Origin of the sequence: Amycolatopsis sp. NPDC049252, assembly GCF_043197175.1 — a bacterium.
Classification (GTDB): domain Bacteria; phylum Actinomycetota; class Actinomycetes; order Mycobacteriales; family Pseudonocardiaceae; genus Amycolatopsis.
Genome location: NZ_JBICSQ010000009.1, coordinates 55,174 through 110,379 on the forward strand (window position 1 = coordinate 55,174; position 55,206 = coordinate 110,379).

Annotated in this window: 53 protein-coding genes (2 of these 53 cut by a window edge); 22 read left to right on the forward strand and 31 right to left on the reverse strand. The window is 71.9% G+C overall.

Features of this window, described 5'->3' with window-relative positions:
• On the reverse strand, positions 1-892 hold the 5' end (the start) of the coding sequence (locus ACGFMK_RS14295; RefSeq protein ID WP_392762130.1) for a DEAD/DEAH box helicase. It extends 1,853 nt beyond the left edge of the window; the window shows 892 of its 2,745 coding nt (coding positions 1-892); its start codon is at positions 890-892; the stop codon falls past the left edge of the window.
• Positions 893-1,132: 240 nt separating this feature from the next.
• Complete coding sequence (locus ACGFMK_RS14300) at positions 1,133-3,178, reverse strand: acyl-CoA dehydrogenase family protein (protein WP_392762133.1); 2,046 nt, start codon at positions 3,176-3,178, stop codon at positions 1,133-1,135.
• A gap of 146 nt (positions 3,179-3,324) precedes the next feature.
• On the opposite strand from ACGFMK_RS14300, the gene kstR reads away from it, so the two are divergent.
• On the forward strand, positions 3,325-3,957 hold the full coding sequence (gene kstR, locus ACGFMK_RS14305) for a cholesterol catabolism transcriptional regulator KstR (RefSeq protein ID WP_392762136.1): 633 nt from the start codon (positions 3,325-3,327) through the stop codon (positions 3,955-3,957).
• 39 nt (positions 3,958-3,996) lie between these two features.
• Here the strand turns inward: kstR and ACGFMK_RS14310 are convergent, their stop codons facing one another.
• Together ACGFMK_RS14310 and ACGFMK_RS14315 are read right to left on the reverse strand one after the other, a co-directional pair.
• Complete coding sequence (locus ACGFMK_RS14310) at positions 3,997-4,989, reverse strand: TIGR03557 family F420-dependent LLM class oxidoreductase (RefSeq protein WP_392762138.1); 993 nt, start codon at positions 4,987-4,989, stop codon at positions 3,997-3,999.
• 46 nt (positions 4,990-5,035) lie between these two features.
• Positions 5,036-5,866, reverse strand: coding sequence for an LLM class F420-dependent oxidoreductase (locus ACGFMK_RS14315; RefSeq protein WP_392762140.1), 831 nt, complete (start codon positions 5,864-5,866; stop codon positions 5,036-5,038).
• Positions 5,867-5,973: 107 nt separating this feature from the next.
• Here ACGFMK_RS14315 and ACGFMK_RS14320 point away from each other — a divergent pair, with 107 nt between their 5' ends.
• On the forward strand, positions 5,974-6,684 hold the full coding sequence (locus tag ACGFMK_RS14320; RefSeq protein WP_392762143.1) for a class I SAM-dependent methyltransferase: 711 nt from the start codon (positions 5,974-5,976) through the stop codon (positions 6,682-6,684).
• Complete coding sequence (locus ACGFMK_RS14325; protein WP_392762145.1) at positions 6,681-7,457, forward strand: hypothetical protein; 777 nt, start codon at positions 6,681-6,683, stop codon at positions 7,455-7,457. Before ACGFMK_RS14320 ends, ACGFMK_RS14325 begins: the two co-directional genes overlap by 4 nt.
• Here the strand turns inward: ACGFMK_RS14325 and icmF are convergent.
• Positions 7,454-10,687: a fused isobutyryl-CoA mutase/GTPase IcmF gene (icmF, locus tag ACGFMK_RS14330; protein ID WP_392762148.1), complete on the reverse strand. Its 3,234-nt coding sequence runs from the start codon at positions 10,685-10,687 to the stop codon at positions 7,454-7,456. The genes ACGFMK_RS14325 and icmF overlap by 4 nt on opposite strands.
• A gap of 138 nt (positions 10,688-10,825) precedes the next feature.
• On the opposite strand from icmF, the gene ACGFMK_RS14335 reads away from it, so the two are divergent.
• Genes ACGFMK_RS14335 through ACGFMK_RS14345 form a run of 3 tightly spaced genes read left to right on the forward strand, consistent with a single transcriptional unit; the run spans position 10,826 to position 12,250 of the window.
• Positions 10,826-11,170, forward strand: a complete 345-nt coding sequence (locus ACGFMK_RS14335; protein WP_392762151.1) for an ArsR/SmtB family transcription factor — start codon at positions 10,826-10,828, stop codon at positions 11,168-11,170.
• The gene (locus ACGFMK_RS14340) at positions 11,163-11,615 is read left to right on the forward strand and encodes an SRPBCC domain-containing protein (protein ID WP_392762153.1); all 453 of its coding nucleotides are present in this window, start codon (positions 11,163-11,165) and stop codon (positions 11,613-11,615) included. The genes ACGFMK_RS14335 and ACGFMK_RS14340 overlap by 8 nt, the downstream gene beginning before the upstream one ends.
• A complete protein-coding gene (locus ACGFMK_RS14345; RefSeq protein WP_392762156.1) occupies positions 11,612-12,250 on the forward strand; it encodes a DUF899 domain-containing protein in 639 nt (212 codons plus the stop codon). The genes ACGFMK_RS14340 and ACGFMK_RS14345 overlap by 4 nt, the downstream gene beginning before the upstream one ends.
• A gap of 112 nt (positions 12,251-12,362) precedes the next feature.
• Here ACGFMK_RS14345 and ACGFMK_RS14350 read toward each other — a convergent pair whose 3' ends face one another.
• Genes ACGFMK_RS14350 through ACGFMK_RS14365 form a run of 4 tightly spaced genes read right to left on the reverse strand, consistent with a single transcriptional unit; the run spans position 12,363 to position 18,489 of the window.
• On the reverse strand, positions 12,363-12,926 hold the full coding sequence (locus ACGFMK_RS14350; protein WP_323333027.1) for an ATP/GTP-binding protein: 564 nt from the start codon (positions 12,924-12,926) through the stop codon (positions 12,363-12,365).
• A 28-nt stretch (positions 12,927-12,954) separates the two neighbouring features.
• Entirely contained in the window at positions 12,955-13,671 is a 717-nt protein-coding gene (locus ACGFMK_RS14355; protein ID WP_323333025.1) for a DUF742 domain-containing protein, read from the reverse strand.
• Between the two features lie 7 nt (positions 13,672-13,678).
• Complete coding sequence (locus ACGFMK_RS14360) at positions 13,679-14,131, reverse strand: roadblock/LC7 domain-containing protein (protein WP_247063292.1); 453 nt, start codon at positions 14,129-14,131, stop codon at positions 13,679-13,681.
• A complete protein-coding gene (locus ACGFMK_RS14365) occupies positions 14,128-18,489 on the reverse strand; it encodes a nitrate- and nitrite sensing domain-containing protein (protein ID WP_392762161.1) in 4,362 nt (1,453 codons plus the stop codon). Before ACGFMK_RS14365 ends, ACGFMK_RS14360 begins: the two co-directional genes overlap by 4 nt.
• Before the next feature lie 987 nt (positions 18,490-19,476).
• Between ACGFMK_RS14365 and ACGFMK_RS14370 the strand changes: the two genes are divergently transcribed.
• Positions 19,477-19,911 carry a DUF485 domain-containing protein gene (locus ACGFMK_RS14370; protein WP_392762163.1) on the forward strand — a complete coding sequence of 145 codons (435 nt, stop codon included), beginning with the start codon at positions 19,477-19,479 and terminating at the stop codon, positions 19,909-19,911.
• On the forward strand, positions 19,908-21,524 hold the full coding sequence (locus ACGFMK_RS14375; RefSeq protein ID WP_392762165.1) for a cation acetate symporter: 1,617 nt from the start codon (positions 19,908-19,910) through the stop codon (positions 21,522-21,524). Before ACGFMK_RS14370 ends, ACGFMK_RS14375 begins: the two co-directional genes overlap by 4 nt.
• 31 nt (positions 21,525-21,555) lie before the next feature.
• Here the strand turns inward: ACGFMK_RS14375 and ACGFMK_RS14380 are convergent, their stop codons facing one another.
• Complete coding sequence (locus tag ACGFMK_RS14380) at positions 21,556-22,122, reverse strand: TetR/AcrR family transcriptional regulator (RefSeq protein WP_392762168.1); 567 nt, start codon at positions 22,120-22,122, stop codon at positions 21,556-21,558.
• Between the two features lie 134 nt (positions 22,123-22,256).
• Between ACGFMK_RS14380 and ACGFMK_RS14385 the strand changes: the two genes are divergently transcribed.
• The gene (locus ACGFMK_RS14385; protein ID WP_392762171.1) at positions 22,257-23,690 is read left to right on the forward strand and encodes an MFS transporter; all 1,434 of its coding nucleotides are present in this window, start codon (positions 22,257-22,259) and stop codon (positions 23,688-23,690) included.
• Here ACGFMK_RS14385 and ACGFMK_RS14390 read toward each other — a convergent pair.
• The 5 genes from ACGFMK_RS14390 to ACGFMK_RS14410 form a co-directional block, all read right to left on the reverse strand.
• Positions 23,668-24,012, reverse strand: coding sequence for a DUF3817 domain-containing protein (locus ACGFMK_RS14390; protein ID WP_392762173.1), 345 nt, complete (start codon positions 24,010-24,012; stop codon positions 23,668-23,670). The genes ACGFMK_RS14385 and ACGFMK_RS14390 overlap by 23 nt on opposite strands.
• A 23-nt stretch (positions 24,013-24,035) precedes the next feature.
• Positions 24,036-24,422, reverse strand: coding sequence for a hypothetical protein (locus ACGFMK_RS14395; RefSeq protein ID WP_392762175.1), 387 nt, complete (start codon positions 24,420-24,422; stop codon positions 24,036-24,038).
• A 102-nt stretch (positions 24,423-24,524) separates the two neighbouring features.
• Positions 24,525-25,439, reverse strand: coding sequence for a lytic transglycosylase domain-containing protein (locus ACGFMK_RS14400; RefSeq protein ID WP_392762178.1), 915 nt, complete (start codon positions 25,437-25,439; stop codon positions 24,525-24,527).
• A 124-nt stretch (positions 25,440-25,563) separates the two neighbouring features.
• On the reverse strand, positions 25,564-26,046 hold the full coding sequence (locus ACGFMK_RS14405; protein ID WP_392762181.1) for a helix-turn-helix transcriptional regulator: 483 nt from the start codon (positions 26,044-26,046) through the stop codon (positions 25,564-25,566).
• Between the two features lie 362 nt (positions 26,047-26,408).
• Positions 26,409-26,576 (reverse strand): hypothetical protein, encoded by a 168-nt coding sequence (locus tag ACGFMK_RS14410; protein ID WP_323333010.1) that lies wholly within the window; start codon positions 26,574-26,576, stop codon positions 26,409-26,411.
• A gap of 101 nt (positions 26,577-26,677) precedes the next feature.
• On the opposite strand from ACGFMK_RS14410, the gene ACGFMK_RS14415 reads away from it, so the two are divergent.
• Both ACGFMK_RS14415 and ACGFMK_RS14420 read left to right on the forward strand, forming a co-directional pair.
• Positions 26,678-27,451, forward strand: coding sequence for a crotonase/enoyl-CoA hydratase family protein (locus ACGFMK_RS14415; RefSeq protein WP_392762183.1), 774 nt, complete (start codon positions 26,678-26,680; stop codon positions 27,449-27,451).
• Between the two features lie 63 nt (positions 27,452-27,514).
• Complete coding sequence (locus ACGFMK_RS14420; protein WP_392762185.1) at positions 27,515-28,045, forward strand: GNAT family N-acetyltransferase; 531 nt, start codon at positions 27,515-27,517, stop codon at positions 28,043-28,045.
• On the opposite strand, the gene ACGFMK_RS14425 is transcribed toward ACGFMK_RS14420, so the two are convergent.
• Entirely contained in the window at positions 28,042-29,178 is a 1,137-nt protein-coding gene (locus ACGFMK_RS14425) for a CaiB/BaiF CoA transferase family protein (RefSeq protein WP_392762187.1), read from the reverse strand. The genes ACGFMK_RS14420 and ACGFMK_RS14425 overlap by 4 nt on opposite strands.
• Before the next feature lie 13 nt (positions 29,179-29,191).
• Positions 29,192-30,343, reverse strand: a complete 1,152-nt coding sequence (locus ACGFMK_RS14430; protein ID WP_392762190.1) for an acyl-CoA dehydrogenase family protein — start codon at positions 30,341-30,343, stop codon at positions 29,192-29,194.
• A 105-nt stretch (positions 30,344-30,448) separates the two neighbouring features.
• On the opposite strand from ACGFMK_RS14430, the gene ACGFMK_RS14435 reads away from it, so the two are divergent.
• The 3 genes from ACGFMK_RS14435 (at position 30,449) to ACGFMK_RS14445 (ending at position 33,869) form a co-directional block, all read left to right on the forward strand.
• A complete protein-coding gene (locus ACGFMK_RS14435; RefSeq protein WP_392762192.1) occupies positions 30,449-31,066 on the forward strand; it encodes a TetR/AcrR family transcriptional regulator in 618 nt (205 codons plus the stop codon).
• A 91-nt stretch (positions 31,067-31,157) separates the two neighbouring features.
• The gene (locus ACGFMK_RS14440; RefSeq protein ID WP_392762195.1) at positions 31,158-32,165 is read left to right on the forward strand and encodes a hypothetical protein; all 1,008 of its coding nucleotides are present in this window, start codon (positions 31,158-31,160) and stop codon (positions 32,163-32,165) included.
• A 93-nt stretch (positions 32,166-32,258) separates the two neighbouring features.
• Entirely contained in the window at positions 32,259-33,869 is a 1,611-nt protein-coding gene (locus ACGFMK_RS14445; RefSeq protein ID WP_392762197.1) for a succinic semialdehyde dehydrogenase, read from the forward strand.
• A gap of 6 nt (positions 33,870-33,875) precedes the next feature.
• On the opposite strand, the gene ACGFMK_RS14450 is transcribed toward ACGFMK_RS14445, so the two are convergent.
• The 8 genes from ACGFMK_RS14450 to ACGFMK_RS14485 form a co-directional block, all read right to left on the reverse strand.
• Positions 33,876-36,917 (reverse strand): AAA family ATPase, encoded by a 3,042-nt coding sequence (locus tag ACGFMK_RS14450; protein WP_392762199.1) that lies wholly within the window; start codon positions 36,915-36,917, stop codon positions 33,876-33,878.
• A 61-nt stretch (positions 36,918-36,978) separates the two neighbouring features.
• Positions 36,979-37,188 carry a hypothetical protein gene (locus tag ACGFMK_RS14455; protein WP_392762202.1) on the reverse strand — a complete coding sequence of 70 codons (210 nt, stop codon included), beginning with the start codon at positions 37,186-37,188 and terminating at the stop codon, positions 36,979-36,981.
• Positions 37,189-37,361: 173 nt separating this feature from the next.
• Positions 37,362-37,565 carry a DUF397 domain-containing protein gene (locus ACGFMK_RS14460; RefSeq protein WP_323332993.1) on the reverse strand — a complete coding sequence of 68 codons (204 nt, stop codon included), beginning with the start codon at positions 37,563-37,565 and terminating at the stop codon, positions 37,362-37,364.
• Between the two features lie 14 nt (positions 37,566-37,579).
• The gene (locus tag ACGFMK_RS14465; protein ID WP_392762204.1) at positions 37,580-38,482 is read right to left on the reverse strand and encodes a helix-turn-helix domain-containing protein; all 903 of its coding nucleotides are present in this window, start codon (positions 38,480-38,482) and stop codon (positions 37,580-37,582) included.
• A gap of 380 nt (positions 38,483-38,862) precedes the next feature.
• Entirely contained in the window at positions 38,863-39,759 is an 897-nt protein-coding gene (locus tag ACGFMK_RS14470) for an acyl-CoA thioesterase (protein ID WP_392762207.1), read from the reverse strand.
• A gap of 36 nt (positions 39,760-39,795) precedes the next feature.
• Positions 39,796-41,220: a pyruvate kinase gene (gene pyk / locus ACGFMK_RS14475; protein ID WP_392762210.1), complete on the reverse strand. Its 1,425-nt coding sequence runs from the start codon at positions 41,218-41,220 to the stop codon at positions 39,796-39,798.
• Between the two features lie 82 nt (positions 41,221-41,302).
• Positions 41,303-41,968 (reverse strand): DUF2461 domain-containing protein, encoded by a 666-nt coding sequence (locus ACGFMK_RS14480; protein ID WP_392762213.1) that lies wholly within the window; start codon positions 41,966-41,968, stop codon positions 41,303-41,305.
• Between the two features lie 86 nt (positions 41,969-42,054).
• Positions 42,055-43,278 (reverse strand): glycoside hydrolase family 18 protein, encoded by a 1,224-nt coding sequence (locus tag ACGFMK_RS14485; RefSeq protein ID WP_392762215.1) that lies wholly within the window; start codon positions 43,276-43,278, stop codon positions 42,055-42,057.
• A gap of 183 nt (positions 43,279-43,461) precedes the next feature.
• Between ACGFMK_RS14485 and ACGFMK_RS14490 the strand changes: the two genes are divergently transcribed.
• The gene (locus ACGFMK_RS14490) at positions 43,462-43,770 is read left to right on the forward strand and encodes an ArsR/SmtB family transcription factor (protein ID WP_392762410.1); all 309 of its coding nucleotides are present in this window, start codon (positions 43,462-43,464) and stop codon (positions 43,768-43,770) included.
• 171 nt (positions 43,771-43,941) lie between these two features.
• Here ACGFMK_RS14490 and ACGFMK_RS14495 read toward each other — a convergent pair whose 3' ends face one another.
• Positions 43,942-44,277 carry a winged helix-turn-helix transcriptional regulator gene (locus ACGFMK_RS14495; RefSeq protein WP_392762218.1) on the reverse strand — a complete coding sequence of 112 codons (336 nt, stop codon included), beginning with the start codon at positions 44,275-44,277 and terminating at the stop codon, positions 43,942-43,944.
• Between the two features lie 67 nt (positions 44,278-44,344).
• Between ACGFMK_RS14495 and ACGFMK_RS14500 the strand changes: the two genes are divergently transcribed.
• Positions 44,345-44,989: a group II truncated hemoglobin gene (locus ACGFMK_RS14500; RefSeq protein ID WP_392762220.1), complete on the forward strand. Its 645-nt coding sequence runs from the start codon at positions 44,345-44,347 to the stop codon at positions 44,987-44,989.
• A 34-nt stretch (positions 44,990-45,023) separates the two neighbouring features.
• Complete coding sequence (locus tag ACGFMK_RS14505; RefSeq protein ID WP_392762222.1) at positions 45,024-46,460, forward strand: aromatic amino acid ammonia-lyase; 1,437 nt, start codon at positions 45,024-45,026, stop codon at positions 46,458-46,460.
• Positions 46,461-46,530: 70 nt separating this feature from the next.
• Here the strand turns inward: ACGFMK_RS14505 and ACGFMK_RS14510 are convergent, their stop codons facing one another.
• A complete protein-coding gene (locus ACGFMK_RS14510) occupies positions 46,531-47,556 on the reverse strand; it encodes a 6-phosphofructokinase (RefSeq protein ID WP_392762225.1) in 1,026 nt (341 codons plus the stop codon).
• Between the two features lie 285 nt (positions 47,557-47,841).
• Here ACGFMK_RS14510 and ACGFMK_RS14515 point away from each other — a divergent pair, with 285 nt between their 5' ends.
• Positions 47,842-48,924 (forward strand): 3-deoxy-7-phosphoheptulonate synthase, encoded by a 1,083-nt coding sequence (locus ACGFMK_RS14515; RefSeq protein WP_392762227.1) that lies wholly within the window; start codon positions 47,842-47,844, stop codon positions 48,922-48,924.
• A gap of 9 nt (positions 48,925-48,933) precedes the next feature.
• On the opposite strand, the gene ACGFMK_RS14520 is transcribed toward ACGFMK_RS14515, so the two are convergent.
• Complete coding sequence (locus tag ACGFMK_RS14520) at positions 48,934-49,422, reverse strand: polyadenylate-specific 3'-exoribonuclease AS (protein WP_392762230.1); 489 nt, start codon at positions 49,420-49,422, stop codon at positions 48,934-48,936.
• A 17-nt stretch (positions 49,423-49,439) separates the two neighbouring features.
• Positions 49,440-50,201, reverse strand: coding sequence for a lysophospholipid acyltransferase family protein (locus ACGFMK_RS14525; RefSeq protein WP_392762233.1), 762 nt, complete (start codon positions 50,199-50,201; stop codon positions 49,440-49,442).
• Positions 50,202-50,411: 210 nt separating this feature from the next.
• Between ACGFMK_RS14525 and ACGFMK_RS14530 the strand changes: the two genes are divergently transcribed.
• Genes ACGFMK_RS14530 through ACGFMK_RS14540 form a run of 3 tightly spaced genes read left to right on the forward strand, consistent with a single transcriptional unit; the run spans position 50,412 to position 52,862 of the window.
• Positions 50,412-51,179, forward strand: coding sequence for an alpha/beta hydrolase (locus ACGFMK_RS14530; protein ID WP_392762236.1), 768 nt, complete (start codon positions 50,412-50,414; stop codon positions 51,177-51,179).
• Positions 51,176-51,712, forward strand: coding sequence for a hypothetical protein (locus ACGFMK_RS14535; protein WP_392762239.1), 537 nt, complete (start codon positions 51,176-51,178; stop codon positions 51,710-51,712). The genes ACGFMK_RS14530 and ACGFMK_RS14535 overlap by 4 nt, the downstream gene beginning before the upstream one ends.
• A gap of 10 nt (positions 51,713-51,722) precedes the next feature.
• Positions 51,723-52,862: a glutamate--cysteine ligase gene (locus ACGFMK_RS14540; RefSeq protein ID WP_392762241.1), complete on the forward strand. Its 1,140-nt coding sequence runs from the start codon at positions 51,723-51,725 to the stop codon at positions 52,860-52,862.
• Here ACGFMK_RS14540 and ACGFMK_RS14545 read toward each other — a convergent pair.
• On the reverse strand, positions 52,852-53,706 hold the full coding sequence (locus ACGFMK_RS14545) for an NUDIX domain-containing protein (RefSeq protein WP_392762244.1): 855 nt from the start codon (positions 53,704-53,706) through the stop codon (positions 52,852-52,854). The two genes, ACGFMK_RS14540 and ACGFMK_RS14545, sit on opposite strands and share 11 nt — an antisense overlap.
• Before the next feature lie 27 nt (positions 53,707-53,733).
• Here ACGFMK_RS14545 and ACGFMK_RS14550 point away from each other — a divergent pair, with 27 nt between their 5' ends.
• Positions 53,734-54,210 (forward strand): SMI1/KNR4 family protein, encoded by a 477-nt coding sequence (locus ACGFMK_RS14550; RefSeq protein ID WP_392762247.1) that lies wholly within the window; start codon positions 53,734-53,736, stop codon positions 54,208-54,210.
• Between the two features lie 176 nt (positions 54,211-54,386).
• Here ACGFMK_RS14550 and ACGFMK_RS14555 read toward each other — a convergent pair whose 3' ends face one another.
• Positions 54,387-55,206: the 3' portion of an ROK family protein gene (locus ACGFMK_RS14555; RefSeq protein WP_323333092.1), read on the reverse strand. It continues 119 nt past the right edge of the window; only the last 820 of its 939 coding nucleotides appear in the window; its start codon lies off the right edge, out of view; it ends in the stop codon at positions 54,387-54,389.

Below are 55,206 nucleotides of genomic sequence, written 5' to 3' on the forward strand. Positions count from 1 at the left end.
TGCCGTCGGTGAGCAGGTCGACGACGTCGTCGTCCGACAGCGGCAGCTCGGCGGGCGCGGACTCGGCCAGCACCCGGCCCAGCGGCGGCCACGCCCGTGCACCGCGACGCAGACCCAGCAGCAGCTGCGTCTCCACCTGGTCGCCGAGCCGGTTCAGCACCGCGTCCGGCGCGTCCCACAGGGTCGCCGCCTCGACGACCAGGCTCGCCTCGGCCGTGCTGCGCACCGCCAGCACCCCGGCGAACGCGTCTTCGCCGCGCGCCTCGACCCGCAGGATGAGCTGCGCGCCCCGCGGCTCACGCTCCTCCAGCTCGGCCAGCCAGGCCGCGCCGTCCGGGCCGAGCAGCGCCGGTTCCCGCGCCGCGAACGCCGGATCGCCCGCCCCGACCGGCGCCGCCGGGCTGCGCACCAGCAGGTCGGCCGTCGCGTCCCAGAGCGCGCGCACCAGCGAATCCGGCGAGTGCAGCCGGATGCGTTTCAGCCCGGTCAACGGCAGCGCGTACGCCTCCGGCGGCAACGCGCCGGCCAGCCCGCGCAGTAGCTCTTCGTCCGCGGCGTCCAGGGGCCCGATCCGCCACGAGCCGACCCCGCCGGCGGTCACGCCCGGACGCAGCCGCCCCCGGGCGACGAGGTTCACCCCGGCGTTGACGGCCGCCGACCAGGCCGCGAGGGCCGGGCTGGCCTCCTCCCCCACGGTCAGCAGCCGCGGCAGCGCGCGTTCGAGCGGGACGAGCTCGGCGTCGACCTTCGTCCGCGCGAACTTCGCACCCCGGGGCAGCACGAGCTCGATCGTGGTGCCGCCGGAGACGCCCTCGCCCCACAACGCCAGCACGCCTTCCCTCGGCGGGTCCGAGGGAAGGTAGGTGGCCTGGGTCTGTGCGCTGAACTCCACGCCCGCAACGCTAGAACACCGCCCCGACAGTTTCGGGCCCGGCGGTACGAACGGGCCGTTCGCACCGTCTCGTCACGCAACTCACCCCACGAAGTCCCGTACCCGGACGGTCGGCTCACGTACCTGGAGAGTCGGTTCACGTGATGGGGCGGGCTTCACCTGTGATGGGAGGGACGACAGGCGAGATCAGAGCCCGCACTCGCGTGACTGGGCCGGATCTCGTGTGATGGGGGACGGGACTCAGCGCGGGAGGCCCAGCAGGCGTTCTGCGGTGAGGTTGCGCAGGACCTGGGTCGTGCCGCCGGCTATCGAGAGGCAGCGCGTCAGCAGGAACTCGTGGTGTGCGGGGTGGCCGGCCGCCAGGGCGGCGGGGCCGGCCAGGGTCAGGGCGAACTCCGCGACGTCTTGGCGGTGCTGGACCCCGAGCAGCTTCCGGACGCTCGACTCCGCGCCCGGGTCCTGGCCGCCGAGGCGGCGCAGGGCCGCCCGCAGGTCCAGCACCGAGCCCGCGACGCCCTGGGCGACCAGCTCGCCGAGCCGGTCGCGGGCCACGTCGTCCAGCGCCGAGGCGTCCACTGTGGACACCAGCTGCTGCACGCTCTCGCCGACGGCGGACCCGCCGCCGAGGGCGACCCGCTCGTTCGCCAGGGTGGTGCGCGCCAGCCGCCAGCCGCCGTTCGGCTCGCCGACGACGTCGGCGTCGGGCACGAAGACGTCGTCGAGGAAGACCTCGTTGAACACGGCCTCGCCGGTGATCTCGCGCAGCGGCCGCGTCGTGATGCCCTCGGCGCGCATGTCGACCAGGAAGTACGTGATGCCCTTGTGCTTCGGCGCGGCCGGGTCGGTGCGGGCCAGGCAGATCCCCCAGTCGGCCTCGCGGGCGAGCGACGTCCACACCTTCTGCCCGCTCAGCCGCCAGCCGCCGTCGACGCGGCGGGCCGCCGTCCGCAGCGCGGCCAGGTCGGACCCGGCGCCGGGCTCGCTGAACAGCTGGCACCACGTCAGCTCACCCCGCAGGGTGGGCCGGGCGAACCGCTCCCGCTGCTCGTCGCTGCCGTGCTCGAGGATGGTCGGCACCGCCCACGCGCCGATGACCAGGTCCGGACGATGGATGCCGGCGTCGGCCAGCGCCCCGTCGATCCGCAGCTGGGCCGCGGCGTCGGCACCGCGGCCGAAGGGCACCGGCCAGTGCGGCGTCAGCAACCCCGCGTCGGCCAGCGCGACCCGCCGCTCGGCCTCGGGCAGCGCGGCGATCCGCGCGACCTCCTCACTCAGCGAGACGTCGTCCCCGACGTCGACGCCGAGCGTGCGTTCGGTCCCGGCGAGGGTGAGGGCGGCCGCGCGGCGCCGCCACGGCCCGGTACCGCCGAGCCACTGCCGCAGCGCGACGGCCCGGCGCAGGTAGAGGTGGGCGTCGTGTTCCCAGGTGAACCCGATCCCGCCCAGCACCTGGACGCAGTCCTTGGCGTTGGCGACGGCGGCGTCGAGGGCGACGACGGCCGCGCTCGCCACCGAGAGCGGGTGCTGCCCGTTCGCGGCGTCCCAGGCCAGCGCTTCGGCCGCTTCGGCGCGGCAGAGCATCTCGGCGCACAGGTGCTTGATCGCCTGGAATCCCCCGATCGGCTGACCGAACTGCTCGCGGACCTTGGCGTACTCGACGGCGATGGTCAATGTCCGCCGCGCCACCCCGGCGGCCTCGGCCGCGGCCAGGGTCGCCGCGAGCTCGGCCACCGGCGGCAGGGTCAGGAGCTCACCGGAAAGCTCGGAGATCCGGACCCGTGCCAGCGGCCGCGAGAAGTCGACCGGCGCCACCGGTTCGATCGTGACGCCGGGGGTGCCCGGCGCGAGCAGCACGTGCCCCTCGCCGGAGGGCACCAGCAGCCAGGAGTCCGGGTGCGCGCCGGGCACGGGGACGCCGTCGGCGGGCTCGTCCAGCAGCACCGCGATCGTCGCCGTCCCCTCGGCGAGCGCCGGGAGCAGCTCCTTGGCTTCGGCCACCGAAGCGAGCAGGAGCCCACCCAGGGCGGTGCTCAGGACGGGGCCCGGCACCAGGTTCTCGGCCGCTGCGGCGAGCCCGGCGGCCAGATCGGCGATACTGCCGTCGGCCCCGCCGACGGCGACGGGCAGCGCGACGCCGAACAGGCCGAGGTCGGCGAAGCCCGCGGGAATCGCCGCCGGCGGGCCGGTTTCGGCCGCTCGCACGGCGTCGAGCGGCCGATGGGCGGCGGACCAGGCGTGGATCGCCGCGGCGAGGGCGGTCTGTTCGTCGGTGAGCGCGACCGGCATCGAGGCTCCTCGCGTGGGGTGGACGCTACTCGCGAGTGTAGAACGTGTTGCAGTTTTTCGGCCAGTGGGTCGTTGGTTGAACGTTTCGCCAGGACAGGTACTCTACGTCGTGAACTGGAACAAGTTCCGAAGGACGGGGGACGCCGATGCCCGGCAAGGCCAAGGCACCGACCAAGGCGCGCGGTAACGGGCTGAGCGCGATCGGCGCCGACGAGCTCGGTTCGGCCGCCCAGCGCGACCGCCGTCGCCGGATCATCGACGCGACCCTCGCACTGGCCTCGAAGGGCGGCTACGACGCCGTCCAGATGCGGGCCGTCGCGGAGAAGGCGGACGTCGCCCTCGGCACCCTCTACCGGTACTTCCCGTCGAAGATCCACCTGCTGGTCTCCGGGCTGGCGCGCGAGTTCGAGCGGGCGCAGGAAAAGCTGGAGCGCCAGGCCATCCCGGGCGAGACGCCGGCCGAGCGGCTGATGTTCGTGCTCGGCCGCAACACCCGGCTGATGCAGCGCGACCCGCACCTCACCGAGGCGATGGTGCGCGCGTTCATGTTCGCCGACACGTCCGCCGCGGCCGAGGTCGAGCAGGTCGGCCGGCTGATGGAGAACATGTTCGCCCAGGCCATGGGCATCACCGACCCGACCGAGGCCGACCGCGACATCTTCCACGTCGTCGCGGACGTCTGGATGGCCAACCTGGTGGCGTGGGTGACCCGCCGCGCGTCGGCCGCCGACGTCGCGAACCGCCTCGAACTGTCGGTCCACCTGCTGCTCGACAAGTGAAGGCCGCCCCGGAGCGGGACGGCCTTCACCACGCACGACTCAGGCGTTGAGCTTCGGCAGGACTTCCTTGCCGAAGGTCTCCAGGAACTCGTCCTGGTTGCGGCCCACGTTGTGGATGTAGATCCGGTTGAAACCGGCGTCGACGTACTTCTGCAACGCCGCGCGGTGCACGTCCGGGTCGCTCGAGACGACCATGCGGCCCTCGAAGTCCTCGCGCCGCACCAGCTTCGCCATCTGCGCGAAGTCGAACGGCGAACGCACGTCGGCCTTCGGGAACTTCATGCCGCCGTTGGGCCACTGGTCCAGCGCGTTGGCCCAGGCCGTCTCGTCGTCCTCGGCCCACGACAGGTGCACCTGCAGCAGCTTCGGCATCGCGTCCGGGTCCTTGCCGGCCTTCTTCGCGCCCTGGTTGAAGTTGTCCACGATGCCGGCCAGCTTGTCGATGGACGCACCGGGCGTGATCAGGCCGTCGGCCAGCTCACCGGTCTTGCGCGAGGTGTACGGGCCCGCGGAGGCGATGTAGACGGGCGGCGGCGGGCCCTCGGGCAGCGTCCACAGGCGCGTGTTGTGCAGCTTGAAGAACTCCCCCGAGTGCTTGACGTCCTTGCCGGTGAACAGCTTCCGGATGATCTCGAGGGCCTCGAACATCCGCCGGACCCGCTCCGGGGCCTCCGGCCAGTACCCGCCGATGATGTGCTCGTTGAGCGCCTCGCCGGAGCCGATGCCCAGCCAGGTGCGGCCCGGGTAGGTGGCCTCGAGGGTGGCCGCGGCCTGCGCGACCATCGCCGGGTGCAGCCGGAACGAGGGGCACGTCACACCCGGGCCGAGGTCACCGGTCGTGTTCTCGGCCAGCGACGCCAGCACGCTCCACACGAACGAGGCCTCACCCTGCTGCGGCACCCACGGCTGGAAGTGGTCGGCCGCCATCTGGCCGGAGAACCCCTGCTCCTCGGCCGCCTTCGCCAGCCGGATCGACTCCCGCGGCGAGAACTGCTCCAGCGCCGCGGCGAGACCGATTTGCACTTCACTCACGCGTCCTGCTCCTTCACTTCGAATCCCTCCCGCCATCGAACCACGATCACCGGTGCGCCGCCGCCACCTCGGCGAGCTCGTCGAGCGCCTTGAGCGTCTCGGCCTCCGGCATGGTTTCCAGCATGAACGTGTAGCGCTCGGTGCCCGCGTCGCGGAAGCCGTCGATCACCTTGGCCTTCGTGTCGCCGCCGAAGACGGCGAACTGGACGTCCTCGCGGCCTTCCGCGTTCAGCCGGTCGCGAACCTTCTTCGCCTCGTCGAAGTGCAGGTTGCCGCGCAGCAGCCAGCCGTCGCCGTACTTGATCAGCCGCTGGATCGCGGCCTCGCTCTCGCCGCCGATGTAGATCGGCGGGTGCGGCTTGTGCACCGGCTTGGGCCAGGCGAAGATCGGGTCGAAGTCGACGTACTTGCCGTGGAACTCGGCCTCGTCCTTCGTCCAGATCTCCTTGAGCGCGGCCAGCTGCTCGTCGATCAGCGCGCCACGGGTCTTCGGGTCGGTGCCGTGGTTGGCCATCTCCTCGCGGTTCCAGCCGACGCCGACGCCGAACAGCGCGCGGCCGTCGGAGATCAGGTCGAGCGAGGCGACCTCCTTGGCGGTGTGGATCACGTCACGCTGGATCAGCAGCGCGATGCCGGTACCGAGCAGCAGCTCGGACGTCGTGGTGGCGGCCGCGGTGAGCGCCACGAACGGGTCGAGCGTGCGCTTGTACTTCTCCGGCAGGCCGCCCGGCGCCGGGTACGGGCTTTCCCGGCTGACGGGAATGTGCGAGTGCTCGGCCAGGAACAGCGAGTCGAAGCCACGTTCCTCCAGTGCGGCGCCCAGCACGTCCGGCCGGATGCCCTCGTCGGTCACGAACGTCGAGATCCCGAATTTCATACCAACGACTACCCCTCGCCCCGCCGCCGTATTCCCCGGGTTGACAGTCGTGCACACACCGTCGCACGATGGGGTTATCTCATCATACGTTGAATAAGGGGGCAAGGATGACGAATCCGGGCACGAACGCCGGAGACCTCGACTTCGAGCAGGCCTACCGCGGCGCCACCCCGATCGGGCGGAAGATGCCGTGGGACCTCGGCGCCCCGCAGCCGCTGGTGGTCGCGCTGGCCGACGCCGGCGAGTTCACCGGCGAGGTGCTCGACATCGGCTGCGGGCTCGGCGACAACTCCGGGTTCCTCGCCTCGCGGGGGCTCAGCGTGACCGGATTGGACGGCGCGCCGTCGGCCGTCGAACAGGCCCGCACCCGCGCCGAAGGGGTGACCTTCGCCGTCGCCGACGCGACGAAGCTCGAAGGGTACGAAGGCCGGTTCGACACGGTGCTCGACAGCGCGCTCTACCACTGCCTGAACGAGGACGCCCGGCGCGAGTACCTCGCCGCGCTCACCCGCGCGACGCGGCCGGGCGCCCGGCTGCACCTCTTCTGCTTCTCGACGGAGGTGCCGGACGCGTTCCCCGCGCCGTACCTGATCAGCGAGGAGAACCTGCGCGAGACCGTCGGGAAGGACTGGACGATCGAGCGGCTCGAACCCGCCCGCTACACCACCGCGTTCGACGTGGCGGAGCTGCGGGCCGGCGTGGGGGCGATCCTCGGCCCCGAGGCCGACACGTCGGCCCTGGCCACCCTGGCCACCGACGCCGAGGGCCGCGCGCTGGTGCCGGTCTGGCAGCTGAGGGCGGTACGTTCGGCCGCGTGATCCTCGAGTCGACGGTGGTGCCGCGCGCCGGCGACGACCCCTGCGCCGACCGGCTGATCGTGGGTGAGCACGTGCTCGGTGTCGCCGACGGCGCGACGAAGAAGCCGTGGGACGCGGGCCCGAGCGGAGCCGCGCTCGCCGAAGCCGTCGCCGGGCACCTGGCCGCCACCGCGGCCGGGTGCCCGGCGCGCGAAGCGGTCGACAGCGCGACGGCACTGGTCCGGGAGCTGGTGGGAGACGCGGGCGTGGGTTCGGCGGTGTCGTTCTGCGTCCTGCACCTGGGCCGCCGCGAGATCTGGCGCGTCGGCGAAGGCCGGGTGCTGCTCGACGGGACGCCGGTGCCGCCGCGCCCGTCCGGTGAACGGGCCGTGGCCGAGGCCCGCGCTCTGGTGCTGCGCCGCCACCTCGCCGACGGCGTCCCCGAATCCACGCTCCTGGCGGAGGATCCCGGACGCGCGGCCGTGCAGGAGCTGCTGCGCGCGCTGGTCGGGCTGCGCAACCGGCCGGACCCGCGCTACGGCTACGGCGCGCTGGACGGCCAGGACGTCCCGGACCTGTTCGTCGAGGTCGTGCCGGTACCCGCCGGCGTCCGGGAGGTCGTCATCACCACGGACGGCTACCCCGAACCGGCGCCGACGCTGGCCGAGGCCGAGCGCCTGCTGGCGCAACGGCTGGCACGGGACCCGCTGATGCTGGACCCGCCGGAGACGAAAGGAAAACGCCCGGCCGCGAACTCGTTCGACGACCGGGCGTACCTGCGCGTGGCGCGCTAGACGTTGCGGCGGTACTGGCCGCCGACCTCGAAGAACGCTTCCGTGATCTGGCCCAGCGTGCAGACGCGGGCCGCGTCCATCAGGACGCCGAACAGGTTGCCGCCGCGGGTGGCCGCCTCGCGCAGCGCCTTCAGGGCCTCCTGGGCGTCTTCCTTGTGGCGGTGCTGGAAGTCCGAAAGCCGGTCCAGCTGGGACTTCTTCTCGTCCTCGGTCGCGCGGGCCAGCTCGACCTCGATGTCGTCCTCGCCCGCGCGCGGGTTGCGGAAGGTGTTGACGCCGATGATCGGCAGCGAGCCGTCGTGCTTCTTGCGCTCGTACAGGATCGACTCGTCCTGGATCTTGCCGCGCTGGTAGCCGGTCTCCATCGCGCCGAGCACCCCGCCGCGCTCGGAGATCCGGTCGAACTCCAGCAGGACCGCCTCTTCGACCAGGTCGGTCAGCTCGTCGATGACGAATGAACCCTGCAGCGGGTTCTCGTTCTTCGACAGGCCCCACTCCTTGTTGATGATCATCTGGATGGCCATCGCGCGGCGCACCGACGCCTCCGACGGCGTGGTGACCGCCTCGTCGAACGCGTTGGTGTGCAACGAGTTCGCGTTGTCGTAGAGCGCGCACAGCGCCTGCAGCGTGGTGCGGATGTCGTTGAAGCTCATCTCCTGCGCGTGCAGCGACCGCCCGGACGTCTGCACGTGGTACTTGAGCTTCTGCGACCGCTCGTTCGCGCCGTAGCGCTCGCGCATCGCGACCGCCCAGATCCGCCGCGCCACCCGGCCGAGCACCGAGTACTCCGCGTCCATGCCGTTGGAGAAGAAGAACGACAGGTTCGGCGCGAAGTCGTCGATGTCCATGCCACGCGCCAGGTACGACTCGACGTAGGTGAAACCGTTGGACAGCGTGAACGCCAGCTGCGAGATCGGGTTCGCCCCGGCCTCGGCGATGTGGTAGCCGGAGATCGACACCGAGTAGAAGTTGCGGACCCCGTGCTCGATGAACCACTCCTGGATGTCGGCCATCATCCGGAGGCTGAACTCGGTGGAGAAGATGCAGGTGTTCTGGCCCTGGTCCTCCTTGAGGATGTCGGCCTGGACCGTGCCGCGCACGTTCTTCAGCGCCCACTCGCGCAGCTCGGCGGCCTCCTCGTCCGAAGGAGCGCGGCCGTGCTCGGCCTTGAACGCCTCGACGCGCTGGTCGATCGCGGTGTTGAGGAAGTAGGCCAGGATCGTCGGCGCCGGGCCGTTGATCGTCATCGACACCGACGTGTTCGGCGCGGTCAGGTCGAAGCCGTCGTAGAGGACCTTCATGTCCTCGAGCGACGCGATGGACACCCCGGACGTGCCGACCTTGCCGTAGATGTCGGGGCGGGTGTGCGGGTCGTGGCCGTAGAGCGTCACCGAGTCGAACGCGGTCGAGAGGCGCTTGGCCTCCGAGTCGGCCGAGAGCATCTTGAACCGGCGGTTGGTGCGGAACGCGTCACCCTCGCCGGCGAACATCCGGGCCGGGTCCTCACCGTCGCGCTTGAACGGGAAAACGCCCGCGGTGTAAGGGAAGTATCCGGGCAGGTGCTCGCGGCGCAGGAACGACAGCAGCTCGCCGGACTCGGCGTAGCGCGGCAGGGCGACGCGCGGGATCCGGTTGCCGGACAGCGTGTCGCGCCAGAGCTGCGTGCGCAGCTCCTTGTCGCGGATCTTGACGACGAGCTCGTCCTGGCGGTATTCGTCGGCCAGCACGCGGAACCGCTCGATCAGCTTCGTCGACTCGCCGTCCACATCGGACTCGGCGGTGGCGAGCAGGCCGTCCAGCGCGTCGGTGGCCGCGTCCACCTTGGCCAGCTCGGCGCGGGCGGTGGCCAGCGCCTCCTGCTTGCGGATCGCCGCGACCTGCTGCTCGGTCTTCGCGTGGTAACCGCGGACGGTTTCGGAGATGTCGGCCAGGTACCGCGCGCGGGTGCCCGGGATGACCGTGCTCGCGTCGGTCGAGACCTTGCCCTCGACGTGCGGCAGCGTCCCGGCCGACACGGTCAGGCCGCGCTCGGCGAGCAGGCCCCGCAGCTGCTGGTACAGCGCGGTGACGCCGTCGTCGTTGAACTTCGCCGCGCTCGTGCCGTACACCGGCATGTCGTCGGGGCCGGACTCGAACGCCTCGCGGTTGCGCACCAGCTGACGCGCGACGTCGCGGCGGGCGTCCTCGGCGCCGCGGCGCTCGAACTTGTTGATCGCGACGACGTCGGCGAAGTCGAGCATGTCGATCTTCTCCAGCTGCGACGCGGCGCCGAACTCCGGCGTCATCACGTACAGCGACTGGTCCACGAAGTCGACGATGCCGGCGTCACCCTGGCCGATGCCCGGCGTCTCGACGATCACCAGGTCGAAGCCGGCGGCCTTGCAGGCCAGGATGGACTCGCTCAGGCCGGCCGGGATCTCGCCGGACGTCGTCCGGGTGGCCAGCGAGCGGAAGTACACCGGAGAGCCGTCCAGGCAGTTCATCCGGATGCGGTCGCCGAGCAGCGCGCCGCCGCCCTTGCGCCGGGACGGGTCGACCGCGAGCACCGCGATCCGCAGCTTGTCCTCCTGGTCCAGGCGGAAGCGCCGGATCAGCTCGTCGGTGAGCGACGACTTGCCCGAGCCGCCGGTGCCGGTGATGCCGAGCACCGGCACCTCCCGCCGGCCCGCGGCTTCGGTGATCCCGCTCAGCAGGTCTGCGGACAGCCGTTCCGCCTGCAGCTGGGTGATCACCCGCGCCAGCGCCGGGACGTCGCCGGAGAGCACCTTGTCCAGCGCCGGGCCCTCGGCCGCGAGGTCGACGTCGCAGGCCTTGATCATCATGTTGATCATGCCCGGCAGGCCCATCTCGTAGCCGTCCTCGGGCGAGAAGATCCGGGTGACGCCGCGCGAGTGCAGCAGGTCGATCTCCTCGCGCACGATCACCCCGCCCCCGCCGCCGAAGACCTTGATGTGGCCGGCGCCGCGCTCGCGCAGCAGCTCGACCAGGTAGGAGAAGTACTCGACGTGGCCGCCCTGGTAGGCCGAGATGGCCACACCCTGGACGTCCTCGGCGATGGCCGCGGTGGCCACCTCGTCGACCGACCGGTTGTGGCCGAGGTGCACGACCTCCGCACCCTGCGACTGCAGGATCCGCCGCATGATGTTGATCGACGCGTCGTGGCCGTCGAACAGGCTCGACGCCGTGACGAACCGGACGGGGTGCACGGGGCGGTACAGCTCACTGCTCATTCCTTCAAAATACTAGGACTTCCTACTATTGGAAACCGGACGACCGGTGACGCGGATCTCACCGCACGGCCGGAGAACCTTGACAACACCCAGCTGGCAGCTATGTTTAACCAGTCCGTTAATTAACAAGGTGTTGAAATGACTGCTGTCACAGATCACTTGAGCCGCACGTTGTCGGCGCTGGCCGACCCGACACGGCGCGCCATCCTCGCCCGGCTTTCGGCCGGCGAGGCGACCGTCAACGAGCTCGCCGGGCCGCTGCCGATGAGCCTGCCCGCGGTTTCCCGGCACCTGAAGGTGCTGGAGCAGGCCGGGCTGATCACCCGCGGCCGCACCCGCCAGTGGCGGCCCTGCCGGCTGGAGGCGAAACCGCTGGAAGACGTCGCGGACTGGGTCGCGGCCTACCGCCGGTTCTGGGAGGGCGGCTTCGACCGCCTCGACGAGCACCTGCGGGAACTGCGGCGAGGAGCCGAAGATGCCTGACTCCGCACTGACCATCACCCGCGTCTTCGACGCGCCCCGCGAACTCGTGTTCACCGCGTGGACCGACCCGGACCACCTGGCGAGCTGGCTGGGCCCGAGCGGGTTCACCGGCTGCGCGGTCACCCTCGACACCCGCGAAGGCGGCCTTTGGCGGGCGTGCATCCGCTCCCCCGAAGGCGAGGAGCACTGGATGCACGGCGTCTACCGCGAGATCACCGCACCCGAACGGCTCGTGTTCACCTTCGCCTGGGACGCCGACGGCGACCGCGGCACCGAGACCGTCGTGACGATCGGCTTCGCCGACCTCGGCGGCAAGACCGAGATGACCTTCACCCAGGCCGGCTTCCCGACCACCGCCGAGCGCGACGGCCACCACGACGGCTGGACCTCGAGCTTCGACGACCTGGCCGGCTCCCTCCCCACCCGACGAGAGGACACCCGATGACCGCGATCGTCTCCCCGGAGGAATGGCAGGCCGCGCGCGACGCGCTGCTGGTCAAGGAGAAGGAGCACATGAAGGCGGCCGACCGCCTCGCCGCCGAGCGACGGCGGCTCCCGATGGTCCGCTTCGACGCGGGCTACCCGTTCGACAGCGTGGACGGCAAGGTCAGCCTGCTCGACCTGTTCGACGGCCGCCGCCAGCTGATCGTCTACCACTTCATGCTGCACCCGGGTGACGAGGCGGGCTGCCCGGGCTGTTCGCTGCTCGTCGACAACCTGCCGCACCTGGCGCACCTGCACGCGCGGGACGTCACGCTCAAGATCGTCGCGCCCGCGACCCTGCCCGAGATCGAGCGGTACCGGACGCGCATGGGCTGGGACGTGCCGTGGGTGTCCGCGCACGGCACCGGCTTCACCGAGGACTGCGGGGTCGGCGGCGGCTTCGGCGTCAGCGTGTTCCGGCGCGAGGGCGACGAGGTCTTCCGGACGTACTTCACGACCGGGCGCGGCGGCGAGATGTTCCTGGCGTCGCACCGCTACCTCGACATCACCCCGCTGGGGCGCCAGGAGGTGTGGGAAGAGGACAGCCACGGCGACGACGCGCCCAGCTCCTGGTGGCGCCGCCACGACGAATACTGAAGTTTCGGTCGTATCGAGGGCACGGCTCGACACGGCCTCGTGCTTGCCGAAACGCGCACGAGCCGTGCTGCTGCGCTGCCGGGCCCGGGGCACGCCCCGGGCCCTGACGGCGTCAGCGCGCGTTGGCCGCCCGCAGCGCGATCCACTGCCGCATCGCGTACTCGACCAGCGTGATCAGCGTCTGCTTGGTCGACTCGCGGTCCCGGGCGTCGCAGCGGACGATCGGGATGTTCGGGTCGATCGACAGTGCCTCGCGGACGTCGTTGATGTCGTGCTCCAGCACGCCGTCGAACGTGTTGACGCCGACGATGTACGGCAGACCCCGGTCCTCGAAGAAGTCGATCGGCGCGAACGAGTCGGCCAGCCGGCGCGTGTCGGCCAGGACCACCGCGCCGATGGCGCCGCGGACCAGGTCGTCCCACATGAACCAGAACCGCTGCTGCCCGGGCGTGCCGAACAGGTAGAGGATCAGGTCCGCGTCCAGCGACACCCGGCCGAAGTCCATCGCGACGGTCGTCGTCGACTTGTTCGGCGTCTGGTCGAGGTTGTCGACCCCGACGCTGGCGTCGGTCATCATCGCCTCGGTGGTGAGGGGCACGATCTCCGACACCGACCCGACGAACGTCGTCTTCCCCGCGCCGAAGCCGCCCGCCACCACGATCTTGGCGGATGTCATGGTCGGGGGCGCGGTGTCCCGCGGTGCCTTAAAGCCGACGGAGTCCACTCAAAACCCTTTCCATCAACACCAGATGTGCCTCGGCGCCGTCATTGCCCGTTATCGTCTTGTGCACCGTGACCAGCCCCGCGTCCGCCGCGTCGCTGATCAGCACCCGGGCCACCCCCAGCGGTACGCGCAACGCCGAAACGATCTCGGCGACCGAACGGGGTGTCCGGCACTCTTCCATGATCGAGATGCACTCGATCTGCTCCGCGGCCACTTCGGGGAGGCCACCGGTGGCAGCGTAGTCCTTCGTGGAGACGAGTGTCTCCAGCTCCAGCGCGTAATTCGCACGGGTGCGGCCGCCGGTGAGAGCGTAGGGCCGCACGATCGAGGTCTGGTCCTCGGGGGCCGATGGCTGCTCGAACACCCGGGGCATGACGAACTCGCCGCTGGGCGGGCCCGGGTCGAACAGCCCGCCTGGCCTGGGACTGTCCCCGTCGGTACTGCCGGGTGGAGAGACTAGAGAGGTCACACGTTCTCCTGGGTCGGCCGACGGCGCTGGTGGCGCCGGCGGTTCCGCGGCCGCGTGGGCACCCGCGGCCGGGGGTGGCGGGGACTCCTTGCTCTTCTTGCGCTTCCGGCGGGCACGGCCGGAATCCAGGGTGAACCCGTTGAAGACGTCGGCGAACGTGCCGTCGCCCCCCTGACCGGAGGCGTCCGCCTCCGGGGGTTCGCCAAAAGATCCGGGCCCCGTGCTCATCGCGCCATCATCCCACCGGTTCGCCGATCAGCGACCCACCCGAACCCTGGAGCTGGGCGCGCAGCTCCGGGGTCAGGATCTGGCCCACCCGATCGACGAGCATCGTCATCTCGTAAGCGACCTGACCGATGTCGCAGTTGGGGGCGGCGAGCACGGCCAGGCAGGATCCGTCGCTGATCGACATCAGCACCATGATCCCCAGCTCCATCTCGACCACCGTCTCGTTCACCGCGCCCGCCTCGAAGCAGCGCGCGGCGCCCTGCGTGAGGCTGACCAGTCCCGACGCGACCGCGGCGAGCTGGTCGGCCCGATCGAGCGGGAGCCGGTTCGACGCGGACAGCAGCAGGCCGTCCGCCGAGACGACCACCGCGTGCGCCACGCCGGGTACTCGCTCGGCGAAGTCGTTGACCAGCCAGCCGAACTGATTCTGCGTCGGCTGAGCGCTACTCGGCGAGGTCATTCACCCTCCAGTGTCTCGTGGTTCTTCTCGGTCGCCCGAGCGTTGCGGTGGCGTCCACGCTCGATGCCCTGCTGGAAACTGCGCAGGCGACCGCGTACGTCGTGTGCGTCGCGTTGTGGCCGGGGAGCCGTGGCCCCGGCGGGTGGTGCGGCGCTGCCCGGGAGCAGCTGCTCCCCGCGACGGCGCCGGGGCAATCCTGCCGAAGTGAACGTCGCGGGCGCCGACTGGGACACCGCTTGCACGGCCCGCCAGCCCTCGTCCGGCCCGAAGGTCCACTCCGCGGTCGCCTCCAGGGCGGTTTCCTCCCGGCGGAGCGCCGGGGGCACCTCCTGGTGGTCGGCCGGCTCTCCGGCTGGGCCGGACTGCCTGCTCGGCAGCGCCGGGGGCGGGGCAGCCGGGCGCCCGCCCTGCTGCGGCAGTTCTTGCTGCTGCGCCCCCGGGTGCTGGCCGGGCTGCAGCTCTCCTGGGCGCTGGCGGCCCGGCTCTCCCGGCTGCCGGTAGGCCGCGGGCGGGACCGGGTGCCGTCCCGGCTCCTGGAAGCCGGGCGGCCGGCCCTGCGGCGGTTGCCCGCCGAACTGCCGCGGCAGGGAGAACTGCCCCGGACCGGGCGGCGGGAAGGCCCCCGGCTGGTACGGCGCCTGCCGGGGTTGCTGCTCGCCGGGCTGGAACGCCGCGGGCTGGCCGTTGGGCTGCTGCTCACCGGGCCGGAACGCCGCGAGCTGCCCGTCGGGCTGCTGCTCGCCAGGCTGGAACGCCGGAGGCTGCCCGTTGAGCTGCTGCTCGCCGGGTCGGAACGCCGGAGGCTGCCCGTTGGGCTGCTGCTCACCGGGCCGGAACGCTGCGGGCTGCCCGTTGGGCTGGCCGCCGTTGGGCTGCTGCTCGCCGGGTCGGAACGCCGCGGGCTGCCCGTTGGGCTGGCCGCCGTTGGGCTGCTGCCTGACGGGCTGGTGGTACCCCGAAGGCTGGCCCTGGCGCTGGTCGCCGGGTTGCTGCTCGCGGGGGTACTGCTCCCGGGGCTGCCCTTCGGGCGGCTGGAACGCCGCCCGCTGCGGCGCCGGCGGCCTGCCGCCGGAGTGTCGGGCCGCCTCCTGCCCGTGGGAGGGCTGCCCCTCCGGGAAGGGCTGCTGGAACGCCCCCGGCTGGGCCGGTTGCCGCCCACCGAACTGCTGCGCCGGCCGGCCCTCGGGATACTCCCCCGCGGACGGCTGCTGTCCGGCTGCCTGCTGTCCCTCGAACTCCTGGGACTCCGGCTGCTCGCCGGGCTGCTGGAACGCCGCCGGCCGGCGCTCGGGGTGCTGCGCGGCGGACCGTCGGCCCGGCAGCTGCGTCCCGGGCCGGCCGTTCGGCTGCTGCTCGCCGGACTCCTGCTGCCCGGCCGCGCGCCGGTCACCCGGCTCCTGGTCGGCCTGCTGCTTGCTCGGCTGCTCTGCCTGGGCGTTGTCCGGCTCCTGCGGCGAACCCGCACTCGCGGCCGCGGCCTGGCGGGCCTCTTCACGGCCTCGGGTCACGCCCTGCTGGAAGCTGCTCAAGCGGCCACGGACGTCTGCCGGGTCGCGGACCGGGAGGTCCGAGCGGGCCGGGGCCGGCGACAGGGCCGGCGGGCTCGAGGTGGCGCTGCCCGGCATCAGCTGCTCGCCGCGGCGGCGGCGCGGGAGGCCCGCGTCGGTGAAGGCCGTCGGCTCGGCCTTCGTGACCGCCTGGACCGTGCGGAACTCTTCGTCGCTCGCGAAGTCCCAGCTGCGGCCCTCCGGCTCGGCGGCCGGCTCCTCTTCGGGCACCGCTTCTTCGGCGGCTGATTCCTCTTCGGCGACCGCGGGAGCCGGCGCCTTGTCGGCGGCCGGTTTCTCGGCGGGCTTGTCCTCGCGGAACCACGCCGACAGCATCTCGTCGAAGATCGGCGTCGTCTCGGAGCGGTCCGGCGCCGGGGCCGGCTTCGCCGCGGGCGCCGGCTTTCCGGTCGCGTGCCGCCACCAGTCGCTGAGCGTGGTTTCGTTGGCGGAGAACAGGTCCTTGCCCGAGGGCAGGTCGTCGTGGCGCGGCGGCTGCGGCACCGGCAGCACCGCGGGCACCGGCGGCAGGGTCGGGCGCGGCGGCGGGGCCGGGTCGTCCTTCGGGATCGGGGCGAACAGGTCCGTCCCGGAGATCTCCAGGTCCGACGGCGGCCGCTCGGCCTGGGGGCCGTGGCCGTTGGCCAGCCCGGCGAGGTCGCTCGCCGACGGCCACCGCTCCTCCCCCATCGGCGGCTGCTGTGGGACCACCGGCTGCGGGCGGGAGTTGCCGTTGACCTGGCGGCGCGGCAGCTGCGAGCCGGCGGGCGGGCTCAGCGGCGACTGCTGCAGCGTGCCGATCGGGCCGGTCAGCGGGCCGTCGGTCGCCGGCATCACCAGCTCCGCCGGGACCACGACGGTGGCCCGGACGCCGACGATGTCCTTGCCGCCGTGCAGCGAGACGCCGATCCGGTGCCGGCTGGCCAGCCGGCCGACCACGAACAGGCCCATCCGGCGCGACGTCGCCAGGTCGACCGACCCGGCCTCGGTCAGCCGGGTGTTCGCCTCGGTGACCTCGGCCTCGTTCATGCCGATGCCCTTGTCGAGGATGTCGATGTTGAGCGAGCCGTCCTCGGCCAGCCGCGACGCCACCGTCACCGACGTCTCCGGCGCGGAGAACGCGGTCGCGTTGTCCAGCAGCTCGGCGACCAGGCGCATCAGGTCGCTCGCGGCGTACCCGACGATCCGCGCCGGGGGCGGCGGCTGCACCTGGACCCGCTGGTACTGCTCGATCTCCGACACCGCGGCGCGGAGCATGTCGGTGGTGCCGACCGGCTTGCCGGAGCGGCGGCCCGGCTCGGCGCCGGAGAGGACCATCAGGTTCTCGTTGTTGCGCCGCATGCGGGTGGCGAGGTGGTCGAGCTGGAACAGCGTGGCGAGCTGGTCGGCGTCCTCCTCGTCGCGCTCGAGCTGCTCGATCAGCTGCAGCTGCCGCTGCACCAGGCTCTGGCTGCGCCGCGACAGGTTGACGAACACGCTGCCGTAACCGGTACGCATCGCGGCCTGCTCGGTCGCCAGGCGCAGCGCCTGGTGGTGCACCTTGTCGAAGGCGCGGGCCACTTCGCCGACCTCGTCGTCGGTGCGCACCGGCACCGGCGTGACGTCGGTGCCCTGCGCGCGGCCTTCCTGGATGTTGCGGACGGCCTCCGGCAGCGCGGTCTCGGCGACGTCGAGAGCGCTGCGCCGCAGCACCTTCAGCGAGCGCAGCAGCTGGCGGGTGATGAGGAAGACGACCGCGACGGCGAGCACCATGGCGGCGAACAGCAGCACCGCGAGCAGGCCGGCCCCGCTGCTGGACTCCTCGACCAGCCGCGACGACGTGTCCGACGCCGTCGCGCCGAGCCGGTCGGCGACCTGGGCGATCTGCGTCCGCATCGCCGTGGACGCGGCGTTCCAGTCGGTCGCGGACAGGGACCGGAAGGCGTCGCGCGCGGCGTCGGGCTGCGTGCCGAGCACGGATTCGACCATCCGGGCGCGGCTCTGCGCCTGCGCCCCCTCGGCGATCGCGGCGAAGTCGCGCTGCAGCGAGTCGCCCGCCGCGGACCGGAAGTCGACGAGCCGGTCGGCCAGCCGCAGCTCGGCGGCGCGCAGCGTGGCCAGCTCGCTCGGCGACAGCGCGCCGCGGTTGATGCCGTAGGACACCATCGCCTGGCTCAGCGACACCTGCTCGCCGGCGACGAGCAGCTCGTGCAGCCCGGCGGGCGTGCCGCCGAGGGTGCCGTCGCCGGCGCCCGCGGTGGCCGCGGTGTCGAGGCCGATCAGCGCGCTGGTGACGCCGGAGTAGGCGGTGACGGCCTGGCCCGGGTCGAGCTGGCCGCCGTCGACCTGGCGGCGGAGGAAGCCGAGGTTGTTGACCTGCGCGGTGGCCGCGCCCGCGGCCCCGGCCACGCCGGGCTCGATGGCCGACGCGCGGGCCTGCGCGTCGGTGAACGGGACGACCGCGGCGTCGGCCGCCTTGCGGGCCGCCGCCAGCTCGGGCGTGCCGCCGACGGTGCCCTCGGCCAGCATCGCCGCGGTGACCGTGCGCTCCTGCTGCAGCGCGCCGGTGAGCGCGCGGACCTGGCCGCCGAGCGCGACCAGCCGGTCGAGCCGCTGGTAGTCGTCCGAGCGGCCGACCTGGCCGGCGATCGTGGTGATGCCGAGCACCATCGCGAGCGCGATGGGCACCACGGTGACGGCCGAAAGCTTGACGGGGAGGCTCCAGTCGCGCCAGCGCACCAGCGCCTGCCAGACGGCCTTCCCCTTCGACCGCCGGGGTGCTCGGCCGAGCAGTTCCCCGACGGGCACCTGACCTTCTCCTGCAACGGTCACGTGAGTGACTCCCTGTCCGGCGTCATGGATCCGCGTCGGCCGCACGGCGTCCCGGCTCGCGGCGTTCCGGCGGGCGGTCGTGCCGCCGCCGCCCCGCCGCTGCCCGGGCCCCCTCGCACGTCCCCGGCTGCCCCTCCGGCCGCGCGCAGCAGGCACCGTCCCGGCGTCCCGTGCCCGGGACTCTGCACGTGCACGGCGCAATTTGCGGTCTGCACGGTCGTCGAGATCAACTTGATCGGTGCCAATCGGATCGCTGCGGTCAGCTGGGCCAAAGAATCGTACCCCCGCGGCCAGGCCGGTCAATTTTGTTGCCGATTCGTGCGCTGACCTGCGAAAAGTAGATTCCGGCCCGGTAGTGGGCGGACTCATTCTGCACGGTCGGGGGCGGAAGAGGGAATTCCGGTTACCGGACGCGCCGGCCACGACCGTCCGGCCGTCACCCGATTAGCCCATGCGGCCCAGCCAAGTCCCTCGGACGATCTACACTCAGTACCCCCATCGGGTTGGTCAAGTGTCAAGATGTGCCCGATGTTGTGGCGTTCCGGCCGACCGTCGCCCGACCTGGTGATTCCTTTCGAGACCGCGCACTGACCTGTGGATCTTCGACGCCACGCCCGCTGCTGAGCGACCCTCTCCGAGGCGATCACCGGCCCCTTCGGGCACTCTGGGTGACAGACGACTACCCGAGCCTCGCCGTAATACCCCGTTCGCCGCAGTGAACACCAATGACGACAGCACCCCGTCACAATTCTTTTCATCATTACGGGTGATCCGCCGATGAACATGTCGCAGCTGCGCTTTCGACACTTTCGACAGGAAAACGAATACCGCGCCCCGGGGGTTCGCAAACGCGCGGCCGCCTTTCCGTACCGCCAGACGGCCTAGTTACGATGTGCGCCTCGCAGTCCGCAAGGGCGGCCCGGCGCCCTGCCCCGCAGGCGCCCCGGTGCCCCGCCGCCACGGAAGGCTTTCTGCCGGAGGCAACCCATGTACGACGTCGCGCGCCCCGTGACGGGCAACGCCCTGGAGGAGACCGGCCAGATGCCGGCCCTGTTCACCGGGGACCGCCCGCCGGGCGCCCACCGCCAGACCCCGCCCCGCTCGGGGCCCGACTACCCCGCGATCCAGGCCGGGCGCGAGTTCACCGCGCTGCGCCGCCGGTTCCGGGCGTTCGTCTTCCCGATGAGCCTCGCCTTCTTCGCCTGGTACATGACCTACGTGCTGCTGGCCGCCTACGCGCACGACTTCATGAGCACCAAGGTGTTCGGCCAGGTCAACGTCGGCATCCTGCTCGGCGTCGGCCAGTTCGCCAGCACCGCGCTGGTCACCTGGCTCTACCTGCGCTACGCCCGCCGCCACCTCGACCCGCGCGTGGCCGAGCTCCGGGCCCGCGAGGGCCTGACCGAAGGGACGCCCCGATGACGGCACCGACGGCACCGGCCGCACCGGTCGCGCTCGCCGCGGGCACCCCCGCCAGCGACCCGATCGTCAACACCGCCGTGTTCGCCCTGTTCGTGGCGATCACCCTGTACGTCGTCTACCGGGCCAGCTCCCGGAACTCCTCGACGTCGGACTACTACGCCGCGGGCAGCGCGTTCACCGGCCGCCAGAACGGCATCGCGCTGTCGGGCGACTTCCTGTCGGCGGCGTCGTTCCTCGGCATCGCCGGCGCCATCGCGATCCACGGCTACGACGGCTTCCTCTACTCGATCGGGTTCCTCGTCGCGTGGCTGGTGGACCTGCTGCTGATCGCCGAGCTGCTGCGCAACACCGGCCGGTTCACGATGGGCGACGTCCTGAGCTTCCGGATGAAGCAGCGTCCGGTCCGCGCCGCGGCGGCGACGTCGACCCTGGTCATCTCGTTCTTCTACATGCTGGCGCAGATGGCGGGCGCCGGCGGCCTGGTGGCGCTGCTGCTCAACGTGCACTCCAAGCTCGGCCAAGCGCTGGTGATCGGCGTCGTCGGCCTGGTCATGGTGCTGTACGTGCTGGTCGGCGGGATGAAGGGCACCACGTGGGTGCAGATCATCAAGGCGACGATCCTGCTGATGTGCGGCGTGCTGCTGACGGTGTTCCTGTTCGGCAAGTTCGGCTTCGGGTTCTCGAACCTGCTGTCCTCGGCGGCCGAGAACAGCCCGCTCGGCGAGAAGCTCCTCGAGCCGGGCGGCTCCTACGGCAAGAACGGCACCACGAAGCTCGACTTCGTGTCGCTGGCGCTGGCCCTGGTGCTCGGCGCGGCGGCCCTGCCGCACGTGCTGATGCGGTTCTACACGGTGCCGAACTCGCGTGAAGCGCGGCGAAGCGTCGTCTGGGCGACGGCGTGCATGTTCCTGTTCTACCTCTGCACGCTGGTGATCGGCTTCGGCGCGGCCGCGCTGGTCGGCGCGGACGAGATCAAGGGCGCCCCGGGCGGCGAGAACTCCGCGGCGCCGCTGCTGGCCCTGCACGTCGGCGGGACACTGCTGCTCGGCGTCATCGCCGCGGTGGCGTTCGCGACGATCCTGGCCGTGGTGGCCGGGCTGACGATCACCGCGTCGGCCTCGTTCGCCCACGACGTCTACGCGAACATCTTCAAGCGCGGCAAAGCCGAACCGGCCGACGAGGTCCGGGTGGCCCGGCTGACCGCGATCGTGGTCGGCGCGCTGGCCATCGTCGGCGGCGTGCTGGCCAACGGGCAGAACATCGCGTTCCTGGTGGCGCTGGCCTTCGCCGTCGCCGCATCGGCGAACCTGTCGACGCTGCTGTACTCGCTGTTCTGGAAGCGGTTCAACACGACCGGCACGCTGTGGGGCATCTACGGCGGTCTGATCGCGTGCCTGCTGCTGGTGGTCTTCTCGCCGGTGATGTCGGGCGCGTCCGACTCGATCATCAAGGGGGTCGACTTCGCCTGGTTCCCGCTGAAGAACCCGGGCCTGATCTCGATCCCGTTCTCGTTCCTCTGCGGGTTCGTCGGCACGCTCGTCGGCAAGCCGAAGGCGGACGCGGAGAAGCACGCCGAGATGGAGGTCCGGTCCCTCACGGGCATCGGCAGCTAGCCCCCCAGAAGAAACCACCGGACGGCCTGCGTCACGCGCGCAGGCCGTCCAGGATCACCCTCAGCACCAGCTTTCCCTCTTCCGGGCTGCAGTTGCGCACGGCCATGCCGGCGCCGTGGCCCAGCCGCAGGACGTCGGCGCCGGTGACGTCGGCGCGGACGAGACCGGCGGCCTGCGCGGCCTCGACCAGCGTCCCCGTCGCCCCGCGCAGCCGTTTCTGGCAGTACTGGAACGTCTCGGACCCGGAGTCGATGGACTCCTTGAGGATCGCGGCCAGCTTGTGCCGCTCGACGACCCAGGTGACCTGCTCCCCCAGCCACGCTTCCAGTGCCTCCCACGGCGCCAGCTCGTCGTGCAGCACGAGCGCCCGGTCGGCCAGCAGGCTAATCTCGTCCCGGTAGACGGTCTCGATCAGCTGCTCCCGCGTCGGGAAGTGCCGGTACAACGTGCCCGCGCCGACCCCGGCCGTCTTCGCGATGTCGTCCAGCGGGACGTCGGCGCCGTGCTCGGCGAACAGCACCTTGGCCGTCGCCACGATGCGCTCGTAGTTGCGCCGCGCGTCCGCGCGCATCGGGCGCTCCGCGTCGTCCCTCGGCATCCCGGCCTCCTCGCCCTTAACCGGAGAGATTCTCCGAATTCACTTGCGCATCCGGAGACAGTCTCCATATTATCGCGTCGTACCAAGTGGAGAGACTCTCCGCTTACCTTCGTGCTCCTTTGGGGGAGTATCTCTTGTCCCAGCAAACGATCCATCCCGCGGTGGAGCCTGCCCCGGCCCGCCGCGGCGGGCTGGTCCTGGCGATCATCCTCACCTGCCAGCTCATGCTCGTCCTCGACGCGACGGTGATGAACGTCGCGCTCCCGCGCATCCAGTCCGACCTGGGGTTCTCCGCCACCGGCCTGTCCTGGGTGATGACCGCCTACAGCCTGGTCTTCGGCGGCCTGCTGCTGCTCGGCGGCCGCGCGGGCGACCTGTTCGGCCGGCGCCGGATGTTCGTCGCCGGCACCGCCGTGTTCACCCTCGCCTCGCTCGCCGGCGGCCTGGCCGGGACGGCCGAGCTGCTCATCGCGGCCCGGGTCCTGCAGGGTGTCGGCGCCGCGATGGCCGGCCCCAGCACCCTCGCGCTGGTCGCGACGACGTTCACCGAGGCCAAGGCCCGGGTGCGGGCCCTGGCGCTGTTCTCCGCGATGTCCAGCGGCGGGTTCGCCATCGGCTTGATCGTCGGCGGCCTGCTCACCGAGTGGATCTCCTGGCGCGCGGCGCTGTTCATCAACGTGCCGTTCGGCCTGGCGATCGTGCTGCTCGCGCCGCGGTTCGTGCCGGAGCCGCCGCGCCGGCCCGCCCACCTCGACCTGCCCGGCGCGATCACCGGCACCCTCGGCGTCGGCGCGCTCGTGTTCGCCTTCACCCACGCCGCGTCCGACGGCTGGGGCGACCCGGTGACGCTCGGCTCGCTCGCCGGCGGACTGCTCCTGCTGGCCGCGTTCGTCGCCATCGAAGCCGCCACGGCGATGCCACTCGTCCCGCTCCGGCTGTTCGCCGACCGCAACCGCAGCGCGGCCTACGTCAACTTCTTCCTCGGGCCGATGGCCATGATGTCGATGTTCTTCTTCCTCACCCAGTTCATGCAGGACATCCGGCACTTCGCCGCGCTGGCCACCGGGTTCGCGTTCCTGCCGATGGCGGCGCTGATCTTCACGATGAGCCGGCTCGTGCCGCGGCTGCTCCCCCGCTACGGCCCGAAGCCCCTCGCCGTCACCGGAGCGGTGCTGATGGTCGCCGGGGCCGGCTGGCTGGGGCTGCTCACCACGGAAAGCGCGTACTTCCCGGCCCTGCTCGGGCCGCTGCTGCTGATGGGCCTCGGCGGCGGGCTGGGGTTCGCGCCGCTCAACGTGATCGTCATGGCCACCGTGCCCGCCGAGGACGCCGGGGCCGCGGGCGGCGTGCTGCAGACGATGCAGCAGGTCGGCAGCACGCTCGGGCTCGGCATCCTGATCACGGTGTTCGGCACGGCCACCCGCTCGGCGGCGGCGTCCGGGGTGACCGGGGCGCAGCTCACCGTCGACGGCATGACCGCGGCGTTCGCCACGGCCGCGGCGGTGGCCACGGGCACGGTCCTGGTGGCGCTGACCTTCCGGCGGGTTACAGCTTCCGGCCGGCCTTGACCCGGTGCGTCACCCGGCGCTCGACGAGGAACGAGACGAACGGGACGCAGCCGGCCAGCAGCACCAGCACGGTGCCCTTGATCGACCAGCGGGCCTTGATGGCCAGGTCGATCGTCAGCACCAGGTAGATCATGTAGAGCACGCCGTGGATCGGCGAGTACACCGCGGACGGCGTCGGGTTGCCGAAGCCGTAGCGCAGCACCATCACGAAGCACAGGCCGAGCAGGCCGACGCCGGTGACGTAGGCGGCGGTGCGGAACCGGACCAGGGGGCCGGTGAGCGGGACCGCGGTCTGCGCGGCGCCGTCGGTGCGGGTGGTCATCGGGACGTCCTCACTTTGCGGCCTCACTCTGCGGCCTGCTGGTCGCGGGCGTTCAGCTCGCGCAGGTAACGGTTGTAGGCGGCCAGCTCCTCGTCCTCGTCGGTTTGCGGTGTTTCCACGGCGGGACGAGGGGCGGGCACGGCGGCGACGGGAGCGGGTTCCGGGGCGGGTTCGGCCTCGGCCTTCTCCCGCAGCCGCCGGATCCGCCAGAACATGAAGGCCGGGAACAGCCCGAACAACGGCCACTGCAGGACGTAACCGAGGTTCTGGAAGGTGCCGTTCGCCGAGGTGAACCGGTCCCACTGCCACCAGGCGAGTCCGCAGCAGATCAGCAGGCTCACCAGGCACGTCGCGACGATCGCGATCCGGCGGCCCCAGGGGGACCCCGCCGGCGGAGGGGATGCTGGCACGAGCCCCAAGCTAGCACTGGGCGGCTGAGGGATCACGGCCGACCGCGCCGGGCGTGGCCGGGCTCTCAGCCCAGGTCGGCGGCTCTTTACCGGCCGGTGGGCTCAGCCTTGCTTGCGCACCGTCTGGGCGGCCTTGGCGTACCCGTCGGCCAGGCCGAACACCTTCTGCGCGTACTCGGTCGAGTTGTTGTAGGACAGGATGCCCGCCCACCAGCCCGACGGGCTCTGCATGTCACGGCCGCCCGCGCACAGGTAGCGGGCCGCGGCCAGGGCGGCGTCGTCGATCTGCTGCGGGTCGCCGAGGCCGTCGCCGTTGCCGTCGGAGGCCCACTTGCGCCACGTGCCGGGAATGAACTGCATCGGCCCGACCGCGCGGTCGACACTCGCGTCCCCGTCGTAGCGGCCGCCGTCGGTGTCGCCGATGGCCTGGACGCCGGACGAGCCGTCGAGCGGGACGCCGATGATCGGCTTCGACGGACGGCCGTCCGCGCCGAGGACGGCGCCGGCGTACTGGCCGTGGTTCGACTCGATGCGGCCGATGCCGGCGAGCGTCGCCCAGGAGATCTTGCAGTTCGGCTGGCTCGCGCGCATCGCCAGCTCGGCGTTGCCGTACGCCGCCAGGGCCCGCGCCGGGACGCCGCTGGCCCCGGCGACCTGGCTCGCCCACTGCGCGAGCGTCGCCGGGCCGGTGGTGCTGCGGGTCTGGGCCTGCTGCGGAGCGGTCTGCTGGTCGGCGCCACCCGCGACGGCGCCGCCCGCGGGGGCGACCGACCCCGGGCGGACGTCGGCCGCCTTGACCTGCAGGGCGGGGATCTCGGTGGTGGTCGGGCTCGCCTCCGGTGTCGAAGCGCGGGTGACGAGCCAGACGCCGCCGCCGGCCACCGCCAGCACGACGAAGACCACGATCAGCCGGGTGACCACCGCGAAGCCCGCGGAGCGCGCTGCCGGGGCGGCGGGGGCGGGCTCGTCGACGGAGTCGATCGGGTCGTCCTCGGTCTTTCCGGTACTCGTGCGCACGAAACTCCGGTCCTCCAGCATGGTTGTCGACGAAGGGTCAACGAGCCCGCGCAGGTTAGCGTTACGCGGGTCGCCGAGATCGTCTCACCACACCGGTTCACCCGGCCGTGTGAAGCCCGTCCCGTCAGGCGGACTTCTGCTGGCGCGCGAGCCGCGCCACGCACCAGGCCGGGGCGCTGCCGCGGCGAAGGTGCTGAAGGACGGTCATCGGGCCGAGACGGCGGCTGAGGTCCGACGGCGAGAGTCCCGCCGCGCGGTAGTCGAGGGCCCGCTGGTCGAGCGGGCTGATGCCGGCGTCCCACCACTCCTCGGCCTCGGCGACGCCGCCGACCATCTGCCACCAGCCCGCGGCGGCGGTGAGGAGTTCTTCGGGCACTTCCGGCAGCCTGCGGCGCATCGCGTCGAGGTAACCGGGGTCGGCCGCTTCGACCTGGGCCCAGCGGGCGGAGCCCGTCCGGGCGCGCTGGCCGGGAATGCCCGGCGCCTGCGGGGGAGCGTCGGCCAGCCACGCGGAAGCGATGCGGTCGACCTCCTGCTCCTCGGGGGTCTGCTCGCGCTCGGCGGCCCACTGCCGGATCAACGCGTCCACTCCGGGATCTCCGGTCATCCCTGCCTCCTCATAGGTCCCCGACGGACAGGTCCTGACACCTGTCCCACGCGGCTTCGCCGCAAGCACCAAGTGCACCTTGCTGAGTGGAAACTGCCTGCGTACCGGGGGTCCCGAGGGGTACGGAGAACTACCCGATCACGCAATGTGAGCACCGTAGGGCCGGGGTGGTCCCCTTCGCCAGACCCCGGCAGGCACGAATTCGCCGACCTGCGCGTTTTCAGTCGCAATCCACCCGGATGGTCGAGCGTACGGCCCGAATTCTGGGATTCGTGACGCTGAGTGATTTACCGTCCGTTTGCACGCGCTGTCACCACCGAAGCCGCCCGAATGCGGCGCCGGTTCACGGGACTGGCCCAGGATCAGGAAAAAAGCGTCCGGAAAAAGGTGACGATCGCCTCGGCGCCGTCCTTCAGCCACCCGAGGACGCGGTGGACGAAGTCGGCGGACTGGGTGGGCTGCGTGATCAGGAAGAAGAGCACGAGCGCGACCACCCCCACGATGAGGATCTTCTTCACGCCGCTCGACATGTGCTTCCTCCCCGGCTCGCCGTCCCGTCCGGGAGTGGCTGGATCCCTACTCTAGGAGAGGCCTGCCCGGAAGACACGCCGATCACCCCCAGGGAGCCCCGATGTCGCGGAACGTGCTGGTCGAGCGGGACGGCCCAGTGACGACGATCACCATCGACCGGCCGGCCGCCCGCAACGCCGTCGACGGTCCGACGGCCGCCGGACTGGCGGACGCGTTCCGCGCGTTCGACGCCGACCCCGAGGCCGCGGTCGCGGTGCTGACCGGCTCGGGTGGCGCGTTCTGCGCCGGCGCCGACCTCAAGGCCATCGGTACCGACCGGATGAACCGGACTCACCCGGACGGGGACGGCCCGATGGGCCCGACCCGGATGACGCTCGGCAAGCCGGTGATCGCGGCCGTCCACGGGCACGCCGTCGCGGGCGGGCTCGAGCTGGCGCTGTGGTGCGACCTGCGGGTCGCCGACGCCACCGCCCTGTTCGGGGTCTTCTGCCGGCGCTGGGGCGTCCCGCTGATCGACGGCGGCACCGTGCGGCTGCCGCGGCTGATCGGCCAGTCGCGGGCGATGGACCTGATCCTGACCGGCCGCCCGGTCGACGCCGACGAGGCTTTGGCCATCGGCCTGGCGAACCGCCTGGTCCCCGCGGGTGAAGCGGTGTCGGCGGCGCAGGAGCTGGCGCGGCAGCTGGCCGCGTTCCCGCAGGCCTGCCTGCGCGGCGACCGCGCGTCGGCGCTGGCGCAGTGGGGCCTCTCGGAGGAGGACGCACTGGCCGCGGAGTTCGGCGCGGCGATGGACACGGGTGTCCTGGCGACCGAGGCGGCCGACGGCGCGGCGCGGTTCAGCGACGGCGCGGGCCGCCACGGCAGCTTCGGCTGAGCAACACCGAACCACCGGAACGTGTTGCGGCAGATCGGGGTGCGCGGCCGATAGGGTCGCCGGATGGACGACGACGTCAGCAGAGTCGTGCTCCGGCCGGTCGCGGAGTCCGATCTCGACCTGCTGGAGCAGCTGACCAACGACCCGGTCGCGGCGGGCGCGCACCAGTGGTTCGGCTGGCACGACCCGAACTACCTGCACCGGCGCTGGCGGGAGACCGGGATGCTGACGCCCGAGACCGGCATGCTGGTACCCACGCTCGGCGGGCGCCCGCTGGGCCTGGTGTCCTGGCACCGCAGCCGCTCCGGGCCGGCGTCGTACTGCTGGAACATCGGGCTGGTGCTGGTCCCCGAAGCACGCGGCCACGGCCACGGCACCGAGGCCCAGCGCCTGCTCGTCGAATACCTCTTCGCGCACACGCAGCTCAACCGCGTCGAAGCGACGACCGAGGTCGACAACCGCGCCGAGCAACGGGCCCTCGAGAAGGCCGGCTTCACCCGCGAAGGAATCCTTCGCGGCTACGGCTTCCGCGACGGCCAGTGGCGCGACAACGTCATCTACTCGGTCGTCCGCTCCGATCTCGCGAAAGGCTAGGCGATCGCGCCGGCCTCCCGGAGTGCCTCAAGGTCCGTGACGCCCAGCTCGGCCAGCACGGCTTCCGTGTCGGATCCCTTGGTGCGCGGGGCTTCCGGCGTCTCCGGCGGCGTCCGGTCGAAGCGCGGCGCCGGGGCCGGCTGGACCAGGCCACCGATCTCGACGAACGTGCCGCGGGCCGCGTTGTGCGGGTGGCCTGCGGCTTCCTGCGGCGACAGCACCGGCGTCAGGCAGGCGTCGGTACCTTCCGCGCGGGCGACCAGGTCGTCGCGCGTGTGCTTGCCGATCGCCTCGGCGACGATCTCCCGCAGCTTCGGCCACTGCGTCTTGTCCACGTGCAGCGGCAGTTCCGCCGGGTCGAGCCCGAGGACCTGCACCAGGTCGCCCCAGAACCGCATCTCGATCGCGCCGACGGCGACGTACTTGCCGTCCGACGTCTCGTAGGTGTCGTAGAACGGGGCGCCGCCGTCGAGCATGTTGTCGCCGCGGGCGCCACCCCAGAGCCCGGCCGCCGCCATGCCGTGGAGGCTGGTGGTGAGCAGCGCGGCGCCGTCGACCATGGACGCGTCGACGACCTGGCCCTTGCCGGACGTGTTCCGCTCGTACAGCGCCGCGAGGACGCCCATCGCCAGCAGCAGCCCGCCGCCGCCGAAGTCGCCGACGAGGTTGAGCGGCGGCACCGGCCGCTCCCCCGCGCGCCCGATCGGTTCGAGCGCGCCGGAGATGCCGATGTAGTTGATGTCGTGGCCGGCCGCCGTGGCGAGCGGGCCGTCCTGGCCCCAGCCGGTCATCCGGCCGTAGACCAGCCGCGGGTTGCGGGCGTGCACGACGTCCGGGCCGAGCCCGATCCGTTCGGCGACGCCGGGACGGAAGCCCTCGATGAGGACGTCGGCCGTGTCGCACAGCTTCAGCACCAGTTCGACGCCCTCGGGTGTCTTGGTGTTGATCCCGACGGTCCGGCGGCCGCGGGCCAGCGGGTCAACCGGCAGGCCGAGCACGTCCTCCCCCGGCGTCGCGCGGTCGACGCGGACCACGTCGGCGCCGAGGTCGGAGAGGATCATCGTGGCGAACGGCCCGGGCGCGAGCCCGGCCAGTTCGACCACCTTCAGGCCGCTGAGCGGACCTGCCTTCATAGCGTGGTTCCCTTCAGAGCGACCGGGAGATGATTTCCTTCATGATCTCGCTGGTACCGCCGAAGATCCGCGAGATCCGGACGTCGGCCCAGGCGCGCGCGATCGGGTACTCGGACATGTAGCCGTAGCCGCCGAAGAGCTGCACGCAGTCGTCGATCACCTTGTTGACGCGCTCGGTGGTCCACAGCTTCGCCATCGCCGCGCCCTGGACGTCGAGCTCGCCCTTGAGGTGGCGTTCGATGCACTGGTCGAGGAACGCCCGCGCGACGGCGGCCTCGGTGGCGGCCTCGGCGAGCTTGAACTTGGTGTTCTGGAAGGAGAAGATCGGTCGGCCGAACGCGGTGCGCTCCTTCGTGTACTCCAGGGTCAGGTCGACCGCCGCCTCGAGCCCGGCCACCGCGGTGACGGCGATGATCAGCCGTTCCTGCGGCAGCTGCAGCATCAGCTGGATGAAGCCCTGGCCTTCGGCGTCCCCGAGGAGGTTGGCGGCGGGCACGCGGACGTCGTCGAAGAACAGCTCGGCGGTGTCCTGGCCCTTGAGGCCGACCTTGTCGAGCACGCGGCCGCGGCGGAAGCCCGGGGTGTCGGTCTCGACGGCGATCAGCGAGACGCCCTGGGCGCCCGCGTCCGGGTCGGTCTTCACGGCGACGACGACGAGGTCGGCGTGGAACCCGTTGGTGATGAAGGTCTTCGCGCCGTTGATGACGTAGTGGTCGCCCTCGCGCACCGCGCGGGTCTTGATGCCCTGCAGGTCCGAGCCGGTGCCCGGCTCGGTCATCGCGATCGCGCCGACCAGCTCGCCGCTGGCCATCTTAGGCAGCCACTCGCGCTTCTTCTCTTCGGAGGCATACGCGCTCAGGTAGTGCGCGACGATTCCGTTGTGGACGGTGACGCCCCACGCGCTGTCGCCGGAGCGGGCCTGCTCCTCGTAGAGCACGGCCTCGTGCGCGAACGTGCCGCCACCGCCGCCGTACTCCTCGGGGATGGACAGGCACAGCAGGCCGACCTCGCCGGCCTTGTTCCACAGCTCGCGGTCGACCTTCTTGTCCGCCGCCCACCGCTCCTGGTGCGGGACGAGCTCCTTCTGCATGAACGACCGCGAGAGCTCGCGGAGGTCTTCGAGCTCGGTCGTGCTCCAGGAGCTCTTCGGGAGTTTCAGCGGCACGGGGACCCTCCTGCAGGACGAGTGCTGGAAAACATGACGATCAGCATGTAAGTTCTCCATGGAATGTACATCCGTACCGGCCTGTAGGTAAAGCAGGGAGGCCGCGTGACCGAGACTGCGCACCGCACCCAGGCGCAGCGGCGGGAGCAGACCCGCACGGCGCTGCTCGACGCCACCATCGGCTGCCTGGTGGACCTGGGTTACGCGCGCACGACCGTGCAGGAGATCTGTGCCCGCGCCGGGGTCTCGAAGGGCGCGGTGCAGCACCACTTCACCGCGAAGGCCGAGCTGATGGCGGCCGCGGTCGAGCACCTGACGACCAAGCTGCGCCACCAGCTCGCCGCGTCGCTCGACGAGCTGCCCAGCGGGGGCACCGGCGTCGCCGCGGCGATCGACCTGCTGTGGACGGGGTACTCCGGCACGCTCTCGACCGCCGTCACCGAGCTGTGGGTCGCCGCCCGCACCGACCCCGAGCTGCGCGCGGCGATCCGCCCGGTCGACCGCGCGCTCGGGCGCGCCACCCTCGAGCACGTCACCCAGGTCGCCGGCGAGCTCCCGCCCGAACGCGCGGAGATGCTGTTCTGGCTCACCGTGAACCTGACCCGCGGGCTGGCCCTGGACGCCGAGCTCGGCGGCGACCCGAAGCGGCGGCGCCAGCTGCTCGAGGAGTGGAAGCGGATCGCCGTCCTGCTCTACCAGGACGCCACCACCGCGCCGACCTGACCCGCGCGGCGCACCGGGGTCAGTTGGCGTCATTCAGCCCCTTATCCCGCAGGCGGATTCGTGGTCCAATCCCCGCAAAGAGGGAGATTCGATGACCACCAGCGCGCCACCCCCGTACCCTCCGCAGCCGTACTCCTACGGCCCGCCACCGATGCCGCGGCCGCAGCCGCCGGCCGACCCGGGTGGTCTCTTCCGGTTGCTCGCCGGGATCTTCGGTGCCCTCGCCGCCGTCCTGGTGGTGGTCGGGTCGTTCCTGCCGCAGACGACGTTCGAGCAGATCGTCAGCGGCAAGACCGAGAGCAGCCAGACGATCAGCGCGTGGTCGCGGTCCTTCGGCGTCGAGCCGGGCGCCGACGCGCAGAAGTTCTACGAGAACACGCACGTCGCGCACTACGGCATCCCGCTGTCGGTCGCCGCGGTGATCCTGCTGGCCGGTGCCGTGCTGGCGTTCGTCGGCGCCCGGCGTTCGGCGAGTCCTGGTCTGCGCTCGGGCGCGCGGACGGCGTTGCTCGTCGGCGGCGCGGGCGTGGCCGCCGCGGTGTGGATGCTCGGCATGGACGTGTCGGCGACCCTGAGCTACGAGTCCGACGACGACTCCATCAAGTCGCACTACTCGACGGGGACCGGCTTCTGGATGCTGCTCGGCGCGGGGGTGCTCGCGGTGGCGGCCCTGGCGTTCGCCCTGCTGGCCGGACGGCGGGTGAAGGCGCCCGCCGGTCCGCCGGCGAACCTGCACGGCGGCCCGGGGTACCCGCCGCAGCAGCAGTCGCGGCCGTACCCGGTCGGCCCGCAGCAGTCCGGCGGCTACCCGGTTTCGTCGCCGTACCCGGGCCAGCAGCCCTACGGTGCCCCGCAGTCGCAGCCGTTCCCCGCCCAGGGGCCGCCGTCCCAGCCGTTCCCCGCGCAGGGCCCCCAGTCGCAGCCGTTCCCGGCGCAAAACCCGCCGTCCCAGCCGTTCCCGGCGCAGCAGCCCGAGGGCAGCCACGAGGCGACGCAGGCCCAGCCGCATCCGGACGAACCCCCCGCGGCGCCGGCCTCGTCCCCGACCGAGCCGACCTACCAGCTCCCGCCGCTGAACCCGCCGCCTCCCAAAACGTGAAACATATTCACATCGAGCTGGACAGCTGACGTACCGACGGTATGCTGTACTCGTCGGTAACCCCTGCGCGTCGCCGCGCGGAACGGAGACGTCATGACCAGCACGACCCCCGCGAACCCGGTCCACGACACCGCGCTCCCGCCGACCGTCGGCGGGGTCGCCGGTGCGCCGACGTCGGCCCGGGCGGCCCAGCTCGTCGCCCGGGTGGCCGGCGGCGCGGACTCGGCCCCGATCCGGATGACCGCGCCCTTCACCGGGCAGCCGATCGCGACCCTGCCCCAGGCCACCGACGCCGACGTCCGCGCCGTGTTCGCCGGCGCGCGGACCGCGCAGCGGGCGTGGGCGGAGCACACCCCCGCCGAGCGCGCCCGCGTGCTCACCCGGCTGCACGACCTGGTGCTCGCCAAGCAGGACGAGGTCCTCGACCTGGTCCAGGTCGAGGCGGGCAAGGCCCGGCTCGACGCGTTCGACGAGGTCAGCGCGACCGCGCTGGTCGCGGCCTACTACGGCAAGCACGCCGCGAAGATCCTCGCCCCGCGCCGGGTCGCCGGCGTCATCCCCGGCCTGACCCGCGCCGGTGAGCTGCGGCACCCGAAGGGCGTCGTCGGCGTCATCTCGCCGTGGAACTACCCGCTGGCCCTCACCGCGATGGACGTCTTCCCGGCACTCGCGGCCGGCAACGCCGTGGTGCAGAAGCCGGACAACCAGACCGCGCTTTCGGCGCTGTGGCTGCACGAGCTCGCCGAGGAGGCCGGGCTGCCGGCCGGGACCTGGCAGATCGTGCTCGGCCGCGGCTCGAAGATCGGCACCGCGCTGGTCGAGGAGTCGGACTACCTCTGCTTCACCGGGTCCACGCCGACCGGCAAGGAACTGGCCGGGCAGGTGGCGAAGCGGCTGACGTCGTACTCGCTCGAGCTCGGCGGCAAGAACCCGATGATCGTGCTGCCCGACGCCGACGTCGCGAAGGCCGCGACAGGCGCGGTGACCGCGTGCTTCTCCTCGGCCGGGCAGCTCTGCGTGTCGGTCGAACGGATCTACGTCCACGAGTCGATCCGCGAGGAGTTCACCCGCGCGTTCGTGGCCCGCACCGCCGCGGTGAAGCTCGGCGGCGCGCTGGACTACCAGGCCCAGATGGGCTCGCTGACGTCGGAAGACCAGCTCGCGACGGTGACCGCGCACGTCGAGGACGCCCGCGCGAAGGGCGCGTCAGTGCTCACCGGCGGTCGCGCCCGGCCCGACCTCGGCCCGCTCTTCTACGAGCCGACCGTCCTCACGGGAGTGACGCCGGAGATGGTGCCGTTCGCGGAGGAGACGTTCGGGCCGGTCGTCTCGATCTACGGCTACACCGACGTCACCGAGGCCATCGACCGCGCCAACGACACGGCTTTCGGGCTCAACGCCAGCGTCTGGTCGCGCAACGGCCACGCGGGCTGGGAGGTCGCGGCCCGGCTCAAGGCGGGCACGGTCAACGTCAACGAGGGGTACGCGGCGACGTTCGGCAGCGTCGGCGTCCCGATGGGCGGCATGAAGGACTCGGGTGTCGGCCGCCGCAACGGCGCCGAAGGCCTGCTGAAGTACACGGAGTCCCAGTCGATCGCCCTGCAGCGCGGCCTGGCCCTGCGCCCGCCGCGAGCGATCTCGGGTTCCCTGTGGTCCCGCGGCATGACGCTGGGCCTGAAGGCCCTCCGCCGTCTCCCCCGCTGACGGGCGTCACGCCTTTTGGCCGGCCGTGGGAGCCGTCAGCAGGCCTCGGTCGTAGGCGATCGCGACGGCTTCCGCGCGGCGGCTCGCGCCGAGCTTCGCCATCACGCGGGACAGGTGGACGCTGACCGTCTTTTCGCTGATGTAGAGCTCTTCGCCGACCTGGCGGTTGGTGCGGCCCAGGGCCACGCGCTCGAGGACGTCACGTTCGCGGTCGGTCAGCGGGTCGACGACCGCGCGGGCCGGGGCCGCCGGTTCGACGCCCGCCAGGTCGACCCGGGCGCGGTGCGCGAGGTCGCGGACGGCGTCGCGCAGCGGGATCGCGCCCAGCCGGGTCGCGACGGCGTGCGCCGACTCCAGGGCGGCCCGCGCCCGCTCGACGTCGTCGGCCAGCAGCCGGGCTTCCGCCTCGTGGCGACGGCAGATCGCCTGCTCGTAGACCGCGCCGTAGCCGAACGCTTCCGCCGCGGCCGCCCACTTCGCCGGGTCGCCCCGGCCGGCCAGGCCGGACGCCGCCGCCTCGAGCCGGGCCAGCCAGGCCCGGCCCTCCGGCCCCAGCTCCACCGACCGCGGCTGCCCGACGACCGCGCACATCCGGCCGTGCGCCAGCAGCCGCTCCCCCGCCTCGATCGCGGCGTCGACGGCCGTCTGGTCACCGCGGACCCGGGCGTCGGCGGCCTGCGCCGCGGCGGCGGTGGCGCCGAGCGCGGCCACCCGGATCCCGGCCAGCAGACCGGGTTCGATCCGCTCGAGCCAGCCGACGAGCTCCTGCGCGCGCTTCACCGCTTCCGCGTGGTCACCGCGCCAGTACGCCAGCTCGATCCCGGCGTCCCCGGCCGACAGCGGGATCTGGATGTCCGCCGCCCAGTGCTGCCGCAGCCCGGCGACGAGCTTCGCGGCCTCGTCGAACCGGCCGCGGGCGACGACGAACAGCGACCAGATGGCGAGGATCCGCGCGGCGACCGCGCTCGACACCCCGCGCCCGGCCCGGCCGGCGCTCTCGTCCGGCCAGTCGCCCACCAGGTAGCGCAGGGTCAGCTGCCGCGCCCGCAGCTCCAGGCCGTAGACGCTCCAGCTGAGCCCGGCCTCTTCGGCCCGGGCGACCCCGCGTGAGGCGTGTTCGAGCGCTTCGGCGTACTCGGCCTGGTCGTCGTAGCTCAGCGCCAGGAAGTAGGTCGCGCGGTTCTCGGTGTTCAGCGCCCCGGCGTCGCGCGCCTTGCGTTCGGCCTGGCGCAGCCGCTCGCGGGCCTCCGCGGCGTCGCCCGCCGAGTCGGCCAGCGTGCCCAATGTGACCAGGGCCGACGCCTCCGCGCCCGCGGCGTCGACCGCCTGCGCGTCGGCGACCGCGGTGAGCGCGCTGTCCAGCGCCGCGTCCGGCTGGTCGAGCACCCGCAGGAACCCGGCGCGGCTGGCCAGCACCCACGCTCGGGTGCCGCTGGGTTCGGTGTCCTTGACCAGGTCCCACGCCTTGTCGATCGCCGCGACGGCCTCGTCGAGCGTGCCTTCCAGGGCGAGCAGGGCTTCCGCCAGCCGCCGCCACGTCTTGGCGGCGCGGTCGGCCGGGCCGTCCGGGGTCAGGGCCTGGGTGGCCGAGCGGGCGAACGCGGCGGCCCGCTCGGGCTCGCCGGACGTGCCCGCGAAGTACGACGCTTCGTGCAGCAGCCGCAGCTCGTCGAACCCCTCGGGCCGGTCGGCGGCCGGGACGGCGTCCCAGATGGACAGTGCCTGCTCGACGTGGCGCAGCGCCGACCCGGGCGCGCCCAGCTTCTCGGCCTCGTCCATCGCACGCAGCAACGCCGGCAGCGCGGTGACGAGATCGCTGCTCTGCAACGAGTGGTAGGCCAGCTTCGCGTCGTGCCCGCGGCCCTGCGGCCTCGAGGAGATCCGCGCCGCGTACGCCGCGTGCGTGCGCGACCGCTCCCCTGGCAGCAAATCGCCGTACACCGCTTCCTGCAGCAGCGCGTGCCGGAACCAGTAGGCACCGTCCGGCATCACGACCAGCACGTGGTGCTGGACGGCTTCGCGCAGCGACTCGTCCAGCTCGAGCTCCCCCAGGGCGGAGATCTCGGCCAGGGCCGCGTGCATCACGGGTTCGTTGGCCACCGACACGACGCGCACGACGCGGCGGGTGTCCGGCGAAAGCCGCTCCAACCGGGAGAGCAGCACTTCGGCCAGTCCCGCGGGCAGGTCGTTGCACTCGGTCTTGGTGGCGAGCAGTTCCTCGGCGAAGAACGGGTTGCCCTCGGACCGGCTGACGATGTCGGCCACGACGTCGGCGGGCAGCGGCTCGTCGGCCAGCGCCTCGACGAAGGTGCGGGCGTCGGCGTTGCCGAAGGCCTGCAGGTCGACGCGCTCGACGGTGGCGAGCCGGACCAGCTCCGAGAGGAGGCCGCGCAGCGGGTGGCGCCGGTGCACGTCCTCCTCGCGGTAGCTGCCCACGACCAGGAGCCGTTGCGCGCGCAGCCTGCTGAGCAGGAACGACAGCAGGTTGCGGGTCGAGGCGTCGGCCCAGTGCAGATCCTCCAGCAGGATCACCACCGGCCGCGACTCGGCGATCTCGGTCAGCACCCCCAGTACCGCGTCGAACAACTGCAGCTGACCGAGATCCTGCTCCGGCCGGGGACGCACCATCGTCTCCCGGTCGTTCGAGGTCATCGGGGTGTGTTCGGCCGCCCGGGGCTCCTCGAGGCCTCGAGGACCGTGGCCCTGCGGCAGCAGCCGGCCGAGCGCGGGCCGGGCCCGCACCGCGGCGGCGACCGCCGGGTCCGCCGCGACCCCCAGCGGGGCGAGCGCCTCGGCGAACGGAAGATAAGGAAGACCGCCTTCGCGGACGTCGATGCAGCGGCCGGTGAGCACCAGCGCGCCACACGCGGCGACGTGCTCGCCGAGCGCGGTCAGCAGCCGGGTCTTGCCGACGCCGGCGTCCCCCGAGAGCAGCACCGCGCCGGCTTCGCCCCGTTCGGCCCGGGCGAAGGCGGCGCGGAGCCGCCGCATCTCGTGGGTACGGGCGACGAGCGGGATTCCGGAGCCGAGTCGGGGCACAAGGTGCATTCTTGCTCACCCCACCGACAAGTTCCGCACGCTTATCGCCTTGGACACCATCACCTCGCCCCTACCGGGCGGTCTCGCCGACACCCGCGGTCTCCCGCGAGGCCTCGCGGCGCTCCTGCGCCGGCACGTCGACGGTGCTCCGGGCGGCCCGCACGTGGCGGACGACGCGGCGCGCGCGGGCGGCCCAGGCGCTGCGCCCGGCCTTCCGCAGTTCCTCGGCCCGGTAGGCCGCTTCGGCCCGGACCGCGTCCAGCAGCAGATCGGAGTGCATGTCGTTCCCCTGTTCCCTGAGTTCACCGGCGGGACATCACCGGTTGGTAGCACTCAGGTTCGTCCTGAGGGGGTGCCCCAGGCATCGGGTGATCACGTACCCCTGGCACGGAAAAGACCCCTTACTCCCATCCGAGCCCAGCTCGGCGGGGGTAAGGGGTCTTCGAAACCGCCTCAGTCGCGCTCGGGGCCGCCGGGCCGCACCGCGGCCAGCAGCCCCTGCCAACCCGATGCGGGCAGGCGGAACGCACCACCCTCGGGGTCCTTCGAGTCGCGCACCGCGGCACCGCCGGCGACGAACGCGACCTCGACGCAGTCGTTCCCGCCACCGCTGTGGCTGCTCTTGCGCCAGCGCGCACCCGAAAATTCGGCTTCCATGGTCCCCAACTCCCTTACTGTGTCCTCGGTTCCAAGTGGTGCACCGGTGCCGGCACGGCCGCCCGTTCGGCGAACCGGCCGGCAGCCTCGGCGATCAGCTCCACCGAGTCGTCCGGTTTCAGTGCGGCCGCGCGCAGATGGTCGAACATCAGCCCGTAGCGCCGGACGTCTGTGGGTTCCTCCAGGTAGAGACCGCTGGAGGTGCTGTCGTCGACGTAGACGACGTCCGGGTCGGCCTGCTCCGGGAAGCCCATGATCAGGAAGGGGCCCTCCATCCCGGGGTGCGCGCCCGCGCCGAACGGCACCACCTGGATGGTCACGTTCGGCTTCTCGGCGACGGCGACCATGCGGTAGAGCTGCTCGGCCATCACCTCGGCGCTGTCGACCACGCGGTGCAGGACGGCCTCGTCGATCACGGCCCAGTACTCCGGCGGCGGGGTGTCGGACAGCAGCTCCTGGCGCGCCATCCGGGCCGCGACCCGGCGGCGGGTCTCGGCGTCCTCGGCGTCCGGGCGCAGCGCGCGGATCACCGCGCGGGCGTACCGCTCGGTCTGCAGCAGGCCCGGCACCAGCAGCGCCTGGAACGCCCGCAGCGAGCTGGCGTCGGCTTCGAGCCCGACGAACGTGCCGGTGAAGACCTCGTTGTAGGCGTGCCACCAGCCGCGCTTGCGGGCCTCTCTGGCCAGCTGGACGAGCGCCTCCTGCTCGTCACCGGTGATCCCGTAGAGCGCCAGCATGTCCCGCGCGTCGCGCGGGGTGACCCCGACGTGGCCGGTCTCGATCCGGCTGATCTTCGACGCGGAGCACTCGAGCTTTTCGCCCACCTCGTCGATGGTGAGGTCCGCGGCCTCGCGCAGCCGGCGCAGCTCACCGGCGAGCCTCCGGCGGCGAACCGTGGGGCTCTGTCCCCTGGCCATTCGGCACCTCCGGATGTCGACGGCGTCGTAGCCGTTCGCTTGCTCCCAGTATCTAACCAGGACGGCGTGGCATTACCACGGCACCGATTCCCGCCCGGTCGTGCGCGTCGCATCTGCAATTTGCAGAATGCTCTTGTACCCTCGCACTCTGCACTGCGGCAGGACGCGGCACGGGCCGGGGTCGTTCGGCCGCCAGGCCCTGTCCGGGCCTGTGAGCAGCGTAGACGATGGCTGCGCGGTTCGCCGTGTGGTCATTCGGAGAAGGGGTCCGGGGCCGTCCCCCGATCGGTCCCGGCCCTCTTCCCCGGTCCGAATGCCCTATTCCGATGGCGAATACCCCGACTATTTGTCGCCCGTAAGGGTGATTTTCCGGCCACCGTTCAGAGGACGCGCAGGAGTCCTTCTTGGACGACCGTGGCGATGAGGGTGCCGTCGGCGCCGAAGAACCGGCCCGTCGCCAGCCCCCGCGCTCCGGAGGCGGTCGGTGACACGCTGTCGTAGAGGAACCACTCGTCGGCGCGGAACGGCCGGTGGAACCAGAGCGCGTGATCGAGGCTCGCGCCGAGCACCTTGTCGGTGTCCCAGTAGACGCCGTGGCGCGCGAGCACCGAGTCGAGGAGTGTCATGTCCGAGGCGTAGGTCAGCACGCAGACGTGCAGCAGCTGCTGATCGGGCAGCTTGCCGTCGGCGCGCATCCACACCTGGTTGCGCGCGGGGAGCTCGCCGGTCTGGCGGGTGACCCACGGCGGCTCGTTGACGTAGCGCAGGTCGATCGGGCGCGGGCGGCTGTGCGCGCCGATCGCGTACCCCTCGGCGCGTTCCATCAGCGTCGGCAGCGTCTCCGGGGCGGGCACACCCTCCGGCATCGCCTCGGCGTGGTCGATACCCGGTTCGTCCTTCTGGAAGGACGCCGAGAGCGAGAAGATCGCCTTGCCGTGCTGGATCGCGATGACGCGGCGCGTGGTGAACGAGCGGCCGTCCCGGATCCGGTCGACCTCGTAGACGATCGGCACGCTGGGGTCGCCGCCGCGGATGAAGTACGCGTGCAGCGAGTGGACGCGGCGCTCGTCGGGCACGGTGCGCCCGGCGGCGACCAGCGCCTGCCCGGCGACCTGGCCACCGAACACGCGCACGGGTGAGTGCGCGGGCGACACGCCGCGGAAGATGTTCTCCTCGATCTTCTCGAGGTCGAGGAGCGCCACCAGGCGGTCCAGCACGGGCTGGCCGCCACCCGGGATCTCCAGCTCGGTGGCGGCCGTCCTGGCCATTTCAGTCATGGCCAGACCCTATTCGGTACTCGTCCCCGTCGTCCCTTACGCGTGGTCGTCTTCACCAAGGCGGTGGACGTGGATCAGGTTGGTCGACCCGACGGTTCCCGGCGGCGAGCCGGCCACGATGACGACCAGGTCGCCCTTCTGGTACTTGCCCATCTCCAGCATCGCGTGGTCGACCTGCTGGATCATCTGGTCCGTGGACTCCACCCGCGGCACGATCTGGGTGGTGGTGCCCCAGGTCATCGAGAGCTGGCTGCGGACGCAGTCCTCGGGCGTGAACGCCAGCAGCGGCAGCCGCGTGTGCAGCCGGGCCAGCCGGCGCACGGTGTCGCCGGACTGCGTGAAGGCGACCAGGGCCTTCGCGTTGAGGCGCTCGCCGATGTCGCGGGCGGCGTAGGAGATCACGCCGCGCTTGGTGCGCGGGACGTGCGTCAGCGGCGGGACGACCGGCGAGTCGGTCTCGACCGCCTCGATGATCCGGCCCATCGTCTGGACGACCTCGATGGCGTACCGGCCGACACTGGTCTCACCGGACAGCATCAGCGCGTCGGCGCCGTCGAGCACCGCGTTCGCGACGTCGGAGGCCTCGGCGCGGGTCGGCCGGGAGTTGTTGATCATCGACTCGAGCATCTGCGTCGCGACGATGACCGGCTTCGCGTTCTCGCGGCAGATCTGGATGGCGCGCTTCTGGACCAGGGGAACCTGCTCCAGCGGCAGCTCGACGCCCAGGTCGCCGCGGGCGACCATCACCGCGTCGAAGGCCAGCACGATGGCCTCGAGGTTGTAGACCGCCTCGGGCTTCTCGATCTTCGCGACGACCGGCAGGCGCCCCTTGCCGACGCGGTCCATCACCTGGTGGACCAGGTCGATGTCGGCGGGCGAGCGGACGAAGGACAGGGCGATGAAGTCGACGCCCAGCTCGAGCGCGAACTCGAGGTCCTCGATGTCCTTCTCGGACATGGCCGGCACGGACACGTCCATGCCGGGCAGGGAGACGCCCTTGTTGTTGCTGACCGGGCCGCCTTCGGTGACCTCGCAGACCACGTCCTGGCCGTCGACCTCCTTGACCACCAGGCCGACCTTGCCGTCGTCGACCAGCAGGCGGTCACCGGGCTTGGCGTCCTTGGCCAGGCCCTTGTAGGTCGTGGAGACCCGGTCGTGGGTGCCGGCGACGTCCTCGACGGTGATCCGGACGATGTCGCCGTTCTGCCACTCGACCGGCCCGCCGGCGAACGTGCCGAGGCGGATCTTCGGGCCCTGCAGGTCGGCGAGGATGCCGACGGCCCGGCCACTCGCGGCCGCGGCGTCCCGGATCAGGTCGTAGACCTGCTTGTGGTCGCCGTGGCTGCCGTGGCTGAAGTTCATCCTCGCCACGTCCATGCCCGCGTCCACGAGTGCCCGCATCTTCTCCGGGGTGGCGGTGGCGGGGCCCAGGGTACAAACGATCTTCGCGCGTCGGCTCACGTTCGCATAGCGTAGTCCCTGTCCGCGCGTTCGTCTGTACCGATCCCGAAAAGTTCAGAGAAACGGTTCAGAAACTCCTGGGTCAGCGGCGCGGCAGCTCGCTGGGACCGACCCGGTCACGGGCCCATTCGTTGAACTCGCGCACCTGCCGCCAGGCCTTCCGCACCCGGTCGAGGGCGCCGCGCTCGTGCAGCACGTCGTCCGGCTCCCAGGCGCGCACGGCGTACACCGAGCGGTAGCGCAGCAGGTCGAGGCGGGGGTGCTCGGCGTCGAAGCCGCGCGGCTTCGACTTCAGCCGGTCGCCCTTGACCTCCCAGCCGGCGCGCTCGAGCTTCGTGATGATCTTCCGGAGCGCCTCGCCGTGCAGCTCGGTGTCGACGGCCTTGCGGAACCGGGCGATCTGGTCGGAGGCGAGGAAGAAGCAGCCGCCGCCGACCCGCAGGCCCTCGGGCCCGACCTCGACGTAGTAGGCGCCGCCGCCACGGCCCTGTTCGAGCACGCCGCCGCAGTGGGTCTTGTAGGGCGTCTTGTCCTTGGCGAACCGGACGTCGCGGTAGGGGCGGAACACCTTGGGGTCGCCGAAGCCGTCACCGAACTCCGGCGCCAGCTCCGCGAGCAGCGCCTCCATCGGGGCGCGGACGTCGGACTTGTAGGTCTCGACGTGGTCGTCCCAGTAGGGCTTCGAGTTGTCTTCCACGAGGCCGTCGTAGAAGTCGACGGCGTACTCGCCGAATCCGCTGAACTTCACGGTGAGGAGGGTAATCGGGGGTACCGACAGGAACTGAAACCCGGTGCGGCCGGCACGCCGCGCGCGGCCGGCCGCACCGGGAGCCCTTACCTGGCGACGGCGCTGATCAGCTCGCCGTCGGCGGTGTCACCCGAGAGGTCCCAGACCATCGCGCCGCCGAGACCCTGCTGCTCGGCGTAGCCGATCTTGCCGCCGATGGTCGACGGGGTGTCGTAGCTCCACCAGTTGCTGCCGCACTTCGCGTACGCGGTGCCGGCGATGGTGCCGGTCGACGGGCAGCTGTTCTTGAGGACCTTGTAGTCCTCGATGCCCGGCTCGTACGTGGCCGCCGCGGGCCCGGTCGCGGTGCCGCCGGGGGTGTCCTGCGTGACGCCGGTCCAGCCGCGGCCGTAGAAGCCGATGCCCAGCAGCAGCTTGCCGGACGGGACGCCCTTGCCCTTGAGCTTCTGGATCGCGGCGTCGGCGTAGAAGCCCGGCGTCGGGATGCCGTCGTAGGAGGTCAGCGGCGAGTGCGGGGCGGTCGGGCCCTGCGCGGCGAACGCGCCGAAGTAGTCGTAGGTCATCACGTTGTACCAGTCGACGTACTGGGCGGCGCCGGCGTAGTCGGCCAGGTCGATCTTGCCGCCGTCGGTGCCGTCGGCGGTGATCGCCGAGGTGACCAGCTGGGAGCCGAACTTGGCGCGCAGCGCGGACATCAGGTTCTGGTACGCGGCGGCGCCGCTGGAGTCGCAGCTCAGGCCGCAGGCGTTGGGGTACTCCCAGTCGATGTCGATGCCGTCGAAGACGCCGGCCCAGCGCGGGTCGTTGACCAGGCTGTAGCAGGAGTCGGCGAACGCGGCCGGGTTCTGCGCGGCCTGGGTGAAGCCGCCCGACCAGGTCCAGCCGCCGAACGACCAGATCACCTTGAGGCCGGGGTGCTTGGCCTTGAGCTTCTTGAGCTGGTTGAAGCTGCCCGCGAGGGGCTGGTCCCAGGTGTCGGCGACGCCGTCGACACTGCCCGCGGCGTCGTAGGTCTTCTGGTAGTCGGCGTAGGCGTCCCCGATGGCGCAGCCGCCGTTGGTGACGTTGCCGAAGGCGTAGTTGATGTGCGTCAGCTTGCCCGCCGAACCCGACGTCTCGATGTTCTTGACGTGGTAGTTGCGGTCGTACACCCCCCAGTCGGTGAAGTAGCCGACGACCTTGCCGACGGAAGCCGCGGCCTGAGCGGGAGCGGCGGTGGCGGCCGGAGCCGTGGCGGCGCCCGCCACCAGGCCCGCGGCGGCCGCCACGGTCAGCAGGGCCGAGAAGCTCTTCCTGCGGAAACGGGACATGTCTTCTCCCTTCGGAGAATTACCGACAACCATGGGGACCACGTGGTGGAGACCACACCAACCGTAAATGGACTAGACCATCAGGTCAATGGTTCAGACCAGACGGGTTAGGCCAAGCAGCCCACCGGGACCGCCGCACATGCCTTGACAGGAATATGCCCGGCGGCGCACATTTCCAGGGTGATGCAGACTTTCGACGTCCTCGCCGAACCCCGCCGCCGCACCATCCTCGACCTGCTCCGGGACGGCGAACGCTCCGTGGGCGAGCTCGTCGAGCAGCTCGACCTCAGCCAGCCCGCGGTGTCCAAGCACCTGCGGGTGCTGCGTGAAGCCGGGCTCGTGACGGTGCGGATCGCGGCCCAGCGCCGGTGTTACGCGCTGCGCCCGGACCCACTGGCCGAAGTGGACGCCTGGCTCGCCCCCTACCGCCGGTTCTGGGACGGCCGCCTGGATGCGCTGGAACGCCGTCTCGACGAGACGGACCCCGCCTGAGCCCGCGACGGCCGGTACCCGGGCGGACGACACGCGTACTCAGGCGGACGACACGCGTACCTGGCCGGACGACACGGCCGCGCTCGGGCCGGGTGCGGCGTGTCGTCCATCGGCGTACGCGTGTCGTCCGCGCGGGTACGCGTGTCGTCCGGTCCGGTGGCCCGGCCGGTCCTAATCGGCCGGTGCGAAGGTGATGCCCGCGGCCGCCGCGCGGCGCTCGCCCCACTCGTACAGGGCCGTGAGCGCCGGGCGCAGCTCCTCCCCCACCGCCGTCAGGTGGTACTCGACGTGCGGGACCCGGCCGTCGAACTCCTCGCGGCGGACGATGCCGTCCGCCGTCAGCTCGCGCAGCTGCTGGGTCAGCATCTTCTCGCTCACCCCCGGCATCCGGCGGCGCAGTTCGCCGTAGCGGTGCGCGCCCTCCTTGAGGTGGGCCAGGATCACCGGCTTCCACTTGCCGCCGATGAGGTCGACCGCCAGCTCCGTCGCGCAGTGGTAGCGCTTCATCCCGTTCCCCCCACGCACCGGAAAGTAAGTGGTTGCCCGGCCGGGCCGCCGCTGGTTGCCTTGCCGGGTGATCGTCGACTACCTGCAGTACACCGTGCCAGAAACCGCGGCCGCGGACTTCGAAAAAGCCGCCGCCGGGCACGAGATCGAACGCGCTCCCGGCCGGTACCTGGTGAAGGTCAAGGGCGGCGCCCCGTTCGCGGGCATCGCGGGCTTCACGCCCGACGGTGAGCCCGAGCGGTACGAAACCACCACGCCCTCGCTCTACGCGTGGGCCGGCGGTCACGAAGCACTCGTCGAGCTGCTGACCGTCTTCTACGGCCACGTCCTCGAAGACCCGCTGCTCGAGCCGGTGTTCCGAAACATGGACGCGCACCACGCCGAGCACGTCGCGACCTGGCTCGGCGAGGTGCTCGGCGGACCCGCCGCCTACACCGCCGGCCACGGCGGGCACGCCCACATGATCGGCCGCCACCTCGGGCGCGGCATCACCGAGGAGCAGCGCCGCCGCTGGGTCACGCTGCTGCTCGACGCCGCCGACGAAACGGGCCTGCCGGCCGACCCGGAGTTCCGCGCCGCGTTCGCCGGCTACCTCGAGTGGGGCAGCCGGCTGGCCGTCGTCTTCTCGGCCCCCGGCGCCCAGCCCGACCTGCACGAACCCGTCCCGCACTGGGACTGGCCCAGGCCACCCTGGCCGCCCGCGGCGCCCTAGCCGCATAGTGAGGGCAGTCGAAAGGAGGCTGCCCTTGATCCGGGTGGACGGTCGGACCCTGCGGTGCGCGGACGTCGTGGCGGCGGCGCGTACCGGGGGACCGCTGGGAATCGACGTCTCGATCGCCGCGCTGCGCGGCGCCGAGCACGCCTGGAAGCTCGCCGAAGAGCTGAGCACCCGGCGGGTGGTCTACGGCCGGACCACCGGCGTCGGGGCCAACAAGGACGACACCGTCGCGAGCTCGAAGGAACACGGCCTGCGCCTGTTGCGCAGCCACGCGGGCGGCAGCGGCGACCCGATGCCGCCCGGCCAGATCCGCGGGATGATGCTGATCCGGCTCAACCAGCTCCTCGCCGGGCGGTCCGGGATCAGCCCCGAGCTGATCGGCGCGCTGGCCGAGGCCGTCCGCACCGGCGCGCTGCCGCTGGTGCACCGGCTCGGCGCGATCGGCACCGGCGACCTGGCCCCGCTGGCCGAGACGGCGCTCGCGCTCACCGGCGAACGCGACTGGGTCGCCGGGCACGTGCCGGCGGTGCCGGTGCACGCGGGCGACGCGCTGGCGTTCATGAGCAGCAACGCCGCGACGCTGGCCGAAGCGACGCTGGCCGCGATGCGGCTGGACACGCTGACCCGGGCCAGCCACGCCATCGCCGCGCTGACCTACGTCGCCCTCGACGGCAACCCCGAGGCCTACGCGACGCCGGTGCACGAAGCGCGTCCGCACGCCGGGCAGGTCGCCTGCGCGGCGGAGATGCGGCGGCTGCTCGGCATGCACCAGACGCCGAAGCCGGGGCGGCGGATCCAGGACCCGTTCGGGCTGCGGGCGTTCCCGCAGGTCCAGGGCCCGGCGCTGGACGCGATCCACTACCTGCGCGACGTGCTGGCCGTCGAGATCAACGCCAGTACCGAGAACCCGATGATCTCCACGGTGCACGGCGACGCCTACCACCACGCGCACTTCCACACGGCGTACGTGTCGACGGCGCTGGACCAGGCCCGCGCGACCGTGCACCAGGTGGCGGAGCTGTCGGTGGCGCGCCTGGGCGACCTGGTCGAGCCGGAGTTCACCGGGCTGCGGCCGTTCCTCGCGGCCGGGCCGGCGGGCAGCTCGGGCGTGATGATCCTGGAGTACGTGGCGCACGACGCGCTCACCGAGCTGCGGCAGGCGGCGCTGCCGGCGACGCTCGGCACGGCCGTCGTGTCCCGCGGCATCGAGGACCACGCGAGCTTCTCGACCCAGGCGGCCCGCGCGGCGACCGCGGCCTGCACGTCGTACCAGCAGGTGCTGGCGTGCGAGCTGGTCGCGGCGGTCCGCGCGCTGCGCATGCGCGACGCCGACCTGGTGGACCTCCCGGTCCGCGACGCCTTCGACGCGGCGTCCGAGGTCCTGGACGAAAGCACCGACGACCGCCCGCTGACCGAGGACATCGCCCGCGCGATCACGGTCCTGGACACCCTCGCCCGCATCTGAAAGCCGTGAAGGCCACTTTGCGGGACTCTATGTCCCGCAAGGTGGCCTTCACGGACAACCAGGCTCAGGCTCAGCCGAAGAAGACTTCGGCCTCTTCGTAGCGCTCCGCCGGGACCGTCTTCAGCTCGGCGGTCGCCTCCGACAGCTTCACGCGGACGATGTCGGTGCCCTTCAGGGCGACCATGACGCCGAAGTCGCCGTCGGCGACCGCGTCCACCGCGTGCAGGCCGAAGCGGGTCGCGAGCACGCGGTCGTACGCGGTCGGCGTGCCGCCGCGCTGGACGTGGCCCAGCACGACCGCGCGCGACTCCTTGCCGGTGCGGCGGGCGATCTCGTCGGCCAGCCAGGTGCCGATGCCGCCGAGGCGGACGTGCCCGAAGGCGTCCTTCTCGCCGGTGAGCAGCTTCTCCTCGCCGCCCTCGGGCAGCGCGCCCTCGGCCACGACGATGATCGGCGCGAACTCCTTCTCGAAGCGGCGCTCGACCCAGGAGACGACCTGGTCGACGTTGAAGTGCCGCTCCGGCACCAGGATCACGCTCGCGCCGCCGGCCAGGCCGGAGTGCAGCGCGATCCAGCCGGCGTGCCGGCCCATGACCTCGACGACCAGCGCCCGGTGGTGCGACTCGGCGGTGGTGTGCAGCCGGTCGATCGCCTCGGTCGCGATGGAGACCGCGGTGTCGAAGCCGAACGTGTAGTCGGTGGAGCCCAGGTCGTTGTCGATCGTCTTGGGCACGCCCACGACGCCGACGCCGTCGTCGGTAAGCCGCTTCGCGACGCCGAGGGTGTCCTCGCCGCCGATCGCGATCAGCGCGTCGACGCCCTGCTCGGCGAGGACCTTCTTGATCTGGTCCACCCCGCCCTCGACCTTGTACGGGTTGGTCCGCGAGGACCGCAGGATCGTGCCGCCGCGGGTGAGGATGTCCTCGACGTCGTTCAGGCCGAGCGGGCGGCTGTCGCCCGTCAGCGGGCCGTTCCAGCCGTTGCGGAAGCCGACGAAGTCCCAGCCGTGCACCTCGATGCCCTTGCGGACCACCGCGCGGATGACCGCGTTGAGACCCGGGCAGTCGCCGCCGCCGGTCAGCACACCGACACGCATGAGAATCCTCCGTTTGTGTTCGCTGGAGATGACAGTCACATTTCGCCAGGGCCAAGCGTAGCTGCTTCCGTCTGGATCGGTGCAGCCCGTACCACCTGCCGAATCGGTACACGTTCGAGGTGTGATATTTTGGCGCCGTGCAGCGTTATTACTGGTTTACGAAGCCGGCCCCGGGTGGGCACGGCGGCGTCAACCTGCGCTGACCACCACCCCGAGCCGGACGTCCTACCGGCTCGGCGAGGTCCCCCGCGGGTCGGTTTCCACCAGGAAGGAACCACCCCCGCGATGACGCTCTCCGCAGGTCCGGCCACCATCGGTGACCTCGACGCCGCGCGCACCACGTCGATCAGCCCGCTCATCTCGCCGGCGATGCTGCGCGAAGACCATCCCGTCGATCCCGCCGTCGCCGAGGTCGTGCGCCACGGCCGGGCCGAAACCGTCGACATCCTCGAGGGCCGGGACGACCGGCTGCTCGTCGTCGTCGGCCCGTGCTCGGTGCACGACCCCGAAGCCGCCCTCGACTACAGCCGCCGCCTGGCGGCGAAGGCCGAAGAGCTGCGCGGCGAGCTGCACGTCGTGATGCGCGTGTACTTCGAGAAGCCGCGCACGACGCTGGGCTGGAAGGGCCTGATCAACGACCCGGACCTCGACGGCACCTTCGCCGTCAACAAGGGCCTGCGGATGGCGCGGCGGCTGCTGCTCGACGTCTCCGAGCTGGGCCTGCCGGTCGGCTGCGAGTTCCTCGACCCGATCACGCCGCAGTTCATCGCCGACATCGTCACCTGGGGCTCGATCGGCGCGCGCACCGCGGCCAGCCAGGTGCACCGGCAGCTGTGCAGCGCGCTGTCCATGCCGGTCGGGATCAAGAACTCCACCGAGGGTGACGTCCAGGTCGCGGTCGACGCGACCCGCGCGGCCGCGGCGAGCCACGTGTTCCCGGGCATCAACACCGACGGGCTGGCGGCGCTGCTGACGACGTCCGGCAACCCGGACTGCCACGTGATCCTGCGCGGCCACGCCGGCGGCCCGAACTACGACGCCGCGACGGTGACGGACACGTTGGCGCGGCTGGCGAAGTCGGGCCTGCCCGAGCGGGTGATCATCGACGCGAGCCACGGCAACAGCGGCAAGGACCACGTCCGCCAGGCCGAGGTGGTCCGCGAGCTGGCCAAGCGGATCGGCGACGGTGAACGCGGCATCGCCGGCCTGATGATGGAGAGCTTCCTCGCGGGCGGCCGCCAGGACCTCGACCTGGGTCACCCGGAGAAGCTGACCTACGGCCAGTCGATCACCGACGCCTGCATGGCCTGGGACGACACCGCTCCCCTGCTGGACACGCTCGCGGAAGCGGTTCGCTCGCGCCGCTGAACCCTCGCTTCAGCGGCGGGGGAAGTAGGACTCGATGACGTCCCAGCGGGCGCGGTTGTGCTTCGCGTCCGCCAGGGCGTCGTGCTGGTCGGTCGGGGCCGCCGGGAGCTTCGGCTTCCCGGCGTCCTCCCAGCGCTGGCGCAGGTCGCGGGTGAACCGCGGCAGCTGGCGCGGCAGCGCCGGCATCGGGCCCCAGAGCTGCGCCAGCGCGACGTGGTCGTACGCCGCGAACCAGGCCCACAGCTCGATGCCGCCCGGTGGCTTGCCGAAGAACTCCAGCAGGTCGGCGCGGATCTTCTCGCGGCTGCGCCAGGCCGGGTCGGCGGGTGAGGGCAGCTTCGGCAGCACGTTGTCGCGCACCCACGGCCCGGCGCGACCCGGGTCGAAATCCGTGGAGACCGCGTAGAACTCGCGGCCACGCTCGTCAACGACACCGATGGACACCAGATCGATGGTCACGCCGTCTTCGATGAATTCGGTGTCGTAGAAAAAACGCACTGGTGAACAGTAGTGGGTCAGCCGACCTTGCTGTCGGGCACCCGGGCCGCGTCGCGCGCGGTGGCCTGGGCCGGCACCTTCGGCTTCGCGCCGGCCGCCTCCGCGGCGAGCAGTTCCTTGGCCTTCGCCGCGTAGATGTCGACGTACTCCTGGCCGGACAGCTCCATGAGCGCGTACATGATCTCGTCGGTGATCGACCGCTCGATGAAGCGGTCGCCCGCGAGGCCCTCGTACCGCGAGAAGTCGAGCGGCTTGCCGAAGCGGACCTCGAGCCGGCGCGGCCACCACATCTTCGAGCCGATCGGGTTGACCTTGTCGGTGCCGATCATCGCCACCGGGACGACGACGCCGCCGGAGTCCAGCGCGATCCGGGCGACGCCGGTCTTGCCCTTGTACAGGCGGCCGTCCGGGGAGCGGGTGCCCTCGGGGTAGATGCCGAGCAGGTGGCCGGCCTTGACCAGGCGGGTCGCGGTGTCGAGCGCGGCCTGGGCCGCGTTGCCGCCCGAGCGGTCGATCGGGAACTGGCCGACGCCGGTGAAGAACCACTTCTTGAGCAGGCCCTTGAAGCCGGGCTCGGTGAAGTACTCGGACTTCGCCGGGAAGGTGACCTTGCGCTTGACCCGCAGCGGCATGAAGAACGAGTCGGCGACCGCGAGGTGGTTGCCGGCCAGGATCGCGCCGCCGGTCTCGGGGATGTTCTCCGCGCCGGTGACCTTCGTCGGCCACAGCGTCTTGAGCAGCGGACCGATGAACACCCACTTCATGAGCCAGTACAGCACCGGTGCCTCAGTCCTCCATCGCAGCTCAACCCCTGTAACCCGCGTCGACCAGACTACGAAGCCGGACGGCATCCGCACAACGGCGACCACCCGGATACCGGCGGGCAGCGATCGATCTCACAGAGAATTACGGGTCCGGGCGGACCCCCACAACGCCCTCGACCCGTGAGAGCATGGATGGCCTACACCGCTCACACGGAAGGCGATCGCATGGGCGTGCTCGCCGGCGCGGAACCGTTCGGCCACACCGGTTCGGCCGAGACCGGGTTCCTGCTCTGCCACGGCTTCACCGGTACCCCGGCCAGCATGCGGGCCTGGGGTGACCACCTCGCCGAGGCCGGGTTCACCGTGCGCTGCCCGCTGCTGCCGGGGCACGGCACCCGCTGGCCGGACCTCAACCGCACGACGTGGCAGGACTGGTACGGCGCCGTCCGCGAAGCCCTGCTGGAGCTGCTTTCGTCCTGCAAGACCGTGTTCGTCGGCGGCCTGTCGATGGGCGGCACGCTCACGCTGCGCCTCGCCGAGGAGTTCGGCGACCGGATCGCCGGGATCGTCCTGGTCAACCCGTCGGTGACGCGGCTGAAGTGGGACACGAAGCTGCTGCCGGTGCTGGGCAAGATCGTGCCCTCGGTGCCGGCGATCGCGAACGACATCAAGAAGCCGGGCGAGACCGAGCTGGCCTACCCGCGCACGCCGGTGCGCGCGGCGGCGAGCCTGGCGAAGCTGTGGGCCGTGGTGCGCGCCGACCTGCCGAAGATCACGCAGCCGGTGCTGCTGCTGCACTCGTCGGTCGACCACGTCGTCGAACCGGTCAACTCGCAGCTGGTGCTCGACGGGGTTTCGAGCACCGACGTCACCGAGGTCGTGCTGGAGAACAGCTACCACGTGGCGACCCAGGACAACGACGCGGAAGTGATCTTCACCCGGAGCGTCGAGTTCGCGAAGGCGCACGCCGGGCAAGCGGAGGAGACCGCATGAGCCGAGGGAAGGACGGGCCGGAGGACGTCGACGCGACGTTCGCCGAGATCGTCGCCGACCTGCGGGCCGACGGGTTCGGGCTCCCCGAGATGGACACCGCGGACAACGCCGGCGACACCGGTGGCACCACGGGCCGCGGGGTGGCCGAGGAGAGTGAGTCCCGGAAGACGCCGGACCGGCCCGCCGAGCCGAAGCCGCCCGCCGCGGCCGATCCGCCGGACACCGGCTGGCGCTCCGGCGGCACGACGTGGGACAGCACGATGTTCTCCGACGACCCGGCGGACGACGACGAGCACTTCGTCCCGCCGGAGCCGCCGCCGCTGCCGCGGCCGAAGATGGGCGCGTTCCTCATCCTGCTGCTGTTCCTGGCCGGGCTCTTCCTGCTGATCCTGCCCGACGTGATCGGCGTGGGCCCGACCGTGGCGACGCCGCTGGGCATCCTCGCGCTGGCGACGTCGATCGCGCTGCTGCTGCTCCGCGTCCGGCAGGGCCCGCCGCCGGGCGCCGACCCCAGCAACGGCGCCCAGGTCTGACCCGGCCCCGATGACCATCGAATTCACGCCTTCGCGGCGATCCACCGTGGGCGTGGAGTGGGAGCTGGGCCTCGTGGACCGGCGCAGCGGCGACCTGTCGTCGACCGCCGAGCGGATCCTCGACGCCGTCCGCCCGGACGGTGCGGCCGAGCACCCGAAGATCAAGCAGGAGCTGCTGCTCAACACCATCGAGATCATCACCGGTGTCTGCGACACGATCGCCGAGGTCAAGGCGGACCTGAACGAGTCGCTGGACGTCGTGCACGGCGTCGCCGACCCGCTCGGCGTCGAGATGTTCTCGGCCGGGACGCACCCGTTCTCCAACTGGTACCAGCAGAAGGTCACCGACAAGGAGCGTTACGCCAAGCTCATCGACCGCACCCAGTGGTGGGGACGGCAGATGCTGATCTACGGCGTCCACGTGCACGTCGGGCTCGACCACCGCGAGAAGGTGCTGCCGGTGCTCGACGCGCTGCTCAACTACGCGCCGCACCTGCAGGCGCTCTCGGCGTCGTCGCCGTACTGGGGCGCCGAGGACACCGGGTACGCGTCGAACCGGGCGCTGATCTTCCAGCAGCTGCCGACCGCCGGGCTGCCGTTCCAGTTCCGGAAGTGGGCGGAGCTGGAGAACTACGTCGACGACATGTTCACCACCGGCGTGATCGACAGCTTTTCGGAGATCCGCTGGGACATCCGGCCCTCGCCCCGGCTGGGCACGATCGAGCTGCGGGTCTGCGACGGGCTGCCGACGCTGGAGGAGGTCGGCGCGATCGCGGCGCTGAGCCAGTGCCTGGTCGACGACTTCAGCGCGCGCCTCGACGACGGCGAGATCCTCCCGACGCTGCCGCCGTGGCACGTCCAGGAGAACAAGTGGCGCGCGGCGCGCTACGGCACCGACGCGATCGTCATCCTGGACGCGGCCGGGCGCGAGCGGCTGGTCACCGACGACGTCTGCGACCTGCTGAACCGGCTCGAGCCGGTGGCGCGGCGGCTGGACTGCGAAGCCGAGCTGCGGGACGTCGAGACGATCCTGAAGTACGGGCCCAGCTACCGGCGCCAGCGGGCGGTGGCGACGCAGCACAAGGGCAGCCTCAAGGCCGTCGTCGCGTCGCTGGTCGCGGAGATGCGCGACGGGATCCTCAAGGATTGAGCTGGTCCAGCTGGGTCCGGAGGGTGCCCGGGCCCATCGTGGCCGCGCCGAGCGCCTCGACCCGGCGCCGCAGTTCACGATCGGCCGTCGCGACGAGCACCTTCGCTTGGCCGTGCTGTCCGGCGACCTCGACGATCTTCGCGTCGCCGTCGGTGTCGGCCGGCACGACGTCCACGCCCTTGACGGGCTGCACGCCGCTCGCCTTGCCCTCGACGACCAGGATCACCCGCGGCCACCAGGTCAGCGTGGGATCGTCCGGGTCCGGCAGGCCCGCTTCGGCGAGGCGGGCCAGCTGGTCGCGCAGGCGTTCGGCGGCGCCGTGGCGATCGTGCCACCAGCCGTCCGGCCGCGAGCCGACGACGTTCGCCGCGTCGACGACCAGCACCAGCTCCTGCCCGACCCGCGGGCGCAGCGCGGGCCAGGCCGCGGCGAACCCGCTGTGCAGCCGGTAGCCCGGGACGTCGTCGGGGTCCACCCAGCGCACCTCCGCACTCTCGGTGTTCGCGACCTTGGCCTCGATGCCGTCGGCCAGCGCGAGGACGGTCGTGTAGCTCCAGTCGCCATGGTCCACCACGGAGGCGGAAAGCGCCCGGAACGCGTCGACGGGGATGGCGGCCTCTTCGAAGGCTTCCCGGGAGGCGGCTTCGACGGCGGTCTCCCCCGCCTCGATCGCCCCGCCGGGCAGGGCCCAGGTGCTGCCGTTGTGCACCCACCAGGCCCGGCGCTGCAGGAGCACCCCGCGCGCCGGGTCGAACAGCAGCAGGCCGGCGGCGCCGTAGCGGCCCCAGTGCAGGTGCCCGCAGGAACACCGGACGAACACACTCGCGGACGGCTGCTGGCTCACCCCGTCCACCTTGGCACACTCTCCGGTATGACCTCGTTCGAGCAGCTCAAGCCCACGTTCTGGGACCGCGGCCCCGGCGAGCCGCTGAGCGCCAGGGAGTTCGCCCACGCCGGCCGCGAGCTGGGCGTCCGGCTGCCGCTGGAGCTGGGCGAGCTGCTGGGCCTGCGCAACGGCGGCACGGTCGCCGCACACTGCGACGCCTTCCCGACCAGCAGGCCGACGACGTACAGCGACACCCACGTCCCCTTCGACCGGCTCCTCGGCGTGGGAGGGCGGCTGTCGCTGCTGGACTCGCCCCACCTGAGCACCGAATGGGACCTGCCGAAACGGCTGGTGGTGCTGTCCGGCGACAGTCACACGTGGGTGGCGCTGGACTACCGCCGCTCCGCCGAGCCGTCGGTCGGGTGGTTCGACGTGGAGCTGGAGTCGGAGCTGCCGCTGGCCCCGACGTTCCGCGCGTTCGCCGAAGGGCTGGTGCCCTCGGCGAGCTTCCCGGAGGAGTGACCGCGGCGGCCGCCCCAGTCAGGTGACACAGTCACCAACTTTGCGCTTCAAAGCCGCACTTTCGCTGGGAAAGTGCGGTCTTCGAACCCCTGAGGCGTCACTTTCCTAGGGAAGATGCGTCTCTGCGCGGAGTGGGGTGGCCATTTCGGGTGACACTCGGGAGTGCACTCGGACGGTCAGACCGGGGTTTTGGCCATCTCCACGGCCAGGGCCGCCGCGCCGACGATCGCCGTGTCGTCGCCCAGGTGGGCCGTGCGGATGCGGGCCAGCGGGCGGTGCCGCGCCCCGGTGATCGCGCCCGCGTAGTGCTCGCGGGCCTCGTCCAGGAACAGCGGGGCCGACTCCGAGACGCCGCCGCCGATCACGATGATCTCCGGGTCGAACACGTCCGCCACCAGCGCCAGGCCCTCGCCGAGCCACTTGGCCAGCTCCGCCATCGCCAGCTGGGCGATCGGGTCGCCGTCGCGGGCCGCGCCCGCCACCCGCCGGCCCGTCACCGAGCCCGGGTCGCCCGCGACCTGCGGGGCCAGCACCGTCGAGCGGCCCGGGTGCCGGGCGAGCAGTTCCACCGCCGTCGCCGCCAGCGCCGTCCCGCTGCAGTAGCGCTCCCAGCAGCCGTACTTGCCGCACGGGCACGGGCGGCCGCCGCGGACCACCGTCAGGTGACCCAGTTCCGGCGCGACGCCGTACGCGCCGCGGTACAGCTTGCCCTCCAGCAGCAGCCCGGCGCCGATCCCGGTGCCGAGCGCGACCAGCGCCGCCACGTGCGCGCCGCGGGCCGCGCCGAAGCGGTGCTCGCCCACGATCGCCGAGTTGACGTCGTGCTCCAGCAGCACCGGCAGGCCGACCCGCTTCTCGATCCGGTCGGCGACCGGCGCGCCGCGCCACGCCAGGTGCGGCGCGAACATCACCGACCGGCGGTCGCGCGCGACGAAGCCCGCGACGGCCAGGCCGACCGCCGCCACCTCGTGCCGGTTGCGCAGGTCCTCGATCACG

Excerpts from the sequence above, each read along its gene's own strand:
- icmF (WP_392762148.1), bottom strand. The coding sequence starts at position 10,687 with ATGAGCAGTGAGCTGTACCGCCCCGTGCACCCCGTCCGGTTCGTCACG.
- ACGFMK_RS14380 (WP_392762168.1), bottom strand. The coding sequence starts at position 22,122 with ATGCCGAGGGACGACGCGGAGCGCCCGATGCGCGCGGACGCGCGGCGC.
- ACGFMK_RS14425 (WP_392762187.1), bottom strand. The coding sequence starts at position 29,178 with ATGAAGGCAGGTCCGCTCAGCGGCCTGAAGGTGGTCGAACTGGCCGGG.
- ACGFMK_RS14540 (WP_392762241.1), top strand. The coding sequence starts at position 51,723 with ATGACCATCGAATTCACGCCTTCGCGGCGATCCACCGTGGGCGTGGAG.
- ACGFMK_RS14340 (WP_392762153.1), top strand. The coding sequence starts at position 11,163 with ATGCCTGACTCCGCACTGACCATCACCCGCGTCTTCGACGCGCCCCGC.
- ACGFMK_RS14485 (WP_392762215.1), bottom strand. The coding sequence starts at position 43,278 with ATGTCCCGTTTCCGCAGGAAGAGCTTCTCGGCCCTGCTGACCGTGGCG.
- ACGFMK_RS14495 (WP_392762218.1), bottom strand. The coding sequence starts at position 44,277 with ATGAAGCGCTACCACTGCGCGACGGAGCTGGCGGTCGACCTCATCGGC.
- ACGFMK_RS14300 (WP_392762133.1), bottom strand. The coding sequence starts at position 3,178 with ATGCCGGTCGCGCTCACCGACGAACAGACCGCCCTCGCCGCGGCGATC.
- ACGFMK_RS14450 (WP_392762199.1), bottom strand. The coding sequence starts at position 36,917 with ATGCACCTTGTGCCCCGACTCGGCTCCGGAATCCCGCTCGTCGCCCGT.
- ACGFMK_RS14335 (WP_392762151.1), top strand. The coding sequence starts at position 10,826 with ATGACTGCTGTCACAGATCACTTGAGCCGCACGTTGTCGGCGCTGGCC.
- ACGFMK_RS14510 (WP_392762225.1), bottom strand. The coding sequence starts at position 47,556 with ATGCGTGTCGGTGTGCTGACCGGCGGCGGCGACTGCCCGGGTCTCAAC.
- ACGFMK_RS14320 (WP_392762143.1), top strand. The coding sequence starts at position 5,974 with ATGACGAATCCGGGCACGAACGCCGGAGACCTCGACTTCGAGCAGGCC.
- ACGFMK_RS14410 (WP_323333010.1), bottom strand. The coding sequence starts at position 26,576 with ATGTCGAGCGGCGTGAAGAAGATCCTCATCGTGGGGGTGGTCGCGCTC.
- ACGFMK_RS14490 (WP_392762410.1), top strand. The coding sequence starts at position 43,462 with ATGCAGACTTTCGACGTCCTCGCCGAACCCCGCCGCCGCACCATCCTC.
- ACGFMK_RS14535 (WP_392762239.1), top strand. The coding sequence starts at position 51,176 with ATGAGCCGAGGGAAGGACGGGCCGGAGGACGTCGACGCGACGTTCGCC.
- ACGFMK_RS14390 (WP_392762173.1), bottom strand. The coding sequence starts at position 24,012 with ATGACCACCCGCACCGACGGCGCCGCGCAGACCGCGGTCCCGCTCACC.
- kstR (WP_392762136.1), top strand. The coding sequence starts at position 3,325 with ATGCCCGGCAAGGCCAAGGCACCGACCAAGGCGCGCGGTAACGGGCTG.
- ACGFMK_RS14515 (WP_392762227.1), top strand. The coding sequence starts at position 47,842 with ATGACGCTCTCCGCAGGTCCGGCCACCATCGGTGACCTCGACGCCGCG.
- ACGFMK_RS14460 (WP_323332993.1), bottom strand. The coding sequence starts at position 37,565 with ATGGAAGCCGAATTTTCGGGTGCGCGCTGGCGCAAGAGCAGCCACAGC.
- ACGFMK_RS14355 (WP_323333025.1), bottom strand. The coding sequence starts at position 13,671 with ATGAGCACGGGGCCCGGATCTTTTGGCGAACCCCCGGAGGCGGACGCC.
- ACGFMK_RS14445 (WP_392762197.1), top strand. The coding sequence starts at position 32,259 with ATGACCAGCACGACCCCCGCGAACCCGGTCCACGACACCGCGCTCCCG.
- ACGFMK_RS14465 (WP_392762204.1), bottom strand. The coding sequence starts at position 38,482 with ATGGCCAGGGGACAGAGCCCCACGGTTCGCCGCCGGAGGCTCGCCGGT.
- ACGFMK_RS14370 (WP_392762163.1), top strand. The coding sequence starts at position 19,477 with ATGTACGACGTCGCGCGCCCCGTGACGGGCAACGCCCTGGAGGAGACC.
- ACGFMK_RS14470 (WP_392762207.1), bottom strand. The coding sequence starts at position 39,759 with ATGACTGAAATGGCCAGGACGGCCGCCACCGAGCTGGAGATCCCGGGT.
- ACGFMK_RS14405 (WP_392762181.1), bottom strand. The coding sequence starts at position 26,046 with ATGACCGGAGATCCCGGAGTGGACGCGTTGATCCGGCAGTGGGCCGCC.
- ACGFMK_RS14345 (WP_392762156.1), top strand. The coding sequence starts at position 11,612 with ATGACCGCGATCGTCTCCCCGGAGGAATGGCAGGCCGCGCGCGACGCG.
- ACGFMK_RS14455 (WP_392762202.1), bottom strand. The coding sequence starts at position 37,188 with ATGCACTCCGATCTGCTGCTGGACGCGGTCCGGGCCGAAGCGGCCTAC.
- ACGFMK_RS14375 (WP_392762165.1), top strand. The coding sequence starts at position 19,908 with ATGACGGCACCGACGGCACCGGCCGCACCGGTCGCGCTCGCCGCGGGC.
- ACGFMK_RS14360 (WP_247063292.1), bottom strand. The coding sequence starts at position 14,131 with ATGACCTCGCCGAGTAGCGCTCAGCCGACGCAGAATCAGTTCGGCTGG.
- ACGFMK_RS14350 (WP_323333027.1), bottom strand. The coding sequence starts at position 12,926 with ATGACATCCGCCAAGATCGTGGTGGCGGGCGGCTTCGGCGCGGGGAAG.
- ACGFMK_RS14415 (WP_392762183.1), top strand. The coding sequence starts at position 26,678 with ATGTCGCGGAACGTGCTGGTCGAGCGGGACGGCCCAGTGACGACGATC.
- ACGFMK_RS14315 (WP_392762140.1), bottom strand. The coding sequence starts at position 5,866 with ATGAAATTCGGGATCTCGACGTTCGTGACCGACGAGGGCATCCGGCCG.
- ACGFMK_RS14550 (WP_392762247.1), top strand. The coding sequence starts at position 53,734 with ATGACCTCGTTCGAGCAGCTCAAGCCCACGTTCTGGGACCGCGGCCCC.
- ACGFMK_RS14530 (WP_392762236.1), top strand. The coding sequence starts at position 50,412 with ATGGGCGTGCTCGCCGGCGCGGAACCGTTCGGCCACACCGGTTCGGCC.
- ACGFMK_RS14420 (WP_392762185.1), top strand. The coding sequence starts at position 27,515 with ATGGACGACGACGTCAGCAGAGTCGTGCTCCGGCCGGTCGCGGAGTCC.
- ACGFMK_RS14440 (WP_392762195.1), top strand. The coding sequence starts at position 31,158 with ATGACCACCAGCGCGCCACCCCCGTACCCTCCGCAGCCGTACTCCTAC.